The sequence below is a fragment of the Micromonospora sp. L5 genome, from assembly GCF_000177655.2.
GTDB classification, from domain to species: Bacteria; Actinomycetota; Actinomycetes; order Mycobacteriales; family Micromonosporaceae; genus Micromonospora; species Micromonospora aurantiaca.
In genome coordinates this window covers 6,322,371-6,380,041 of sequence record NC_014815.1, presented here as the reverse complement: position 1 = coordinate 6,380,041, position 57,671 = coordinate 6,322,371, and the positions used below count along the sequence as shown (strand labels likewise).

The 57,671-nt window shown below is 73.3% G+C and carries 46 protein-coding genes and 1 pseudogene (2 of these 47 cut by a window edge); 35 read left to right on the top strand and 12 right to left on the bottom strand.

Annotated features, from left to right (window positions below):
• The 3 genes and pseudogenes from ML5_RS33205 to ML5_RS29270 all read left to right on the top strand — a co-directional run.
• Positions 1-1,904: pseudogene (locus ML5_RS33205) on the top strand (type I polyketide synthase); its annotated part reaches 3,577 nt to the left of the window's first position; the annotation flags it as partial.
• A gap of 87 nt (positions 1,905-1,991) precedes the next feature.
• On the top strand, positions 1,992-3,044 hold the full coding sequence (locus ML5_RS29275) for an ABC transporter ATP-binding protein (protein WP_013477268.1): 1,053 nt from the start codon (positions 1,992-1,994) through the stop codon (positions 3,042-3,044).
• The gene (locus ML5_RS29270; RefSeq protein WP_013285643.1) at positions 3,041-3,880 is read left to right on the top strand and encodes an ABC transporter permease; all 840 of its coding nucleotides are present in this window, start codon (positions 3,041-3,043) and stop codon (positions 3,878-3,880) included. Before ML5_RS29275 ends, ML5_RS29270 begins: the two co-directional genes overlap by 4 nt.
• Positions 3,881-4,001: 121 nt before the next feature.
• On the opposite strand, the gene ML5_RS29265 is transcribed toward ML5_RS29270, so the two are convergent.
• Positions 4,002-6,824, bottom strand: coding sequence for a LuxR family transcriptional regulator (locus ML5_RS29265; protein WP_013477267.1), 2,823 nt, complete (start codon positions 6,822-6,824; stop codon positions 4,002-4,004).
• Positions 6,825-7,336: 512 nt separating this feature from the next.
• Entirely contained in the window at positions 7,337-10,192 is a 2,856-nt protein-coding gene (locus ML5_RS29260) for an AAA family ATPase (RefSeq protein WP_013477266.1), read from the bottom strand.
• A gap of 1,273 nt (positions 10,193-11,465) precedes the next feature.
• On the opposite strand from ML5_RS29260, the gene ML5_RS29255 reads away from it, so the two are divergent.
• Entirely contained in the window at positions 11,466-12,842 is a 1,377-nt protein-coding gene (locus tag ML5_RS29255; RefSeq protein WP_013477265.1) for an AMP-binding protein, read from the top strand.
• 42 nt (positions 12,843-12,884) lie between these two features.
• Here ML5_RS29255 and ML5_RS29250 read toward each other — a convergent pair whose 3' ends face one another.
• Positions 12,885-13,382, bottom strand: a complete 498-nt coding sequence (locus ML5_RS29250) for a cold-shock protein (protein WP_013477264.1) — start codon at positions 13,380-13,382, stop codon at positions 12,885-12,887.
• Between the two features lie 156 nt (positions 13,383-13,538).
• On the opposite strand from ML5_RS29250, the gene ML5_RS29245 reads away from it, so the two are divergent.
• Positions 13,539-14,201 carry a 4'-phosphopantetheinyl transferase gene (locus ML5_RS29245; RefSeq protein ID WP_013477263.1) on the top strand — a complete coding sequence of 221 codons (663 nt, stop codon included), beginning with the start codon at positions 13,539-13,541 and terminating at the stop codon, positions 14,199-14,201.
• Here ML5_RS29245 and ML5_RS29240 read toward each other — a convergent pair.
• Positions 14,198-15,610, bottom strand: coding sequence for an acyl-CoA synthetase (locus tag ML5_RS29240; protein WP_013477262.1), 1,413 nt, complete (start codon positions 15,608-15,610; stop codon positions 14,198-14,200). The two genes, ML5_RS29245 and ML5_RS29240, sit on opposite strands and share 4 nt — an antisense overlap.
• A gap of 199 nt (positions 15,611-15,809) precedes the next feature.
• Between ML5_RS29240 and ML5_RS29235 the strand changes: the two genes are divergently transcribed.
• The 5 genes from ML5_RS29235 to ML5_RS29215 all read left to right on the top strand — a co-directional run bounded on the left by ML5_RS29235 (position 15,810) and on the right by ML5_RS29215 (position 19,296).
• Positions 15,810-16,475 carry an HAD-IA family hydrolase gene (locus ML5_RS29235; RefSeq protein ID WP_013477261.1) on the top strand — a complete coding sequence of 222 codons (666 nt, stop codon included), beginning with the start codon at positions 15,810-15,812 and terminating at the stop codon, positions 16,473-16,475.
• A 304-nt stretch (positions 16,476-16,779) separates the two neighbouring features.
• Positions 16,780-17,721 (top strand): ABC transporter ATP-binding protein, encoded by a 942-nt coding sequence (locus ML5_RS29230; protein WP_013477260.1) that lies wholly within the window; start codon positions 16,780-16,782, stop codon positions 17,719-17,721.
• On the top strand, positions 17,718-18,455 hold the full coding sequence (locus tag ML5_RS29225; protein ID WP_013285652.1) for an ABC transporter permease: 738 nt from the start codon (positions 17,718-17,720) through the stop codon (positions 18,453-18,455). The genes ML5_RS29230 and ML5_RS29225 overlap by 4 nt, the downstream gene beginning before the upstream one ends.
• A gap of 199 nt (positions 18,456-18,654) precedes the next feature.
• Complete coding sequence (locus tag ML5_RS29220) at positions 18,655-18,897, top strand: DUF5988 family protein (protein ID WP_013477259.1); 243 nt, start codon at positions 18,655-18,657, stop codon at positions 18,895-18,897.
• An 18-nt stretch (positions 18,898-18,915) separates the two neighbouring features.
• Positions 18,916-19,296: a glyoxalase/bleomycin resistance/extradiol dioxygenase family protein gene (locus ML5_RS29215; RefSeq protein WP_013285654.1), complete on the top strand. Its 381-nt coding sequence runs from the start codon at positions 18,916-18,918 to the stop codon at positions 19,294-19,296.
• Here the strand turns inward: ML5_RS29215 and ML5_RS29210 are convergent.
• Positions 19,235-20,377, bottom strand: coding sequence for a carboxypeptidase-like regulatory domain-containing protein (locus ML5_RS29210; protein ID WP_013477258.1), 1,143 nt, complete (start codon positions 20,375-20,377; stop codon positions 19,235-19,237). The two genes, ML5_RS29215 and ML5_RS29210, sit on opposite strands and share 62 nt — an antisense overlap.
• Before the next feature lie 240 nt (positions 20,378-20,617).
• Here ML5_RS29210 and ML5_RS29205 point away from each other — a divergent pair, with 240 nt between their 5' ends.
• The 7 genes from ML5_RS29205 (at position 20,618) to ML5_RS29175 (ending at position 27,699) form a co-directional block, all read left to right on the top strand.
• Positions 20,618-21,196 carry a hypothetical protein gene (locus ML5_RS29205; protein ID WP_013285656.1) on the top strand — a complete coding sequence of 193 codons (579 nt, stop codon included), beginning with the start codon at positions 20,618-20,620 and terminating at the stop codon, positions 21,194-21,196.
• 1 nt (position 21,197) lies between these two features.
• Positions 21,198-21,785, top strand: coding sequence for a copper resistance CopC family protein (locus ML5_RS29200; protein WP_013477257.1), 588 nt, complete (start codon positions 21,198-21,200; stop codon positions 21,783-21,785).
• 181 nt (positions 21,786-21,966) lie between these two features.
• Positions 21,967-23,316, top strand: coding sequence for a cytochrome P450 (locus ML5_RS29195; RefSeq protein ID WP_013477256.1), 1,350 nt, complete (start codon positions 21,967-21,969; stop codon positions 23,314-23,316).
• Positions 23,317-23,344: 28 nt separating this feature from the next.
• On the top strand, positions 23,345-24,817 hold the full coding sequence (locus tag ML5_RS29190) for an MFS transporter (protein WP_013285659.1): 1,473 nt from the start codon (positions 23,345-23,347) through the stop codon (positions 24,815-24,817).
• Complete coding sequence (locus ML5_RS29185) at positions 24,814-25,563, top strand: SDR family NAD(P)-dependent oxidoreductase (protein WP_013285660.1); 750 nt, start codon at positions 24,814-24,816, stop codon at positions 25,561-25,563. The genes ML5_RS29190 and ML5_RS29185 overlap by 4 nt, the downstream gene beginning before the upstream one ends.
• A gap of 215 nt (positions 25,564-25,778) precedes the next feature.
• On the top strand, positions 25,779-27,188 hold the full coding sequence (locus tag ML5_RS29180) for a peroxidase family protein (protein ID WP_236619320.1): 1,410 nt from the start codon (positions 25,779-25,781) through the stop codon (positions 27,186-27,188).
• A gap of 127 nt (positions 27,189-27,315) precedes the next feature.
• Positions 27,316-27,699, top strand: coding sequence for a VOC family protein (locus ML5_RS29175; protein ID WP_013285662.1), 384 nt, complete (start codon positions 27,316-27,318; stop codon positions 27,697-27,699).
• A 78-nt stretch (positions 27,700-27,777) separates the two neighbouring features.
• Here ML5_RS29175 and ML5_RS29170 read toward each other — a convergent pair whose 3' ends face one another.
• The gene (locus tag ML5_RS29170; protein ID WP_013285663.1) at positions 27,778-28,809 is read right to left on the bottom strand and encodes a hypothetical protein; all 1,032 of its coding nucleotides are present in this window, start codon (positions 28,807-28,809) and stop codon (positions 27,778-27,780) included.
• Between the two features lie 14 nt (positions 28,810-28,823).
• Positions 28,824-29,468 (bottom strand): hypothetical protein, encoded by a 645-nt coding sequence (locus ML5_RS29165; RefSeq protein ID WP_013285664.1) that lies wholly within the window; start codon positions 29,466-29,468, stop codon positions 28,824-28,826.
• Between the two features lie 293 nt (positions 29,469-29,761).
• Between ML5_RS29165 and ML5_RS29160 the strand changes: the two genes are divergently transcribed.
• The gene (locus ML5_RS29160; RefSeq protein ID WP_013477254.1) at positions 29,762-30,382 is read left to right on the top strand and encodes a nuclear transport factor 2 family protein; all 621 of its coding nucleotides are present in this window, start codon (positions 29,762-29,764) and stop codon (positions 30,380-30,382) included.
• Between the two features lie 57 nt (positions 30,383-30,439).
• On the opposite strand, the gene ML5_RS29155 is transcribed toward ML5_RS29160, so the two are convergent.
• On the bottom strand, positions 30,440-31,051 hold the full coding sequence (locus ML5_RS29155; protein ID WP_013477253.1) for a PadR family transcriptional regulator: 612 nt from the start codon (positions 31,049-31,051) through the stop codon (positions 30,440-30,442).
• Positions 31,052-31,182: 131 nt separating this feature from the next.
• On the opposite strand from ML5_RS29155, the gene ML5_RS29150 reads away from it, so the two are divergent.
• The gene (locus ML5_RS29150; protein WP_013285667.1) at positions 31,183-32,037 is read left to right on the top strand and encodes an SRPBCC domain-containing protein; all 855 of its coding nucleotides are present in this window, start codon (positions 31,183-31,185) and stop codon (positions 32,035-32,037) included.
• 27 nt (positions 32,038-32,064) lie between these two features.
• Here the strand turns inward: ML5_RS29150 and ML5_RS29145 are convergent, their stop codons facing one another.
• Both ML5_RS29145 and ML5_RS29140 read right to left on the bottom strand, forming a co-directional pair.
• Positions 32,065-32,883: a class I SAM-dependent methyltransferase gene (locus tag ML5_RS29145; protein ID WP_013477252.1), complete on the bottom strand. Its 819-nt coding sequence runs from the start codon at positions 32,881-32,883 to the stop codon at positions 32,065-32,067.
• Positions 32,880-33,461 carry a nitroreductase family protein gene (locus tag ML5_RS29140; RefSeq protein ID WP_013477251.1) on the bottom strand — a complete coding sequence of 194 codons (582 nt, stop codon included), beginning with the start codon at positions 33,459-33,461 and terminating at the stop codon, positions 32,880-32,882. The genes ML5_RS29145 and ML5_RS29140 overlap by 4 nt, the downstream gene beginning before the upstream one ends.
• 283 nt (positions 33,462-33,744) lie before the next feature.
• On the opposite strand from ML5_RS29140, the gene ML5_RS29135 reads away from it, so the two are divergent.
• From ML5_RS29135 to ML5_RS29070, 14 genes are all read left to right on the top strand, one after another.
• Positions 33,745-35,517: a DPP IV N-terminal domain-containing protein gene (locus ML5_RS29135; RefSeq protein WP_013285670.1), complete on the top strand. Its 1,773-nt coding sequence runs from the start codon at positions 33,745-33,747 to the stop codon at positions 35,515-35,517.
• Between the two features lie 79 nt (positions 35,518-35,596).
• On the top strand, positions 35,597-36,460 hold the full coding sequence (locus tag ML5_RS29130) for a class I SAM-dependent methyltransferase (RefSeq protein ID WP_013477250.1): 864 nt from the start codon (positions 35,597-35,599) through the stop codon (positions 36,458-36,460).
• Between the two features lie 28 nt (positions 36,461-36,488).
• Positions 36,489-36,734 (top strand): hypothetical protein, encoded by a 246-nt coding sequence (locus ML5_RS29125; protein WP_013285672.1) that lies wholly within the window; start codon positions 36,489-36,491, stop codon positions 36,732-36,734.
• A gap of 29 nt (positions 36,735-36,763) precedes the next feature.
• A complete protein-coding gene (locus tag ML5_RS29120; RefSeq protein ID WP_041784327.1) occupies positions 36,764-37,708 on the top strand; it encodes a DUF1702 family protein in 945 nt (314 codons plus the stop codon).
• 69 nt (positions 37,709-37,777) lie between these two features.
• Entirely contained in the window at positions 37,778-39,643 is a 1,866-nt protein-coding gene (locus ML5_RS29115; protein WP_013477248.1) for a VCBS repeat-containing protein, read from the top strand.
• The gene (locus ML5_RS29110) at positions 39,640-40,863 is read left to right on the top strand and encodes an L-seryl-tRNA selenium transferase (protein ID WP_013285675.1); all 1,224 of its coding nucleotides are present in this window, start codon (positions 39,640-39,642) and stop codon (positions 40,861-40,863) included. Before ML5_RS29115 ends, ML5_RS29110 begins: the two co-directional genes overlap by 4 nt.
• An 85-nt stretch (positions 40,864-40,948) precedes the next feature.
• A complete protein-coding gene (locus ML5_RS29105; RefSeq protein WP_013285676.1) occupies positions 40,949-41,596 on the top strand; it encodes a hypothetical protein in 648 nt (215 codons plus the stop codon).
• Between the two features lie 96 nt (positions 41,597-41,692).
• Positions 41,693-42,163: a hypothetical protein gene (locus tag ML5_RS29100; protein ID WP_013477247.1), complete on the top strand. Its 471-nt coding sequence runs from the start codon at positions 41,693-41,695 to the stop codon at positions 42,161-42,163.
• Between the two features lie 3 nt (positions 42,164-42,166).
• On the top strand, positions 42,167-42,613 hold the full coding sequence (locus tag ML5_RS29095; protein WP_013285678.1) for a hypothetical protein: 447 nt from the start codon (positions 42,167-42,169) through the stop codon (positions 42,611-42,613).
• Between the two features lie 186 nt (positions 42,614-42,799).
• Entirely contained in the window at positions 42,800-43,375 is a 576-nt protein-coding gene (locus tag ML5_RS29090; RefSeq protein WP_013285679.1) for a nuclear transport factor 2 family protein, read from the top strand.
• Positions 43,376-43,465: 90 nt separating this feature from the next.
• Positions 43,466-44,950: a phosphatase PAP2 family protein gene (locus ML5_RS29085; protein ID WP_236619319.1), complete on the top strand. Its 1,485-nt coding sequence runs from the start codon at positions 43,466-43,468 to the stop codon at positions 44,948-44,950.
• Positions 44,951-45,046: 96 nt separating this feature from the next.
• The gene (locus ML5_RS29080) at positions 45,047-45,949 is read left to right on the top strand and encodes a hypothetical protein (RefSeq protein ID WP_013285681.1); all 903 of its coding nucleotides are present in this window, start codon (positions 45,047-45,049) and stop codon (positions 45,947-45,949) included.
• Positions 45,946-51,795: a type I polyketide synthase gene (locus ML5_RS29075; protein WP_013477246.1), complete on the top strand. Its 5,850-nt coding sequence runs from the start codon at positions 45,946-45,948 to the stop codon at positions 51,793-51,795. The genes ML5_RS29080 and ML5_RS29075 overlap by 4 nt, the downstream gene beginning before the upstream one ends.
• Complete coding sequence (locus ML5_RS29070; protein ID WP_013477245.1) at positions 51,792-52,208, top strand: thioesterase family protein; 417 nt, start codon at positions 51,792-51,794, stop codon at positions 52,206-52,208. Before ML5_RS29075 ends, ML5_RS29070 begins: the two co-directional genes overlap by 4 nt.
• 84 nt (positions 52,209-52,292) lie before the next feature.
• Here ML5_RS29070 and ML5_RS29065 read toward each other — a convergent pair whose 3' ends face one another.
• Together ML5_RS29065 and ML5_RS29060 are read right to left on the bottom strand one after the other, a co-directional pair.
• Positions 52,293-53,186 (bottom strand): AraC family transcriptional regulator, encoded by an 894-nt coding sequence (locus tag ML5_RS29065; protein ID WP_013285684.1) that lies wholly within the window; start codon positions 53,184-53,186, stop codon positions 52,293-52,295.
• A 358-nt stretch (positions 53,187-53,544) separates the two neighbouring features.
• A complete protein-coding gene (locus ML5_RS29060) occupies positions 53,545-54,753 on the bottom strand; it encodes a HEAT repeat domain-containing protein (protein ID WP_013285685.1) in 1,209 nt (402 codons plus the stop codon).
• Between the two features lie 464 nt (positions 54,754-55,217).
• Between ML5_RS29060 and ML5_RS29055 the strand changes: the two genes are divergently transcribed.
• Both ML5_RS29055 and ML5_RS29050 read left to right on the top strand, forming a co-directional pair.
• Positions 55,218-56,498 (top strand): AarF/ABC1/UbiB kinase family protein, encoded by a 1,281-nt coding sequence (locus ML5_RS29055; RefSeq protein ID WP_236619318.1) that lies wholly within the window; start codon positions 55,218-55,220, stop codon positions 56,496-56,498.
• 42 nt (positions 56,499-56,540) lie between these two features.
• A protein-coding gene (locus tag ML5_RS29050) for a GMC oxidoreductase (RefSeq protein WP_013477243.1) crosses the window boundary here: on the top strand, positions 56,541-57,671 show its 5' portion. The gene runs 567 nt beyond the window's last position; 1,131 of the gene's 1,698 nt are visible here — the first part of the coding sequence; its start codon is at positions 56,541-56,543; its stop codon lies beyond the right edge, outside the window.

The following is a 57,671-nucleotide window of genomic DNA, read 5'->3' as shown; positions in this document are numbered from 1 at the left end:
TGCACGGTTCCGCGCAGGTGCGTACCCCACACCTGCTGCGCTGGCTCGCCGAGCGGGGCGCGTCGCACCTCGTCCTCGTGGGGCCGGTGGCGGACGCCGACCCGCTCGGCCCGGACGTCACCGTCACCGCCGTCGACGACCTGGACGGGCTGCCCGAGGCGCTTGACCGGCTGGCCGCCACCGGCAGCGAGATCCGTACCGTCCTGCACGTCGCCGACTCCGACGGGGCCGGCGACCCGGTGGCGGTGCTGGATCCGCACGACCTGGCCGACGCCGTGGCCGCCCGTACCACCGCGGTGGAACTGCTCGGGCGGGCCTGCGCCGGCCTACCGATCGACGAGTTCGTCGTCTTCACCTCGACGGCCGCCGTCTGGGGCAGCGGGGGAGCGGCGGTCGCCGCCGCCGTGGGCGCCGGGCTGGAGGCGCTGGCCGCCGGCTGGCGTGCCGCTGGCCGCCCGGCCACCGTCGTCGCGTGGGTGCCCTGGGCGGACGAGGTCACCGATGCGGCGCAGCTGCGCCGCCGGGGGGTCCGGCCACTGCCCGCCGACGTGGCCCTGTCCGCGCTGGGGCAGGCCCTGGTCCGCGGCGACGACCAACTGGCCGTCGCCGACCTCGACTGGCCCGCGTTCGTGCCGGCCTTCACCGCCGTACGGCCCAGCGCGCTGCTGCGCGGCGTGCCCGAGGCGACGGCCGGTGCCGAGCCGGAGGCCGGCGATGCCGCGGCGACCGATCCCGCTCGCGCGCTGCGCGAGCGGCTGGCCGGCGTCCCGGCCGGCGACCGGCACCGGATCCTGCTGGACCTGGTCCGGGCGCGGGTGGCCACCGTCCTCGGGCACGCCTCACCCAACGCGGTCGAGGCCGACCGGGACTTCCTGGAACTCGGCTTCGACTCGCTGACCGCACTGGAGCTGCGCGACGCGCTGCGCCAGGAGACCGGGGCGGATCTGTCGACGACCCTGCTCTTCGACCACCCCACGCCTACGGCGCTGGCCGTTCACCTGATCGGCCAGATCCTCGGCGCGGAGGCGGCCGGGGACGGCGCGGACGACGCCGGTGGACCTGCCGGGAATGGTGCCGGCGGCGGACTGCTCGGCGGGTTGTTCAACCAGCCGAAGGCGCGCGAGGACCCGGCCGGGTATGCCGAACTGCTGGTCAAGCTCGCCCAGTTCCGCCCCAGCTTCCGCGAGCCGGCGGAGCTCACCCGCCCGGCCGGCATCCTCCGGCTGGCCGAGGGCGGCGCCCGGGCGCAGTTGGTGTGCTGCTGCACGATGTCGTTGCTGTCCGGCGCGCACGAGTACGCCCGGCTGGCCGCCGGCTTCCGGGGCGTACGTGACGTGTGGGCCCTGCCCAACCCCGGGTTCGGCGCGGGCGAGGAGCTTCCCGCCGACCTCGACGCGCTGCTGCGGGTGCACGCCGACACGGTTCTGCGTACCGTCGGCGCCGGCCCGTTCGTGCTGGCCGGTCACTCCGGTGGTGCGATGGTGGCCAACCTGCTCGCCGGGGAGCTGGAACGCCAGGGCCGCCCGCCGGACGCGGTAGTGCTCATGGACACCTACCCGGCCGACAGCGAGGTGCTCGGCGGGTGGGTGCCGCAGCTTCTCGACGGGATGATCGACCGGGACACCGCGTACACGCCGATGGACGACTGGCGGACGACGGCGTGGGCGGGCTACCTGCCGCTGTTCCTGGACTGGCAGCCGACCGAGACGGCGGCGGCGACCCTGCTGGTGCGGGCCACCGAGCCGCTGGGGGAGTGGGACGGCGAACCGGACGGCTGGCGGTCGCGCTGGCCCTACCCGCACGAGGCCGTCGACGCGGCCGGCGACCACTTCAGCATGGTCGCCGACCGGGGTCCGGAACTCGCCGGCACGGTCCAGCGCTGGCTGGTCGCGCGGGGCCTGTGACCGGTTCCGCCCCTGGCGTGCCCCTAGCGCCCCCTATCGGCGCACATACATCTATCGGACCGACGTTCCAGGACGGAGCATGACGACGTGGACGAGGCAGTGGTGGTCACGGAGCTGGTCAAGCGGTACCAGCCCAACATGCCACCGGCGGTGGACGGGCTGAGTTTCTCCGTCGCCGCCGGTGAGGTCTTCGGCCTGCTCGGGCCGAACGGTGCGGGCAAGACGACGACGATCGGGGTGCTGACCACACGGGTGCGGGCCACCTCGGGCCGGGCCCAGGTGTGCGGCGCCGACGTGATCGGCTCGCCCGCCGTCGCCCGGCAGTTGCTGGCGGTCGTACCGCAGCGGGTGAACCTGGACCGGGCGCTGACCGTCCGGCAGAACCTGCTGTTCCACGCGGCCTACCACCGGGTGCCCCGGGCGCAGCGCATCCGGCGGGCGGACGAGTTGCTGGACCAGATGGGGCTCAAGGACTTCGCGAACCACCGCACCGACTTCCTGTCCGGCGGCCTCGCCCAGCGCACGATGATCGCCCGCGCGCTGATGCACTCGCCCCGGGTGCTCTTCCTCGACGAGCCGTCCGCGGGCCTCGACCCGCAGTCCCGGCTCTTCGTGCACGACCGGGTCGCCGAGCTGAAGCGGTCCGGGGTGACCGTGGTGGTCACCACGCACGACATGGACGAGGCGGAGAAGCTCTGCGACCGGGTCGGCATCGTCGACCACGGCAAGCTGCTCACCCTGGACACCCCGTCCGCGCTGACCCGTACGCTGCCGGGCAGCAGCACCCTGACCCTCGTGGTGACCCCCGGCGCCCCCGCCGAGGAGGTGCGGGCCGCGCTCGATGCGATCCCCGACGTGGAGCAGGTGGAACACTTCAAGATGACCGCCAAGGTGCCCGCCGCCGCGCCGGCGTTTCCCGGCATGCCGGCGATGCCGATGCCCGCCCCGGTCCCGGACGCGCCCGCCGACTCGGACGCCCCCCTGTCCTTCCGGGTCTACACCAGCGGCCAGCCGGCCAACGCCATCCCGATGGCGATGAAGATCCTCGCCGACCTGGGCTGCGAGGTCCGTGACCTGAACATCGGCCAGCCCAGCCTGGAAGATGTCTTCATCCACCTGACCGGAAGGGAACTTCGGTGAGCGTCGCCGCCCCCGCCCCCCCGTCCGCGCCGTCGCCGGCCTCGTCGCCGCCGCCGGTGCGCGCGCTGGACCAGTTCGCCACGTTTCGGGCGGTGCTCTCGCGGGACCTGTTCGTCACCGGCCGGGAGCTGGTCGGCTTCCTGCTCCAGGTCTTCATCCAGCCGCTGTTCATGCTGCTGATCTTCGGCAAGGTGCTCAGCGACCTGGGCTACGCCAGCGACGACTTCTCCAACGTGCTGCTGCCCGGCGTCATCGCGCTGAACGCCTTCCTGATCGGCCTGGAGAACACCGCGCTGCCGATGATGATGGACTTCTCCTTCACCCGGGAGATCGAGGACCGCCTCCTGTCGCCCATGGCGATTCCGCTGGTGGCCCTGGAGAAGATCGTCTTCGGCGGCATCCGCGGCCTGATCGCCGGCGTGGTGCTGATCCCGGTCGGCATGCTCATGCTCGGTGTCACCTGGCCCTGGGCGGTGGTGCTCAAGGTGGTCGGGGTGTTGGCGATCGGCGCGCTGGTCGGCGCGGCGGTCGGTCTCGCCTTCGGCACCCTGGTGCCCACGCAGCACATCCAGATCATGTTCACAGTGGTGATGACCCCGATCATGTTCACCGGTGCCACCCAGTTCCCGCTGCTCGGCCTGGACTCGCTGCGCTGGTATCAGGTGATCTGTTCGCTGAACCCGCTGACCTACATCAGCGAGGCGACCCGGTCGCTCGTCGGCCCGCCGGGGGTCGAGTCGCTGCCGCTCTGGCTGTGCATGTGTGTCCTCACCGGGGTCTTCGTGGCGTTCTCGGCGATCGGCATGCGTGGCTTCATGCGCCGCGCCATGGACTGACCGGCCCGGGATGCGTCCGCCGAGGGCCCGAACCGCTTCTGCGGTTCGGGCCCTCGCTGCGTCGTCGCCGGTCGCGGTGGGTGTCGCAGGGGGCGGTGCCACCGCGCCCCTGCGACAGCCGTCAGGACGTGGCGCTCTGTGTCTCGTCGGCCAGTGTCTCGGCGTACATGACGAGCCGGGACGGAAGGTCGGTCCGGCGCTTCACGTCGAGCTTGCGGTAGACCCGGGTCAGGTGCTGCTCGACAGTGCTCACCGTGATGAAGAGCCGGCTGGAGATCTGGCGGTTGGTGTGGCCCTGTGCGGCCAGCGCGGCGACGCGCCGCTCGGCGTCACTCAGCCCGTCGTCCGGTTCCTGGAGCTCGGCGGCGGCCGGGTACGCCGGCAGTCCGCTGCCCGGCTCCCGGCGGATCAGCCGCTGAGCCAGCACCGACGCCCCGCAGTCCTGCGCGAGCTGGTAGGCGCGGCGGACGAGCAGCCGGGCGCGGGCGGAGTCTCCGGCGCGCTGGAGTGTCTGACCGGTGTCGCCGAGGGCGCGGACGAGCTCCAACCGGTCGCCGCTGGACTGGAGCAGGTTGACCGCCTCGGAGAGCAGCTTGCGCCGGTGGTCCTGGGCGGCGGTGGTGGCGAGCAGGCGCAGCGTACGGCCCCGGGTCCGGTCGTCGACCCCGTGCGGCACCCGCAACTGCTCCTGCAGGAGCTGCATCGCCTGCGTCTTGTTGCCGACGCTGAGCTGCACCCGGGCCAGCTCCAGCCGCCACGGCACCAGTCCGGCCGCGTCGATCCCCCACGTACGCATCAGCTCGCCGCAGCGCCGCAGGTCGGTGGTGGCGGCGTGCGGCCGGCGTACGGCCAGGTGGTGCCGGCCGCGTGCGGCCAGGTAGTGCAGGCCCAACGGGGTGCGGAACATGCCGGGCGGGGTCGGGTGGGCCAGCCACCGGTCGGCCTCGGCGAACCGGCCCGACTCCGTCGCGGACGCGATCAGGGTGGACAGCGGTCCGGCGATCGCCACACCCCAGGCGGGGGCGGGCATGTCTTCCAGGGCCGCGCGGGCGTGGTGCTCGGCACCGGGCAGATCGCCGACGCGCAGGGCCGCCTCCGCCCGGATCGCCCGGATCACGGCCCGCCAGCCCGGCGCGTGCTGAGCCACCGGCCGGTCGAGCAGCACGTCGCCCCAGACCGCGGCCCGGTCCGAGCGGCCGGCCCAGAGCAGCGCCAGCAGGGGCGCGGTCAGCAGGCCGAGGGCGCCGTCGTCCGTGTGGTGGCGCTGCAGGATCTGCTCGGCGGTCGTCACCGTGTCGTTGTCGGCGGTCGGCGCCAGCGCGGCGCCGAGCACCGTGACCGCCTGCAGGAGCGGGCTGACGGTGGTCGGAGCGCCGGCCGCGCGGCCCCAGGTGGCCGGGGTCTGCCGCACGTTCGCCAGGTGGTCCGGGTGGGAGAGGGAGATCAGAAGCTGCATGATCCGCAGGCGGCCGGGCGGGGCGGCCGGGCCCTGCTCCTCGTCCGCCGAGAAGCCGCTGACGGCCTCGGCGGCCTCATCGATGCGGCCCTGCCAGAGCAGGTACGGCACGGCGGAGAGGCTCGCATCGGTGGACCAGCCGGCGGCCCGCGCCGTCTGCACCAGCTCCGTCAGCTGCCCGTTCACCGTCAACGGGTTGATCTGCCAGCGGGCATTCACCAGCATCTCGGTGGTGGCGGTGCGTTGCCGCTCGTCCACCGGCGCGCGGGCGAGCAGCCGCAGGCAGGCTGCCGCCACGTCGGGCCGGCCCGACGAGAGCGCGTGACCGGCGGCGTCCTGGAGCACCGGCACCCTCCAGCCGGTCACCGCCGCACCGGCGGCAACGAGGTGCTCGGCGACCACGCTCGCCTCGGCGCCGCGGTCGTGCAGCACCTCGGCGGCCCGCTGGTGCAGGCTGCGCCGCTCGTCGGCCGACATGTCAGCCAGGATCGAGCGCAGGATGCGCGAGTGGCGTAGCTGGTCGCACTCCATCAGGCCCGAGGTACGCAACACCCGTACCGCCGGGACCGTGGTCGCGGGCATCACGTCGAGGAGGTGGCCGAGCAGTTCGGTCGACGCGGGCCGGTCGAGCACGGCGAGCGCCTGGGCCACCCGGCGTACCCCGGGCTCGTGGCGGTAGAGGCACCCGAGCACGGCCTGGTCGAACGCGTCACCGACGGACGGAACGTCGTGGTCGCTGCCCTCGCCACCGGCCCGCTCGTCGAGCAGCGCCCGGGTGAGCAGCGGATTGCCTCCGGTCATCCGTACGTAGTGTTCCGCGGTCGCGCGGGTGTCGGCGTCGTCGACGGCGCCCTCGACCAGCCGGGCGACGGCGTCGACGGTCAGTGGTGGCAGGCCGATCCGGGAGAAGTGCGGCTGGCTGAGCAGTTCGGCGCGGAACAGCGGGTGCGGCGGGCGCAGCGTCGACGCCTCCGCGAACACGACCATGATCCGGGCGTGGCGCAGCCGCCGGGTCACGTAGAGCAGGCAGTGCAGCGAGGCCGGGTCCGCGTGGTGCACGTCGTCGACGAGGAGGACCAGGGGCCCGTTGGCAGTCAGGTCGATCAGGGTGGTGAAGAGGCCGTGCAGCAGGGGTGCCCAGGCCCGGTCTCCGTCGGACGCCTCGCCGCCGACTTCGGGCAACGGCACCGCGGAGGTGGCGTCGCGCAGCAGCTTCTCGACGTGGGCGGCGGTCTCCGGGGCGAGTCGTGCACTGTGGAACAGCTGCCCGACGACTCCCAGGTGGAGACCGCGCTCCGCCCGCGAGCCGGTCGCGCTCATCACCTGCCCGCGGGAGCCGGCCGTCCACTCGCCGAACGACTCCAGCAGGCTGGTCTTGCCGCTGCCCACGGCACCGGTGACCAGCGCGACGTGTCCGCGCTGCTGCTCCTCGCACGCGTGGAACACGCGCCGCAGACGGGTGATCTGTTCCTCTTGCTGAACCAACACCTGCGCGTAAGCCCTCCTTGTACGCGGCGCGGGCCTGGAAACGCCGGTGCGGCCCGACACCGCCACCCCTGCCGGAGACAGCCGCCCCTCCGCCCGCGTCTCGACGGGTAGGGGTGGAGCGCGCCGGGCGGCCACGCCGGGTGGACCTGAAATCCTTCGTCGGACCGGTCTTCTTGCCGTACGGTCCGCGTGTCGAGGCGAGTCTGGCACCGGCATGATGGTGCGACAACGGGCGTGAGACCCCATCGTTTCGCACCCGAACCTGCGGCCCCAGAAGGCATTTAGGGGTTGCGCGACTCGGGGTGAGGGTGTTGGAGCCGATCGGCCCGGGGGAGGCGACACGCCGGTGAGCGGCCGGTGTCGGGGCGTAGGGCTTGATGGTGCCACACCGCGACTCCCGGCGCACGCCTGGTGGTACCCACAGTGGTGGTGAGCAGACTCTTCGCGACGGTCGGCGAGGGCGACGGTCGCGTGACACCCGGTGGCTGTTCCGTGCGGAAGCCCGACCGGGATCAGCGCGGCCGAGGGCCGGACGGACGGCCGCCCGGGGGGTCCGTGCCCCGCGTCAGCGGATCCAGCACCGTCGTACCGGGGCGGTCGAACCGCAGCCGTCCGGCGAGTTCGCTGCGCGAGTTGACGTCCAGCTTCCGGTAGATGCGCGTCATTCGCTGTTCGATCGCGCTGACCGTCAGGAAGAGCTTCTCGGCGATCTCACGATTGGTGTGACCCTGGGCGGCCAGGGTGGCCATCCTGGATTCGGTGTCCGTCAGGCCCTGGACCACGACCGCCGCACCCGCCCGGCCGCCGGTGGCACCGTCTCTGGTGGACAGGGCGCTGGGCCACAACGTCGGGATGCCGCACTCCTCTGCGAGAGCCCGGGCCGACCGGGTCGCGGCGCGGGCCTGCCGCCGGTCGCCGGCCTGCTCGTAGGCGTGACCGAGGTCGGCAAGGTTGTGCGCCAGTTCCATCCGGTCGCCGCACTGCCGCAGCAGCCGTACGGCGCTGCGCAGGTGCGGGATCCGTTCCTGTCCCTCCTCGGTCGCGGCCAGAACCCGCAGGGCCGCGGCCCGGTACCGGACATGGACGGGCCGCAGCCGGGCCAACTCGTCTCGCACCAGCTTGCGCGCCTGCTGACGGCGGCCCATCCGGAGCAGTGCCCGAGCCGACTCGGTGCGCCACGGCACCAGGCCCGAGAAGTCCAGCCGCCACCGCTGCATCAGCTGCCCGCAGAGCTGGAAGTCGGCCAGCGCGGCCTCGGGGCTTCCCGCGGCGAGGGCGTGTGTCCCGCGGGCGTGCAGGTAGTGCAGCCCGAGCGGGGTCTCGAAGATCGCCGGCGGCACCGGCACCTGAAGGCAGGCGGCCGCCGTGTCGAGCTGGTCCATGAAGGTCAGGGCCCGTATCCGGACGGCGAGAGGTATCCCGATCACCACCCCCCAGCCTTTCGGCGAGAGCTGCCCCAGTGCCTCGTCGGCCAGCTTGCCGGCGCGGGGGAGGTCGCCGAGCCGGCCGGCGACGGCGGCCCGCAGGGCGGTGAGCGTAGCCGAGGGGGTGGGGTGGTGTGGGGTGGCGAGGTGGCGGTCCAGCCGGTCGCACCAGTCGTCGGCCAGGTCGAGCCGGTCGGCGTAGATCATGGCGATGAGGGCGCAGATGACCCTCCACATGTGCGGTTCGTCGTCCGGCCCGGTGGTCGACAGTGTCCGCTCGGCCGCCTCGACCACGCCCGCGTCACCCCGGGCCAGCACGCCGGACAGCAGGATGACTCCGCTGAGCCCGTGCTTGACCCGGGCCAGCGTGAGCGGATCCCGCGCGGCCACGGCGGGCGCGGGCCGGTCGACCATGACCCCGGGATAGAGCGTCGAGATCCAGCCGGTGATGACGAGCAGCTCGGCCGCGGACTGCGGATCGGCGGGATCCGACCGCTCGCTCAGGTGCCTGACCAGGTCGACGGCCTTGTCGATCTCACCGTGCCAGAGGAGGTACTGGATGGGGCCGGCGGCCTGTTGGCTGCCGAGGTGCCCGGCCCGGATGGCGGTGGCGACGCTGACCAGGTGGGGGATCGTGGCCTGCGGGTCGAGTCGCCACTCGGCGCGAGCCAGCGCGGAGCGGATCCGCGCCCGCAGACACTCGCCGACGCCACTGCGGTGCGCCCGGCGCAGGTACCGCAGGGCGGTCTCCACCTCGCCGTCGAGCAGCGCCTGCTCGCCGGCGTCCAGCAGGGTCTGCGCCATCCAGGGTTCGGCCAGCTCGCCGATGTCCACCAGGTGCGGCGCGATCCGGGCCGGGGGCGCGCCGTCGTCGTGCAGCAGGCGGGCTGCTCCCAGATGCAGCCGTACGCGTTCCTCGGCGGTCATCCCGTCGATCACGGCCTGGGTCACCGCCGGATGGCGCAACCCCTGTTCGTCGATCAGCCCCGCGCTGGTCGACTTGTCGACAGCGCCCAGCGCGGGGTGCAACCGGGCGTCGACGAGATGCGGCAGCAGGCTGCCGTGCAGCGGCTCGCCGGTCACGGCGAGCACCCGGGCGGCGTTGAGCACCAGGCGGTCGCAGCGGTACAGGCAGCTCAGCACGGCCTCCCGGAACGACTCGCCGACCGCCGGGGCGTCGGCGGACCGTGGCGCGGCTGCCTGGTCATCGGCGAGCGCATGCACCAGGAGCGGATTCCCGCCGCTGATCCGGTGGCTCTCCTCGGCGATGCTGCGGGCGAGCGGGATGTCGAGCCGCTGGGCGAGCAGCTGGAACGTCCCCTCGGCGGTGAGCAGCGGCAGGCGGATGCGGTGCAGCTTCGCCGGTTGCAGCATCTCGGCGTGCACGTCCGCCTGCCACGGCCGGGTGCGTGGCGCCTCCGTCAGGACCATCAGCACGGGCAGGCCGGAGAGCCGCCGGGCCACGTAATCGAGACAGCGCAGCGACGGCACGTCCGCGTGGTGGATGTCGTCCACCACGATGACCAGCGGCCCCCGCGAGGTCAGTTCGAGCAGGGCGCGCCCGATGGCGGCGGTGAGCCGGGCGTTCTCCGCGTCCGCCGGATCGGCGTCGCTCCATGCGAGGGCGCCCGCGTCCAGCAGCCGGGCGAGGCGGGCCCGGATGTCGGGGGCGTCCGCGGCGCACGACGGCACCGCGCGGACGAGCTGCCGGACGACCTCCAGCGGTACGCTGCGCTCCGCGCGGGAGGCGCTCGCGCCGATGACCCGTGCTCCGGCGTCGCAGGCGCGCCGGGCGAAGGTCTGTGAGAGCGCGGTCTTGCCGGAGCCGACCGGGCCGGTCAGCACGGTCACCGGCCGGTCGGTCGGCGAGGTGCCGCCGCGGAGCAGGTCTGCGAGTCGGCGCTCCAGCAGGCCGAGCTGGCTTGAACGCTCGGTCAGCTCCATCACCGCCCCCTCCGGGGGAGGGCCGCGTGCCCGGTGCGGCCCGACAGCTCGACCAAATTGGAGACCGGCAATTCTTGACCCATTCCATTATCGGCAAGTATCGACGGGTGTCGAGCTTTGCCGGTGCGCCATCGACCGACTTGACCGGTTGGCTGCTGCGAGCCGTGTTCCCGTGTGCGTCGGCGATAATTCCCCAGCTCTCGCGGGGTCGACACTTCCTATCGACCTCCTTGATGGTGGGAGTATGGCAGTTGGGCAATTGGGCGGCAAGCCGAGTTGTGTAAAGGATGAGCAAACATGGGTTACTTGTCTCGGGTGACCCGGACCGGGGGTGGCGACGGAAAGTCGCCGGCTGGTCCCGTACCGTGACAGAGCGCTCCCATGAGCCGATGGTTCCGCTTATTCGGCCCGCCTGCTGATTGGCGAATGGGCTTTTCCGTGCTAATCCGGCGTCCGGGCGTTGCCGGTCGCTCTCGCCGAGGTGTTCGAAGCCGCCCGCGGTTGCGGCGTGCGGAGACGTCGAGCTGAGCGTCATCGTCGTTGAACTCGGCGTTCGTGACCCCGCCCGTGCCGATCCCGGCGCGGGCGGGCCTGGTGCCGGCGGCTGGTGTGGAGGTGTCGTCCGCCCCCGGGGTGGGGCTGCGGGGTCTGGTCGGGCCTCCGGCAATTGCCGGAGGCGCTCGATTGTTGCGATGTAAGGCATCGATGCCGGAACTGCGATCGATGCCTGTCCGATCCTGCCGGCGGTCGAGGCTTGGTGTGCGTCGGCGGGCCACGATTCGGACGTTTGGGAGATTCTGCGATTATGTATGAAAAGGAATTATGCGTCCGAGTGTCTGTTGGTTGCGGAGGTCTGCGGTCCCATTCGGCCTGAAGGCTGATCTCATGCGGGACGCGTCAATGCGATAAAGTCGTGACAGCGAGCTGCCGGGCATTGAGAAAGACGTTTTCCGATCGGTTTTCGCTCGCTGAGGACAAATGCGGTCTCTGTATTGTTCGCCGAGCCGGAGTGAGCGCTCGGGCCGGCCGTTGTGTCCGGACGGCCGGGATCCGGTCCTAGCTGGCCAGTAGGCCCGGACAGGGGGATTCGGACTCGGCGGCTAGGGGTTGTGCCCGACGATAGCCCGGCCCTAATTTCGGGGCACCCGGTCTCCACCGTCTGGATAGCCGGACATGGGGCCGTGCAGGCCCGAGACCTGAAGGGTTCTGTGGCCGTCGTGATGTCCCAGCTGCCGCCGCGACTCGTTGCGGCCCCGCGCAGGGGATAGCGGAGATGACACTGCTGCCGGTGCTGCGTGGATTCGGTGCGGATCGGGCCGACGCGGTCACGGTGGCCGGAAAAGCCCTCTCCAGCGAGGCCCTGCTGGGCTGCGTCACCGCCGTCGCTGATCGGATCAGGGGCGCGACCGCGGTCGCGGTCGACGGCACACCGACGCTGGAAGCGGTGGTCGGAATGCTCGGCGCCCTCCTCGCCGGGGCGCCGCTCGTACCGCTGCCTCCCGGCGCCGACGAACGCGAACGCCGCCGCATCCTGCGGCAGTCCGGAGCGACGGTGATCCTCGGCCGTGCCCCGTCCGGGGCCGACGGCCTGTCCACGATCCCGGTCGACCTGCGAGAACACGCCTCGACGCGGCACCCCGAGCCCGCCCCGGGCAGCGACGCCGTCATCCTCTACACCGGTGGCGCATCAGGGCCGCCACGAGGGGTGCGCATCTCGCGCCGCGCCATCGCCGCCGACCTCGACCTTCTGGCCCGTGCGTGGCACTGGAGCGAGGAGGACGTGGTCGTCCAGGGCACCCCGCTGTTCCGGGCGTACGGTCTGGTCGTCGGACTGCTCGGCGCACTGCGGGCCGGAAGCCGTTTCGTCCACCTCGATGACGCCGGCACCGCCGGGCCGGTCGGCTCCATGCACCTGGCGTCGCCCGACCAGTGGGCGAGGATAGCGCTGGACGGCCACCGGGCCCGGCCGCTGTCCGCGGCGCGGATCCTCGTTTCCGCGGACGGTCCGCTGGCCCGCGCCGTGGCCGAGCGGCTCCGACTGCTCACCTCGCACCGGCCGGTGCAGGCCTACGGCACTACCGAGACGCTCGTCGCGCTGACCGGGCGGGCCGGCGACCGTACGGTTCCGGGCGCTGTCGGCACCCCCCTGCCCGGCGTCGAGACGCGCGTGCTGGACCGCGAGGACCGGCCGGTGCCGGCCGACGGCCAGTCGGCGGGCGAGCTGAGCGTCTGCGGGCCGACGCTGTTCAGCGGGTACGTCGGCGGGCGGAGCCTCGCCGCCGGTCGCTGGCACGCCACCGGGGACCTGGCCAGCGTGGCCCCCGACGGCACGTACCGGATCATCGGGCGGTGCGGGCTCGACGTGGTGCACAGCCGGGGCCGGCGGATGCCCGCCGGGCAGATCGAGGAGGCGTTGCTGAGCCACCCCGGCGTGCGCGACGCCGCCGTCGTCGGCACGCCGCACCACGCGCTCGGCGAGCAGGTCACCGCCTACGTCGTCGCCGAGGGGGTGACCGCGCAGGTGCTCATCGACCACGTCGGCCGGTACCTCTCGGCGGGCCAGCGCCCCCGGCGGGTGCACTTCGTCGACGAGCTGCCGCGCAGCGCCTTCGGGCGGATCAGCAAGTCCCTGCTGATCGCCCGCGGCTGAGCCGGCCGGACAGCGGGCGGCGGTGACCCGCCCCCGCCACGGTCAGCCCTCCACCCAGCCGTGCCGCCGGGCCAGCTCCAGCATCCTCGCACGTACCGCCACGATCTGCGCTCCGGTCAGGTCCGACACGGAGGTCACCAGCGCCTCGGTGGTCTCCGCGGAGAAGGCCCGCTCGGAGAGGACGTCGCACAGACCCTCGTCGTCCTCCGCGCCGCCCGTGGCCTGCCCGCTGTCCCTGCTGCGCCCGCCGCCGACCGTGACGCCGGCCCGGGCGGACAGCCCGGCACCGGCCGTCGGGACGCGATCCGCACCCGGGGCGACGCCGGACACCCGCACCAGCACGGCCTTGGGGCCGCGCTCGGTCTCCACCGCGTCGTACTCGACCGGGACGCCGGGCGTCAGTGCCCACTTGTCGCCGTCGAGCATGTTCGCGTGCACGAACACGTCGTCGCTGCCGTCGTCCGGGGCGATGAACCCGTAGCCCCGCACCTCGTCGAACCGCACCACTTTGCCAGTAAGCATCGCCATTCCCGCGTCCATCCGCCCCAAATCCAGGTGCCCCGCCCGCAGGACCGGGACGGCGCCCAGAGTGGCACCTGTCCCGTGCAGGCCGGCACCCGTACCCGACCCCTATGGTGCACCTATCGCCGAGGCCCGCCGCGGCGAGGGGTGCCGCAGCGCCTACCATCGGCCAACGTGATCGAGCAGATCCTGCCCCCCACCGTGGCGGTGTCCGAGTCCTTCACCGATCCCGCCGGCGTGACCCTGTTCCCCGAGGAGGAGGCGCTGGTGGCACGGTCGGTGGAGAAGCGACGCCGGGAGTTCACCACAGTGCGGCACTGCGCCCGGCTGGCCCTCGGCGAGCTGGGCCTCGCCCCGGCGCCGATCGTCTCCGGCGCACGCGGTGCCCCGCTCTGGCCGGACGGCGTGGTCGGCAGTATGACGCACTGCGATGGCTACCGGGCGGCGGTCGTCGGCCGTACGGCGGCGTTCGCCAGCCTCGGGGTGGACGCCGAGCCGCACGCCCCGCTGCCCGACGGGGTGCTTGGAGCGATCGCCCTGCCGGCCGAACGGTCGCGCACCGTCACGCTGGGCGCGGTCCGCCCCGCCGTCTGCTGGGACCGCCTGTTGTTCAGCGCCAAGGAGGCGGTGTACAAGGCGTGGTTCCCGCTCACCGGCCAGTGGCTGGACTTCTCCGAGGCGGACATCGTGTTCGACCCGGCCGGCACGTTCGAGGCCCGGCTGCTGGTGCCCGGTCCGGTGTTCGGCGGGGCCGAGGTGCGGGCGTTCGCGGGCAGGTTCCTGGTCGAGCGGGGGCTGGTGGTCACCGCGATCAGCATCCCGGCGGTCGCGTCCTAACCGTCTGCGCTGAGCCGCGTCTTCTGCACCTTGCCCAGGGCGTTGCGGGGCAGGGCGTCGACAAGGCGCACCTCGCGTGGTCGCTTGTGCGCCGAAAGGTGCCGGGCCACGAAGTCGATCAGCTCGGCCTCGCCCACCCCGTCGCCCACCACGTACGCGGTGACCTGCTGACCGAGGTCGGGGTGCGGGGTGCCCACCACGGCTGCCTCACGGACCCCCGGGTGCGTCAGCAGGGCGTCCTCCACCTCGCCGGCGCCGATCCGGTAGCCACCGCTCTTGATCAGGTCGGTCGACGCCCGGCCGACGATCCGGTGCCAGCCGTCCGGGTCGACGGTGGCGACGTCCCCGGTGCGGAACCAACCGTCCGGGGTACGGCTCGCCGCGTCGGCGTCCGGACGGTTGAGGTAGCCGTCGAACAGCGTGGGGCCGGTGACCTGAAGCTCGCCCATCGTCGTCCCGTCGGCCGGGAGCGGGGTGCCGTCGTCGCCGACCAGCCGCGTACGGACCCCGGGCAGCGCCAGCCCGACGGTGCCGGGCCGGCGTGGGCCGTCCGTCCGGGCGCTCACAGTGATCAGGGTCTCGGTCATCCCGTACCGCTCGACGACCCGGTGACCGGTGAGGGTGGCGAGGTCGGCGAAGACCGCCGCCGGCAGCGCCGCGCTGCCCGAGACCAGCAGCCGCGCCGGACGCAGCGCCCGGGCCGCGTCCGGGTCGGCGGCGATTCGGGACCACACCGTCGGCACCCCGAAGTACATGGTGCCGTTGGCGGCGGCGTACCGGTCGGGGCGGGGGCGGCCCACGTGGTGCAGCCGGCCGCCCAGCCGCAGTGGTCCGAGCACGCCGAGCACCAGCCCGTGCACGTGGAACAGCGGCAGGCCGTGCACCAGCAGGTCGTCCGGCGTCCATGCCCAGGCGTCGGCCAGCCCGTCGAGGCAGGCGGCGATCGCGCGGCGGGAGATCACGGCGCCCTTCGGGGCGCCGGTGGTGCCGCTGGTGTAGAGGATCACCGCGGTGCAGGCCGGATCCGGCTCGGGGTGGACGGTGTCCGACCGGCGGGTCAGGTCGACGGGTACGACGGGCCGGCCGGCGTCACCGACGGTGTGTTCCGCGCCGGCCGGGGCCAGCAGCGCCGTCGCGCCCGAGTCGCGCAGGATGTGATCGCGCTCCATCGGCCCGGCGTCCGGCGGGATCGGCACGACCGCCGCCCCGGCCGTCAGCGCGCCCACCACGCCGACCACGGTCTCCAGGGTGGCGGTGGCCTCGATCGCCACCCGGTCGACGCCGCGCAGCTCGTCGGCCACCGCCGTGGCAAGGCGGCGAAGCTCCACCCAGGACGCCGCCCGGCCGTCGACCCGGATCGCGTCCGGGTGCTCGTCGGTGCCCTTCGTCAGCCAGCCCAGCAGCGGCATGGTGCGATCCTCTCAGCGGCCCGGTCCGAGCCCTGCCGGGGGCCGCGACGCCGGTAGGGTCGTGGGGTACCGCCGGATCCGGGTGGGCGAGTGCGCCGCGCCGGTGGGCCGGGAGAACGGTCCTGACCGTAGTCGGGGGTCTCCGCGGCCTGCCACCCCTACCGGCCGTGGTGGTCGTGCGGGCGGGGAGGTGACATCGGTGGTCGCGAGGGCGACGGCGGCACCCGACGGTGTCGGGGCGGTGGTGTTCGACCTCGACGGGGTGCTGGTCGACAGCCTCGCCGTGGCCAGAGAGGCGTTCGCCCTCGCCTACGCCGAGGTGGTCGGCGACGGCATGGCCCCGGTCGAGGAGTACTGCCGCCACCCGGGCCGGTACCTGCCGGAGGTGCTGGAGCTGATGGGTCTGCCAGCGGCGCTCGCCGAGCCGTTCGTGCGGCAGAGCAACCGCCTTGCACACCGGGTCAGCCCGGTCGACGGCGCGGCGGAGCTGCTGCGCACCCTGCGTCGGCGGGGGATCGGGCTCGCGGTGGCCACCGGCCGCAGCGGCGTACGCGCCCGGGACCTGCTCGGCCGGCTCGACCTGTTGCCGCTCGTCGACCACGTGGTGGGCTCGGACGAGGTGCCCCGCCCGAAGCCCGCGCCCGACATCGTACGGCGGGCGCTGCACCTGCTCGGGGCCCGGCCCGCGGAGGCGCTGATGGTCGGCGACGCGCCCAGCGACCTGGCCAGCGCGCGGGCGGCCGGGGTGACGGCGGTGGCCGCGCTGTGGGGCGAGTCCGACGAGGAGACGCTGCGCACGGCCGGCCCGGACGTCGTTCTGACCCGGCTCGACGAGTTGCTGCCGCTGTGCCCGGCACGGCGGTGACGAGCCACACCGGATCCGTGGGCGAGAAGCCGCCCGGAGCCGCCGCCCGCCCGGACGGACGCACGGACACCTGGCGTGACCGGGCGACACCCCTGTCGCCGGGCGGCACCCCTGTGGAGGATCGTTCCCCGACATCGACACCCCCGATTCGTCACCCGATCAGTTGATCGGCGCATCGGTTGCGCGGATGATGTCGGGCGTCGGTCGGCCCGGGTCCGGCCCGTTCCCGCGAACCGACGCCGCGATCAGCCGAGGGGTCCGCCCTTTCCGACGGCAAACCGCACATGAAGGAGGACCACCCCAGATGCCGGTCATCGAGGTCGATCATCTGCAGAAGCGGTACGGCGAGAAGGTCGCGGTCGACGACGTTTCCTTCACCGTCGAGCAGGGCGAGATCTTCGGCGTCCTCGGCCCGAACGGCGCCGGCAAGACGACCACGGTGGAGTGCGTGCAGGGGTTGCGCCGTCCCGACGGCGGGACCGTCCGGGTGTTCGGGCTGGACCCGGTGCGCGACCGCACCGAGGTGCGCCAGCGCGTCGGCGCCCAGCTCCAGGAGAGCCAGCTGCCGGACAAGGTGCGGGTGCGGGAGGCGCTGGACCTTTACCGGTCCTTCTACCGCAACCGGGCCGACATCGACGAGCTGCTGACCGACCTCGGCCTGGCCGAGCAGCGCAACACCTACTTCCAGAAGCTCTCCGGCGGGCAGAAGCAGCGACTGTCGGTGGCCCTGGCGCTGGTGGGCAGGCCGGAGATCGCCATCCTCGACGAGCTGACCACGGGCCTCGACCCGCAGGGCCGCCGGGACACCTGGGATCTCGTCGAGCGGATTCGCGACCGCGGCGTCACCGTCGTGCTGGTCACCCACTTCATGGAGGAGGCGCAACGACTCTGTGACCGGATCGCGATCATCGACAAGGGGCGGGTGGTGGCCATCGACAGCCCCGCTGGCCTGCTCGCCCGCGTCGGCAGCGAGCACCGGGTGCACTTCCGCCCGGCGGAGCCGGTCGAGGACGCCCTGCTGCTCGCCTCGCCCGACGTGACCGGGGTCAGCCGCTACGGCGCGGAGGTGACGGTGACCGGCACGAAGGACGTGCTCCAGTCGGTCCTGTCAGCGCTCAACGGGCGCGGAACAACCTACACGGACCTGCGGGTCGAGCAGCCCAGCCTCGACGACGCCTTCGTCGCCCTGACCGGCCGTGGCGGCCGGACCGCCGCGCAGTCCCCGACCGACGGGAGGTCGTCGTGAGCGCCCTGTCCAAGCTGATCGCCGTCGAGACGAAGCTGTTCCTCCGGGAGCCCGTGTCGTTGTTCTTCGTCTTCGCCCTGCCGATCGGCCTGATGCTCGTCTTCGGCCTGCCGCAGCGTGCCGGTACGGCCGCCGACACCGGGCAGCACGCCGAGCAGACGTTCCTCCCGTCGCTCGCGCTGGCTCTCACCATCGGCATGCTCGCGCTCTTCACCCTGCCGATGGCGCTGGGCATCTACCGGGAACGCCGGATCCTGCGCCGTCTGGCGACGACCCCGGTGCAGCCCGCGCTGCTGCTGGTCGCCCAGGTCGTGGTCAACCTCGTGATGGGCGTGCTCGGTGCGGTGGTCACCGCGATCGCCGTGCGGTTCCTGCTGGACCAGCCGGCGCCGGCCAACCTGCCCGGGTTCGTGCTGGCCTTCCTTCTCGGGGTCGCGTGTCTGTTCGCCGTCGGCCTGCTGATCGCGGCGCTGGCGCCGTCGGCCAGGGCGGCACAGTCGATCGGCCCCGCGCTGTTCTTCCCGCTGCTCTTCCTGGCCGGTGCCTGGTTGCCCCGCGACCGGATGCCGAGTGCCCTGGCCGTCGTCGCCGACTACTCGCCGCTCGGCGCGACGGTCGACACCATCGGCGCGGCGTGGGCGGGCGCCGACCCCGAACTGCCGCAGCTGATCGCCCTGGCCGTCACGGCCGCCGTCGCCTCCCTGGGGGCGACGCGCTTCTTCCGCTGGGAGTGAGCCCGCCGCCCGACAGGGCTGGTCTGGGCATCGTCGCTGCCCAGGGCGTATCTAGGGGTGCGCTAAGGGTGCCGGCGAAATGTGATCTGCACTACGTTCGGTTCACCCGGCATCGGGTGTCGTTGGACCTGTGTGGACCGAGCCGCCGTCGCCCCTGTAGCGGCTCGTAAGGTGTGCGGAATGCGACGGAGGTCGTGCCATGAAGGACGTTTCGCAAGCTGATCCGGTCGCCCGGGACGCCGCCGGCGTCATCGATGTCGTCCTGGAGGGCGGCCCGGCCGACCTGCCGGCCGACCTGCGCAGCCGTCGGGTTTCCACGGCAGAGAAGAAGATCAAGATCCTGTACTACGGCGGGTACGAGCACTTCGAGCGGGGCAACGCCGCCGCGGCGGTCGAGCCGGTGGTCTTCCGCTGGACCGGTCGGACCCGGATCGCCGAGTAGCGAAGGGACAGCAGTCTCATGCGGGCACAGGACCAGCGTACGGGACCGCACCTGACGGTCAGCGACACAAGCGAGGCGATCGCCTTCTACACGGACGTCTTCGACGCCGTGGCCATCCAACGGGAGTGCCTGCTCGACGGGCATGTCGTGCACGCGGAACTGGCCGTCGGCGGCCATCACCTGACCGTGAGCGAGTGGTGGGAGGCGGGCGACCCGTCGGTGGCCGCAGACCGTGACGAGGTGTTGACCATCGAGCGGACGGACCCCGAGTCGGTGCTGCGGCGGGCGGTGGCCGCGGGCGCCCACCTCGAGCCGCCGGCTGCCCCGTCGCACCAGGTCATGTTGCGCGACCCTGCCGGCCTCTGCTGGAGCGTCGTCGGCCCGCAGCGGACGGCGTAGGGCGAGCCTTCGCGCGCCCCGGCGGACCCGGGACAGCCGGGCTTCCGCCGGCCGGCCCGATGTGCAGGATCGCGGTCGGCGCGTCGGCCAGGTCTCCGCCGGCCGGCAGCCGGGCCGCCGGGAGAGCGGCCGCCTCCGCCTCCGCGCCCGGTGCGCTCCTGCGCCGCACCATCACCAGTGCGAGCGCGCCCAGGCCCGCGGCGACCAGCAGGCCGCCCAGCAGGAACATCGACGTACTGCCGCCCTCGTCGCCGGTGGCCGTGAGTGTGGGCGGCGCGGCCGCGGGGGCGCCGTCGTCAGCCGCCTCGGCGAGAGGGCTCGCCTCCGCGGTGGGCGACGGCGACGTCGTGGTCGGCGCCGGCACCGCGGAGAGGGTCAACCGTACGGTCGCGACGTCGCCGGCCCGGCCCCGTACGGTCGCGCGGGCGGTGCGGTAGCCGTCCATGGTCGCGCGGACCGTGATGGATCCCTCGGCGATCGTCCTGCCTGCCCTGGACGTGATCGAGAACCGGCCGCTGCGGTCGCTGGTCGTCCGGTACTCGTGGCCGGCACTGTCCCGGATGGTCAGATCCGCCCCGCCGATGGCCTTTTCGTCGGCGTCGCCGACCCGGCCGGAGACCCCCCTCACCCCCGCCGCCGGCTCGGCCTCGCCGGAGGGCGAGGCGCCCGGCCCGTGGACGTAGACCATCTTGTACGCGTAGCTGTTCTGCCCGGCGAGCCGCACGCCGACCGAGATGTTGAGGCCGGTGGTCTCGCCCGGGCGAGCGTCAGGGGCCACGAGTGTCGCGTCGAAGGTCCGGCTCTGACCGGGCCGGAGATTCGGCTCCGCCCGGCAGCCGGTGGCGCACCGCAGGCCGCCGCCCACCACCACGATCGCCGTCTCGGCGCGGCGTCCGTCGTTGGTGACGCGGAACTGCACACGTACCGTCTCGCGGGGTTTCACGTTCTCCGCCGACACGCTCAGGATGCTCACCGTCTCCGGCGCGGCCGTCGCCGGTGCCGCCGCCACCGCGAGCGTCCCTCCGGCCAGCGCCACCAGTGCGGCCGCCCGGGCCAGCCGGACACGTGAGCGCGTCGTCACTCCCCACCACCTCTTCCCCCGAGCCGGCGACGCCGGTCGATGGCGCCGCGGGCCACTATGCCCGGTCCGGCGCCGGCCGCGCGACCCGCCTCCGGCGGCCGGCCGGCAGCCCGCACGGGCCGGGACCGTCCGGCCGGGACGGACCGCAAGCGGGAAGAGGTTCCGGACCCGGTCCGCTCCTACCGTCGAAGCCGTCCGACCGCTACGGCCACGCCGTCAGCGCCGATCCCCGGAGGCCCGATGTCCGACCGTCCTCGGCGGCTCCAGCCGGTGAACCCCACGTCGCTCGTCACGGCGTGGAACACCAGTTGGCACCGCGCCGCGATCAACGTGTTCACGTTCGTCGTGCTGGCCCACTGGGCCGAGCACCTCGTGCAGGCCGCGCAGATCTGGATCCTGGGCTGGAGCCGGCCCGACGCCCGTGGTCTGCTGGGCATGCCCTTCCCGTGGCTGATCGAGTCGGAGTGGCTGCACTACGGATACGCCCTGGTGATGCTCGCCGGCTTCTGGCTGCTGCGGGACGGTTTCGTCGGCCGCGCCCGGCTGTGGTGGGGCATCGCCCTCGGCGTGCAGGTGTGGCACCACCTGGAGCACCTGCTGCTGCTCGTCCAGTCGCTCACCGGTCAGTACCTGCTGGGTCGCCCGGTGCCGACCAGCCTCGCCCAGGTCGTGTTCCCGCGCGTCGAGCTGCACCTGTTCTACAACGCCGTGGTCTTCGCGCCGATGGTGATCGCGATCGGCTTGCACCTGCGTCCGACGTGGCACGAGCGGGCACTGATGCGGTGCAGCTGTCGTCGTCCCGCTCCCGCGGGGGCCTGACGTGCCCGTCCCCGCCGCCCGGCCGGCCCGCACGGGCTGGGCGGCCGGTGCGGCGGTGGCGGCGCTCGCGCTCGGCGTACCGCTGTTGAGCATCCTGTCCGCCGCGGCACCGGTCCGGATGGTCTCCGCGGCGCCCGCGGACCGGGCGGTCGTCGGCCGGCCGCCGTCCTCGGTCACGCTCACCTTCGACCGTCCGCCGGCCGGCTCCGGGACGCACCTCTCGGTCGCCGCGCCCGGGATCGCGCCGCAGGTCGGCCGCCCGGTCGTTCGTGGACGCCAGGTCAGCATCGCCGTGCCGCCGGCCGGCGAGGGGACGTACCTGGTGGCCTATCACGCGGAGTTCGGCGCCGGCCGTGAGCTGGCCGGCACGATCCGGTTCGACGTACGTGGGGACGCGCCGCCGGCAGTCGTCGGCGACCGGCCCGATCCGCGTGTCCAGGTCGATCCGGCGGGGGGCGGGCACTCGCACGGCGCGTCGGCCGAGCCGTGGGTGCTCGTGCTGCTCGGGGCCGACCTGCTGGTGCTGCTGGTCGTCGGACTGCGGCTGCTCCACCGGCGCCGGCGGGACGACCCCTCGCCCGGCAGGTGAACGGCGCGCCGGGGTTGCACTGACTGATAGTCATACTCCACTATGACTGTTAGTCATAGAGGGCGTCGGGCGGCGACGGATTCCGTGCGCCGCCGTCCCGTCGGCTGATCGCCGCTCGCCCGCGGTGCATCCCGGCCGGCGCTGCCAGCCGGGTGGGGCGCGAACCGCCGGGGAGGATCCGATGGTCGCCGCAGACACGACGAAGCCAGAGGTGCCGGTGCTGCCCGGCCGGTTGCCCATAGCCGGGCACGCACCGCTGCTGATGAGCCAGGGACTCCGGCTGATGGAGCGCGCCCGGGACACCGCGCCGGTGGTCCGGATCTACCTCGGCCGCAAACCGGTCTACGTGGTCAACGACGCCGACCTGCTGCGCCGCGTGCTGGTCACCGACGCCCCGGCCTTCGCCGGCAAGGGCCCTCTGGTCGAGAAGGCGAAGCTCGTGCTCGGCAACGGCATCTCGTGCTCGACCGGCGACTTCAACCACCGCCAGCGCCGCCTCATGCAGCCCGCGTTCCACAAGGAACGCGTCGCGGGTTACGTCGACGTCATGCGCGCCATCGCCGGCGAGCGGATCGCCGGCTGGCGCGACGGCGACCGGATCGTGATGGAACAGGAGATGCGCGAGATCGCCCTCACCGTCGCGGCGAAGGCGCTGTTCGCCTCCGACATCGGGCGCGAGGCGGTCGAGGAGTTCCGCACGTCGATCCCGATCGCGGTGAGCGGCGTGGCCGTCCGCACCATGATGCCGGCCCTCGCGGCCCTTCCCACCCCGGGCAACCGCCGCTTCGACCGGGCGCTGCACCGGCTGCACCAGATCATCGACCGGATGATCCAGGCGTACCGGCGCGACGGTGTCGACCACGGGGACGTGCTGTCGATGCTGCTCGCGGCCCGTGACGAGGACACCGGCGAGCCGATGCCGGACCTGCAGGTCCACGCCGAGGTGATGACCATCGCCACCGCCGCGACCGAGACCACGAACGGTGCCCTGGTGTGGGCGGCGTACGAGCTGGGCCAGCGGGAGGACGTCGAGCGCCGGCTGCACGAGGAGCTGACGGACGTGCTCAGCGACCGGCCGGTCACCGCGGCCGACCTGCCGAAGCTCGAGTACACCCGGCGCTTCCTCAGCGAGGTGCTGCGGCTGTACGCGATGTGGGTGCTGACCCGCCAGACGACCCGGGCCGTCGAACTCGGCGGGTACGCCCTGCCGGCCGGCGCGACCATCATGTTCAGCCCGCAGGCGATCCACCGCGACCCCCGGATCTACCGCGATCCGCTCCGGTTCGACCCGGACCGGTGGCTGCCGGAACGTGCGGCAGAGGTGCCCCGCAACGCGTTCCTGCCGTTCGGTTCCGGCCGCTACATCTGCATCGGCGAGCAGTTCGCCATGACCGAGATGCTCGTCGTGTTCGCCACGCTCGTCCGCCGGCTGCGCCTGCGGCCGGTGCCCGGTCACGTCGTGAAGCCGTCGGTCGCCAAGGGCGGCCTGCCCAACAGCCTGCCCATGGTCGTCGAGTCACGCCGCGCGTGAGACGTCGTGCACTAACCCAGGAGGAGACATGGCCGTTGCGGCCGATGAGCCCCGTTCACCCGTACGCCGGCGCTGGTGGGCGCTGACACTGCTCTGCTTCGTGCAGTTCATGCTGGTCGTGGACGACACGGTGGTGAACGTCGCGCTGCCGTCCATCCGCGAGGACCTCGGTTACTCGGCCACCGGCCTGGCCTGGGTCGTCAACGGCTACCTGCTGGCCTTCGGCGGCCTGATCCTGCTCGGTGGACGTGCCGGGGACCTGGTCGGGCACCGTCGGGTGTTCCTCGCCGGTGTGGCCGTCTTCGCCGTGGCGTCGCTCGCCTGCGGCGTCGCGCAGGAGCCCTGGCAGTTGGTGGCGGCACGGTTCCTCCAGGGCGTCGGCGGCGCGCTGGCCTCGCCGACCGCGCTCGCCCTGATCACCCTGATCTTCGCGGAGGGCGCGGAGCGGGCCAAGGCCATCGGCCTCTGGGGCGGCATCGCCGCCCTCGGCGGAATCGTCGGCTACGTGCTGTCCGGTCTGCTCACCGACCTGGTCTCCTGGCGGCTGGTCTTCCTGATCAACCTGCCGGTGGCGGTCGTCGTGCTCGCGCTGGTGCCGGCACTGGTTCCGCCCGCCGCGACGGCCGCTCGCCAACGGGTCGACATCCCGGGCGCGGTCACCGCCACGGTCGGCCTCGCCGCCCTGGTGTTCGCGCTGCTGGAGGCGCCCGGCGCCGGCTGGGGCAGCCCTCGCGCGCTCGTTCCGCTGGCGGTGGCCGTGGTGCTGCTCGCGGCGTTCGTGCTCCAGGAACGCAGGGTCGCGTACCCGCTCGTGCCGTTGCGGTTCTTCGCCAACCGCACGCGCAGCGCGGCGAACGGCACCATGATGCTCTTCACCACCGGCCTGTTCGCGATGTTCTTCCTGCTCACCCTGCACGTCCAGGAGCGCCTGGGCTGGTCGCCGCTGCAGACCGGCCTGGCGTACGTACCAATGGCCGTGTGCCTGCTGATCGGCATCTCGCTCTCGCAGCGCCTGGTCGGGCGCCTCGGCCCCCGGCCGGTGCTGCTCGTGGGACCGCTGCTCACCGCGGCCGGACTGCTCTACCTGTCCTGGATCGACGGGACCGAACGCTACCTGCCGGACATCCTGCCCGGCATGGTGCTCGTCGCGCTGGGCGCCGGGCTCGCCGTGCCGGTCCTCGCCACCGCCGCGATGTCCGCCACCACCGCCGAGGACGCCGGCCTCGGCTCGGGGATGCTGACCGTCGCCCAGCAGATCGGCGGTGCCGTCGGCCTGGCGCTGCTGGTCAGTCTCGCGGGGCTGAGGTCGCGGCAGATGGTCTCCGACGGCGCCGGCGAGGACGCCGCCGCCATCGGCGGCACGGTGCTCGCCTTCCAGGTCGCGGCCGTGATCCTCGTCGCCGCCGCGCTGCTCACCCTCGTCATCCGGCCGCCGCGACCCGCCGCGTCGCCGGACCGGACCGACAGCCCGGACCACACGTCGATCGGAGTGCCGTCATGAACCGTCTCGAGGGAAGAGTAGCGCTGGTCACCGGCTCCACCTCCGGCATCGGCCGGGCCATCGCCGCGGGATACGCGGCCGAGGGCGCCACTGTGGTCGTGCACGGCCGGGACAAGGAACGCGCCGACGCCGTGGTCGAGCGGATCTCGGCCGCCGGAGGGCGGGCCGAGGCGGTCCTCGCGGACCTGTCCCGGCCCGGTGAGGCCGGCCGGCTGGTGCGGGCGGTGCTGGACAGCCACGGCGGGGTCGACGTCGTCGTGAACAACGCCGGCGTGATGAGCATGGGCACCGCCGGCCAGGTGACCGAGGAGAACGTCGACGAGGTCCTGGCGATCAACTTCAAGGCGCCGCTGTTCGTCACCCGGGCCGCTCTGCCGTCCCTCGTGGAGCGCGGCGGGTCGGTCGTCAACGTGACCACCGCGGGCGCCCACCGGGGCTCTCCGGGCGGTGCGGTGTACGCCGCCGCGAAGGCGGCGCTGCACATGCTGACGGTGAGCTGGGCCGCCGAGTTCGCCCCGCAGGGCGTACGGGTCAACGAACTGATCCCCGGAGCGACCCGGACGCCGATGATGGAGCCGCTCCTGCAGGCCCCCGAGGTCCAGGCCATGCTGGCCCAGCGGATCCCGATCGGCCGGGTGGCGGAGCCGGAGGACCTGGTCGGCGCGGCCGTCTTCCTCGCCTCGGCCGAGGCGAGCTACGTGACCGGCGCGGTGCTCGCCGTGGACGGCGGCTTCCTCGCCGGCTGAGCGGCCGGGCGCGTCCGCGGCTGCGTGGCGGATCCGCAAGCCGGGAGAAGACCCCGGCACCCGACGGTGGCTATCAATGGCGAAGGGGCGCGACCAGGTGTCGCGCCCCTTCGCGTCAGCCTCATGAAGGGACTGCCATGCGTCACGGCGTCACACAGCACCGCGGCCTCCACGTTCCCCCGGGGAACACCGCACAGCACGGCCGGTTCGGCCGGATGTTTCCCAACCTGCCGCCCCGTCGCCCGACCGGCCTGCCGCTGGCCGAGGAGTACGGGCTTCCGGGAGGCCGGCTGGACGCTGGGGAGATCACCCCGGACAAGCTCGGCCCGGTCGACACCGGCTTCGTCTACCTCGCCCAGTTCATCGACCACAACATCACCTTCGACCCCACCACCATCCTGAACCAGCAGGTCGACCCGGAGGCCATCCAGGCGTTCCGGCCGCCGCGGCTCGACCTCGACGCGCTCTACGGCGCCGGGCCGACAGTCGACCCCTACCTCTACGACCAGGCGTCGCACGGCACCAAACTGGTACTCGGGCCGGGCGGTACCGACTTCGCGCGGACCGCCGAGGGGGTGCCGCTGATCGGGGACCCGCGCAACGACGAGAACATGCTGATCGCCCACATCCACCTCGCGTTCATCAAGTTCCACAACCGCGTGGTGGACGGGCTGGCCGACGGCAGCCTCACCGACGCGGTCGGCGACCGGGTCCGGTCACGACCGGCGGCCCCGGGTGACGCGCCGGCCGGCCGGCTCGACGATCTGCTCTCCCTCGACAACTACTACAACGAACTCACCTACAAGGCACAGCAGTTGGTCCGCTGGCACTTCCAGTGGATCGTGGTGCACGAGTACCTGCCGCTCTTCGTCGGGCAGCACATCGTCGACGACATCTTCGAGAACGGCCTGCGCTTCTACGACCCCCGTCCGGTGCCGTACATCCCGGTGGAGTTCGCGGTCGCCGCGTTCCGGGTGATGCACTCGACGATCCTGCCCCGCTACCAGATCAACGAGAAGTTCAGCGCGCCGTTGTTCCCGGCCGATCGGAACGCGCCCCCGAGCCCGCGGGCGGACCTGCGGGGCGGGCGGATCCTGCCCGAGCACTCGATCGACTGGTCGCTGTTCTTCCGGACCGACCCGAACCGGGTACCCCAGCGGGCCAAGGCGTTCGGCGCCTCGCTCACGTCGGCGCTGCTCAACCTGCCGGTGAGCGCGGTGCCGGGAGCGAAGGAGGGCGCGCTCGCGAAGTCGCTCGGCTCGCTGGCCGTGCGGAACATGCTGCGCAGCGAGGCGCAGCAGCTGCCGTCGGGCCAGGACGTCGCACGCGCCATGGGAGAGGTGCCGCTCTCCGACGAGCTGCTGGACTTCGACGGTCCCGCCTACCTCTGGTACTACATCCTGAAGGAGGCGGAGGTGCTCACCGGCGGGCACCGGCTCGGCCCGGTCGGCGGGCGGCTGGTGGCGGAGGTGTTGCTGGGAATCCTGAAGGGAGACCCGATGTCGTACTGCTCCGCCTACCCCGCCTGGCGACCCACTCTGGCCGGTCAGAACGGTGTCTTCGGCATGGTGGAACTGCTCCGGTTCGCCGGTCTGGTGCCGGCTGGGCGCGGCTCCGGAGATTGACGGCCCGCCCACCCGTGTCCGGCTGGCGTGGATCGTGCGTCTCGTGCACTATGACTGACAGTCATAGTGCACGAGACGTGAGCGCCCGGCCCCGTCGGGTGCGGGGCGGATCAGACGGAGGTTCCCTGTGGAACGTGTGACGGGCATCGGTGGTCTCTTCTTCCGGGTCAAGGACCCGACGGCGATGACGAAGTGGTACGTCGACCACCTCGGCCTCACGCCACCGCCCACTCCGGACGAGGACCGGGACTGGTGGCAGGAGCAGGGCCCCACCGTCTTCGCGCCGTACGGCGCCGACGTCGAGGAGGAGACCGGGCAGGCGGTACGGCTCAACTTCCGCGTCCGGGACATGGCGGCGATGCTCGCGCAGCTGCGGGCCGCCGGCGTGGAGGTCAGCCCCGAGCCCGAGGACTATCCGGAAGGCCGGTTCGGCTGGGCGATCGACCCCGAAGGCAACCGGATCGAGCTGTGGGAGCCGGCCCCCGACCGGCTCAAGCCGCCGACGGGCTGACCGTCCGGGGACGCGACGACGGGGTGGGGCCGCCGAGGGCCCCACCCCTGTTTTCGACCTCGGATCAGGCCGCCCGCCTCACGGCGAGGGCGGTGAGGTCCGGTACAGCCGGTTCGGAGTGTCGTCGAGGAAGTCGCGCGGGTCCAGCCGGAAGCCCGTGAAGCGGTAGGGCACGATCCGGTGTTCCTCGCCCGCCGTCCGCGGCTCGACGTGCTGCCGCAGCGCGTACCACAGGCTGACGTCGTTCTCCTCGCCCACCGAGGCGCCCGTCTCAGCCGCGTACCTCGAGGTCAGAACGCTGTCGTCGGTGCCGACCTCGTAGCCGTCGTCCAGGTTGCCCCGGTAGGGCGCGACCCAGAGGTCGGCGCTGCTGGTGCGGCCGTCCGGGCCGATGTTCGACCCCGGCAGCAGCTCGTAGGAACGGAGCAGGCCGTTGGGCTTGGGCGCCTCGCTCGCCACCCGCAGCCGGGAGCCGGGCTCCAGGGTGTGGGCGCCACGCGCCACGTTCTGCCACTGGGTCGCGGCAGCCCCGCCCCGGGTGCCGAGCTGGACGGTGTTCCCGCCGATCGTCGCCACGTCCGGGTCGAGCCGGTAGTAGTGGTGATGGGTGTGCGGCAGGCCCGCAACCGGGCCGGCGGCCGGCCGCCCGCCGACACCCACCGAGGCGGCGATGACGCCGTCCTCGAAGAGCTCCCAGCGGTGCACGTACTGGTAGTCACCGGCCTGGAACTTCGCCCAGAAGGCGACCTTCGCCGGCTCGATGCCGCTGGGGCCGTACCGCTCGACGTGGACCGCGCCCGTCGGATTGGCGGCCGCGTCGTACTGGCTGTCGTTGGTGGCGATCGCCGTCGGGGGCAGGTCGCTCCCGGCCGCGTTGGGCGCCGTGGGCAGCAGCGGCACCAGGGGCGACCCGCCGCCCCGGGCGCCGAGGCCGTTCTTGGCCACGCCGTGGGTCGGGCCGTGGTCGACCAGGGTGAAGGCCAGCTCGCCCCGGAACAGGACGGGTCGGCCGTCGAAGTGGGCGTGGGCGAGCCGCAGCCCGGTGCCCTGCATCGTGTTGATCGAGTATCCGAAGGTCCAGTTGGCGTGGGTGATGTAACCGCCAGGCATTGGTTGTCTCCTCGTCAGTTGTGGGGAGCCTGGGTCTGCGGCCCCGACGCGGTGCCCCGCGCCTCGTCGGTCGGGACGACCTCGCGGGTGCTCAGGTCGACCGCCGCCTGCCCGACCCGGGCCGGCGCGTCACCGCGGGACCAGAAGTAGAGCTGGAAGAGCCGGTGGCCGAAGCGGGGGTTCTCCTCGATCTGGGCCGCCCGGGCCGGCAGGGCCACCATGTCGACCGGGCCGCGGGCACGCAGCGCCTCGTACCGGTCGTCGGTGACGACCAGCTCGTACGCCTCCTCCCGCTCCTCCGCGGTCAGCGCGGGCTGGATGCCCGGCCGTTCGACGATCGCCTCCACCACGCCGGCCCGCAGGTCCAGCACGGCGATGATGAGGACGCTGCGGTCGTAGTCGTAGATGACCGCCTCGGCGAGGCGGACCGACACCTGGGCGTCGGCGACCTTCTGCTCCTCCTCGCGGAACTCGATGTCGATCAGCCGGTGCCGGTTGCCGCCCAGACGCTCGGCGACCAGGGGGTCGGCGTCGATGGCGGCGGCCACCCGGTCCTTGATCTGGCCGAGCAGGTCGAGGAAGACGGAGGTGGAACCAGGCTGGTCCTGGACCAGTTCGAGAAGTTGGCTGACTTCGTGGGAATGCAGCAGTGCAGGCATTCTGTCCTTCCTCACAGTTGTGCGGCCGTGGGCGGGCGCTTCCCCAGGAAGATCGGCGGGGCCGCTCCTCAGCCGACTTGAAGAATCGTTTACCGATCTCCGTTCGGAGACGTGGCACACCGATCTCCATCCATTGGTAGGTGCGCACCGCCCGTGCGGCTTCTTCCCCCTTGCTGCGCGGCCGTCCGCCGGCCGTCCGCGTCCGGCCCGGAAAGCGCGGCAAGCTGCGAGAAGTTCGATGACCGCAGCGGCCGTACGAATGGAGGAGCGGCACAGCAGAATAGGAGAGCCACGTGAATGACCTGCGCGTGTTCGGCGAACAACTCCGGACGTTGCTCAGTGGGCTGCTGGGATTCGGGGACCCCGGCGCACCGGAGCGCAACAGCCGACTCATCCACCAGATTTTCGAGTGGTACAACCAGGGTGACCTCGACTCCATCGTGGAGAGCGTCACCGACGATTTCGAACTGCACGACGTGCCGGCCGGGCAGATCTACCGCGGGCCGGACGGACTGCGCCGCTGGTTCTCGATCTCCAAGACCGCGCTGCCCGAGGCGCGGCTGTTCATCACCAACCTGATCGCCGACGGCGAGAAGGTGGCCAGTGAGCACGCCGGCGGAGGTCTGCAGACCGGCCCGCTGGAGGTGCCGGGCGGCACTGTCCCGCCGACCAACCGGCTGGTGAAGGCCGAGGTGGCCGAGACCTTCGAGTTCCGGGACGGGCGGATCTTCCGGTGGCGCGTCTACTACGACGGTGCGGCGCTCGCCGCGCAGCTGCTGGGCCCCGAGGCGGGCGGGTCCTCCGCGCCCGCCGGGGGCCCGGCCATTGCGCCGCCGACGTCGGGCACCGCCGGCTCGTCCGCCGGCGCGGCGGCCTCCCGGCCGGCACCGGGTGGCGCATCCGCCCGGGACTGACGCCGGACCCGCCGGGGCCCGTCCGGACGGACGGGCCCCGGTCGCGCGCCCAGGGTCTCAGTGGTCCTGCGGTCCCGGCGGTGCAGAGGGCCCGGCCGGCGTCGCCGGCGGCCGGAGACGTTCGAGTTCGGCCAGCACCGCTTCGACCGCCGCGGTCTCCGCGGCGTAATAGGCCTGGCCCCACACGGCCACCAGATGCGGGTACCGGAAGTCGGGCAGCAGCCCACGCCCGACCTCGCCCAGGTCGGCACGCTGCTCCCGGAGCCAGGACAGGTAGCCGTGCAGCGCGCGGTGCAGTTCCTCCGGGTCCGCCTGGTGACCGAAGAACAGGCGCAGCATCACGCTGTGCTTGATCACCGGCGGATCCACCTCGTCCCGGCTCAGCCATGCCCGCAGGGCCGCCACCCCGGTGTCGGTGATCCGGTAGTGGCGCTTGGTCTGCGAGCCGCGCTGCGTCTCCTGCCGCTCGCTGATGTAGCCCTGGGCCAGCAGCCGGCGCAGCTCGCTGTAGACCTGGCTCTGCGCCGGGCTCCAGTAGAAGAAGCGCATGTTCATGGACCACTTGCGCAGGTCGTAACCGGTCAGTTCGCGCCCGAAGGAGAGCAGACCGAGAACCGCGTACGCGGTGGCCGGCAGGCCGGGGGCCCCGGGCCGATGGGGATCTGCCACGATGTCCTCCTTGCGGTGGGCGGCTGCGGCTTCCACTATGACTATTAGTCCTAGTGCGGCGCTCGGCGGGATGCGAAGTTGCCGGAGGATCTTCCCACCTCGTGTCGGACCGCTCGGTGGAGGGAGCTGCCATGGCACCGGCACGTCTGATGGTGTCCACGACCGTCAACGCCCGCCGGTCGGCCGTCTACGCCGCGCTGACCGATCACGAGGCGCTGGCCGGCTGGTTCGCCGAGCGGGTGGAGACGCAGCCCGACGCGGGCTGCTTCCGTACCGATGGAAGCTTCACCCCGAGATGGGCCAGCGGCGCCCTGCGGACGATCGATGCGCAACCGGGCCGGCGGCTGGCGCTCTGCTGGGAGGCCGGCGCCGGTTCGCCGGTGGAGATCGAGCTGGTGTCGGTGCCGACCGGGCGCACCGGCGTCCGGTTCGTCCAGTGGTCGCCTCCGGGCGGCGGCCCCGACGACCCCTCCGCCCTGGACTTCTGGTGCCTCGCCGCCGGCAACCTCGCCAACCACCTGGAGGGCCGCCCGGTCGTCCGGCACGACTTCGCGCGGCCCCGGCGCGGCACCGCCCGGGCAGAGGCGACACTGGCCGTCCCCGCCCGGCGGGTGTACGCGGCGCTGACGGTGCCGGCGGAGCTGGAGCGGTGGATCGCCGCCACCGCGGTGGTCTCGCCCAGGGTCGGCGGCCGGTACGACTTCGGCTGGGGGGACGACCTCGGTCCCCGGTCCATCGTCGACCTGGAGCCCTCCCGGTCGCTGGCGTACACCTGGCGGGAACGTGGGCACCGGGACAGCGTCGTGCGATGGACGCTGCGTCCCTGCGGGCGCGGCACCACCGTGCGGGTGCAGCACGACCTGGGCGGCCGCCCGGCCGATCGACACCAGATCGGCTGGGAGAACTTCCTCATCGACCTGCAACGGATGCTCGCGTCCGGCCAGGACTGGCAGCGCAGCGTGTGGCAGGACGAGCCGGTCGGCTGACGCGGCGCCCGCCCGCACGGTGACGGGTCACACCCGGCCGGGTACCGGGGACGTCCGGGTCGCGCTCACCGCCCAGAACCGGGACCGGCCCTCGCGCAGGTCGGCCTGCGCGGTGAGGATCAGTGCGAGGAACTGGTCGGCGGCGGCGGGCGGGAGGTGACGCAGCACCTCGTGGTGGCGCCGGATCAGGGTCAGTTGCGCCGTGCGCAGCGCGTCCACCGCCTCGTCCGTGATGTCGACCGACCGCGGTCCGGCGAAGCCGGCCTGCCGCAGGCGGACCTCCAACCCGTTCGGGGCGGCGCCGCGGGGCCGGCCGGGACGATGGTGGACCAGCTCGCCGAGCAGGATCCGTCCCCCGGGGCGCGCCGCGAGGGCGGCCTGACGAAGCACTGCCGCCAGGTCGTCCCCGGTGCGGGCCGGTTGCAGCACCAGCACCCGGTCGAAGGGCGGGCCGGAGGTGCCCTCCGACGTGGATCCGGCGATCCGTACGCGCGCGGCGACGTCGGGCGGCAACGCCCGGGCGCGGCGCCGGGCGTGACCGCGCCGGACCGGGTCCGGCTCCACAGCGGTCACCGCACAGCCCGCCCCCAGGGCGAGGTACCGGGACGTCTCCCCGCCGTCGGAGCCGAGGTGCAGGACCCGGTCCGAGGCGTGCAGCGGCAGCTCCTCGACCGCCCGGTCGAGCAGTGCCGGACCGGCGTACGAGCCGAACTCCCAGCCCTGGTGGGCCGGCCCGAACCAGATCAGCCGCCACAGGCCGTCGGTGGCCCAGTCGCCGGGCCAGGCCGGCGCGCAGGCGGCCGGGGTGGCGGTGGCCGGTGCGGCCGGGTCGGGCGTGCCGGTCACGAGAGCCCCTCTCTGTCCGACGGCGCGCCCCAGCTGCCGGTGAAGACGATGTCCGCCAGCGGCAGCCGGGAGCGGGGCACGGGAGTCCGGGAGGGGTCGGCGGTGGCCCGCCCCACGGCGAGTACGACGAACGGCTCGAACTCCGCAGGCACCTCGAACGCCGCCACCAGGGCACGACGGCGGAAGCCGCCGAGCTGCACGGTGTGCCAGCCGGTGGCCCGTGCCTGCACGCTGAGCCGGGCGACCGCGAGGCCCAGCTCGTACTCGGTGCCGATCAGCGGAGCGCCGTCGACGCCGCGGACCTGACGCAGGGCCAGGACCAGCGCCCCGGCGTCGCCGGCGATCGTGCGGTTCGCCGGGGTGAGCGCGCCGTGCACCTCCTGGAAGGTGCGGTCGCCGTTGCGCCCGACGACGAAGCGCCAGGGCTGCCGGTTCCAGCTGGAGGCGGTCCACCGGGCGGCCTCCAGCAGTCCCGCCAACCGGGTCCAGGGCAGCGCCGAACCGTCGAAGATCTGCGTGCTTGCCGGGGGCGTGAGTAACGGGTGCACCACGCCGTTCGTGGCCGAAAGTCCATTCACGCGTGGAGATCCCTCCCTGGTCGGCCGGCCGGACGCCCGGCGGTTCCGCACCATTCAAGGCCGCCGGACAACGGCGTTCCACTCGCATCTTGCTCAAGCGTCGTCCGTCGATACGAGCAAGATCCGAGAAGTTCGGGCTCGCGTCGCCCCGGTACGAATTGATCGCTGCGCCGGGATACCGCCGCAAGCCAGTGACGTGTGATTCAGGGAGGTTTGGCGTGCGATTCAGTTCAGCGGCCCGTCGCCGATCCGATGGTTCGGTCCGTCGTGACCGGCCGGTGTCGTGAAGCGGGCGGCCCGGGGCGCAGGAATCGCCGGAGCGGGAACGGACGGATTCCGCCTCCGGCTTCTCGCCGCCGATCCGAACGGTTCCGGGGACGGGGCGATATCGCCCGACGGAACGAGATTCGTCGCCTCCTCCAAGCGAAACGGATCGGTCAATCTGTGGTTCTTCGATCTGCGTACGGGGAAATGGCAGCAGGGCACCTGGGGTACCGGTGACGACATCGAGGCGCAGTGGTCGCCGGACAACGAGCAGCTGGCCTTCACCTCCTCCCGCGGTGGTCACAAGGCGATCTGGCTGTACCGGCTCAGCGACGGCCAGACCCGCCAGCTGACCTCGGCCGGACACGAGGAGGAGTACCCCTCCTGGTCGCCGGACGGCCGGACCGTCGCCTACGTCGGCGGGCCCTGGGGCAGGCGGCACTTCCTGGTGGTGTCCGCCGACGGCGGCGCGCCTCGCCGGGTGACCACCGAGCCCGGCCGCGCCGGCGCCTGCTCCTGGGCGCCGGACGGACGCTGGCTGGTCTGCCACTCGTACGACACCGGCGCGGGAGCGGTGTGGTTGCTGGACAGCCGGACCGGGGAGGCGATCCCGGTCACCGACGGCTCCTCGTGGGACTACAAGCCGACCATCTGCCCGACCCGGCCGGCGGTCGCCTTCTCCCGCAGCGACGAGGGGCGGTCCGTCATCTGGGTGCAGCGGCTCGCCGACGGGGTGGGCCGGCCGCTCGTCGTCACCGGCGCGGACGACCGGTGGCCCACCTGGACCCGGGACGGGAACCACCTCTTCTTCCACCGGCTGGTCGACGAGGGCGCGGGCATCGCGGTGTGGGACCGGCGGACGAAGGCGGTACGGGAACTCGTGCCGGCCGAGGAGAAACCCCGGTACGCGTCCTTCGCGCCGGACGGCCGCCGGATCGTGTACGGCACCGAGGCGGACGGCCGCTCGGCGCTGCGCATCCTGGACCTGGCGACCGGGGTGTCCCAGCCGGTGCCGGCCGGCGAGGCCGCCTTCCCCTCCTGGTCCCCGGACGGCCGGACGATCGCCTGCGCGCTCCGGCCCGATCCCACCTCGCGATGGGAGATCGCGACGGTCGACGTGGCGGGCGGGCAGCCGCGCGTCTGGACGGCCGACCGTGACGACCTGCGGGGACTGCACGCGCCCGTCTCCTTCGCGCCGGACGGGCGGCGCCTGGTGTTCCGCAGCGAGACGGAGCCGTTCGAGGCGAACCTGCTCGTCCTCGACCTCGACAGCGGCCGGATCACCAACCTCACCGAGGACAGCTGGTGGGACGAGGCGCCGGCCTTCACCCCCGACGGGCGCGGCGTCGTCTTCATGTCCACCCGGGGAGGGAACTGGACCTGGGGCTTCTACCGCATCGACCTGGACAGCGGGGAACTGCTGACGCTGGCCGGTCCGGACTACGTGGAGCGGAACAACCCGCGGTCCACTGCGGACGGCCGGATCCTGTCGACGATGGTCGCCTCGAAGGTCGAGGAACTGTACGAGCAGCTACCCGACGGCACCGGCCGGGTGGTGACCGAGGCGGGGCCGGGCGTCCGCTACCCCGTGCCGTCCGCCGACGGCGAGCAGGTGCTCTTCACCCGTACCCGCACCACAGTCGAGTACTGGCTCGCGGAGAACGTCTGGGCCGCCGACTCGCCGCTCGCGCCGCTCGGCCGCCCGCTGGTCGCCGCGACCGCGCCGGCGGGGGTGATCGAGCAGCCGCCGCTCGGTCCGGTGCGCAGCCCCGTCGACACCCGCCGCAGATGACGGATGTGACGCCGTCCCATCCGGTCGGGTGGGCGATGACCGCGCGATCAGCCGACGCGTGTGACAGGAGGAGCAGGAGATGACCGGAGCACCGCCGGGGGCGTCGCGGGAGAACGCCGCCCCGGACGAGGACGACAAGAACCGCATCTACGACACCGTGACCGGCCCGCTCTGGCGGACGACCGTCTACGAGCCGGTCCACGGCGGGTGGGAGTTCACCAACATCGCCGGGGCACGCCTGCTCGACGACGTCGCGGCGACCTTCCGGGTCGGCCCGCTGACCCATGTGCTCGAACTCTGCTCCGGCACCGGCGCGGTCGCACGGTACCTCAACCAGCGGACCGGGTGCGCCGTCACCGGCGTGGAGCTGAACGCCGCCCAGCTCGCCTGCGCCCGCCGGGCACGCGCCGAGGCGGGCCCGGGGATGGCCCGGGTGTCGTTCGTGGAGGGCGACGTGACCAGGTGGCAACCGGACCGGCTCTACGACCTGGCGCTGGTCGTCGACTCGCTGTCCCTGCTGTCGGACCCGGTGGCGGCGCTGCGCAACGCCCGCCGGGCGTTGTGCTCGGCCGGGTGGCTGGTCTTCGCGGACACCCTGGCGGGGCCGGAGATGACCGCGGCGACGCAACGCCGCGCCTGGGACCTCGACGGGCTGCGCCCGCTGCCCGGCGGTTCGCGGTCGGACGACCTGTTCACCGCGGCGGGCCTGGTGGACGTGCACCTGGTCGACGCGACCGACACCGCCGTCGCCTGCTTCCAGACCATCGCCGACGCGACCACCGAGCGGGCCGGCGAACTCGCCGCAGTGGTGACGGCGGAGGAACTCGCGGAGTGGCGCACGGCCACCGACTTCTATCTCGACGCCTATCGGAGCGGGCAGCTCACGTACTGGCACGGGCTCGCCCGTCGGCCCCGTCGGGCCACCGCCCGCCAGGCGGCCTGACCCGCCCTCGACAACGAACGGAGCAGACATGATCTTCAAGCGTGAGCCCGTCATCCTCCAGGTGGCACTCTTCGCCCTGTTCAACCTCCTGGCCGCGTTCGGGGTGATCGGGTGGTCCTGCGCCCAGATCGCCGCCGTGAACGCCGCTGTCGCCGCCGCCTTCGGGGTGATCACCCGCCGGCTGGTGACGCCCCTGAGCGACCCCCGGGACGCGCACGGCCGGCGGCTCGCCCCCGCCGGCGGAGGGCCGGACGACGATCGGTCCTACCGGTGACAAGCGGCAGGGGACAGGGGCGTCTGCTCGTGCCGCCCCTGTCGCCGGCGCTCGTCGAACTCGCCGGGCGGCGACACCGGCGCGGGGAGGTGACCAGCCGGCTGCTCCTGCAGACCCGCGCGCTCGCCTTCGTCGAGGGCTACCGGCTGCGGCGTGCCGGACGCCGCGACATCCACGAGGAACTGGCACTGATCGAACCCGTCAACCGCGGGTTCGCGTACGAGGGGGCCGCGCTGGCCGCGGCCCTGGCCGACCTCGCCACGCCGCGCCGGGCCCCGGCACCGGGGAGCCGGGACGGCCGGCAGACCCGGCTGGGGCACCTGCTCGACGGCCCCGGCGCGGGCTTCGTCCACCTCGTCCACGTCGGGGCCGGCTGGGCGGCCGCCGTGCTGCCCTGGCGGACCGTCCACCGCCGGCTGCCGCTCGACCCGCTGGTGCGCTGGCTCGCCCTGGACGGCGCCGGGTTCGCCCGCGGCTTCTTCGGCGGGCCGGGCGCGATCCGCCGGCTGGCCCGCCGGCCGGACCGCGACGATCCCGTCCAGACGGTGCTCCGGCAAGGGCTGGGCCGCAGCCTGTGGTTCGTCGAGTGTGGTGACGTCCCGGCGATCGGCCGGCAGATAGAAGGGTTCCCACCGGGCCTGCGGCCCGAGTTGTGGGCCGGTGTCGGCCTTGCCGTCTGTTACGCGGGCGGCTGCTCGGACCGCCAGTTCGAACACCTCCAGACGCTGGACGGCAAGGAGCGCGCCGCGCTGGCCCAGGGCGCCGCCTTCGCGGCCGAGGCCCGGCGCACCGCCGGTCATGTGCCTGCGCACACGGCGGCGGCCGTGGCCGCGCTCACCGGCGTACCGGCCGACACGGCCGCCAACTGGGCACGGGACTCCCGAGATTCCGCCCTCGCCCTCGGTCCCGAGATCGACTCCTACCGGTGGTGGCAGCGGGAGATCCGCCGCCGGGCAACCGCGGCGGCCGGCTGAGCCTCGGCTCCACCGGTCCCGATCCGCACCCGCCGGCGGCGCCCGCCGCCACGAGCAGGGAGAAACCCCATGTCCTTGTCACCGCGTCGCATGCTGCCCGGAGCACTGGTGATCGTGCTGGTCGCCGTCCTCGGCGTGCTCACCGTCCGGCCGTCGCCGAGCCCTCGCGAGGCCGCCGTGCTGGCCGCCCGCTTCGCTTTCGACGTACGCCCGCTGAACACCGCCCCTGCCGGGGCCAGGAACGTTCGTGACGTCGCGCCCGAGCTGTCGGGCATCCGGTCCTGGATCTCCGCGGTGGGCGCCGCGGTCGCGCTCCTCGACGCCGACGGCAACCGGCGCCAGGACGACGTGTGCCTCGTCGATCCGCGGGACGACTCGGTGCGGGTCTTCCCGGCACCAGGCACCGGGGAGCGCTATCCGCCGGCGTCGCTCGTCGCGCCGCCGGGCCCGATCGACCGCGTCGCGCCGATGGGCTGCGTCCCGGCGGACCTCGACGCGGACGGCGACAGCGATCTCGTCGTCTACTACTGGGGCCGTTCCCCGGTGCAGTTCCTGCGGGTCGCCGAGGGATGGCGCCCGGTGGAACTGGTCCAGCCGCCGCAGGTGTGGAACACCACCGCGCTCGCGGTGGGCGACCTGGACGGTGACGGCGCGGCCGACATCCTGGTCGGCAACTACTTCCCGGACGGTGCCCGGGTGCTCGATCCGGAGGCCGCCGGGGACGGGCGGATGCGGATGCAGGCGGGCATGGCGGACGCCGGCAACGGCGGCACGAACCGGGCCTTCCTCTCCCGCCCCGGTGCCCCCGACACGGCGCCGGCCTGGCTCGACGCGTCCACCGGAGTGCCCGACCGGGTCGCTCGTTCCTGGACGCTCGCCATCGGGATGCAGGACCTGACCGGGGACCTGCGGCCCGAGGTATACCTCGCCAACGACTTCGGCCCGGACCACCTCCTGGTGAACCACTCCCGGCCGGGGCGGCTCGACCTGCGCCCGGTCCGGGGCGAGCGGACCGCGTCGACGCCGAAGTCGAAGGTGCTGGGCCGGGACTCGTTCAAGGGCATGGGCGTGGCCTACACCTACCCGGACGGCGCCGACCTGCCGACCATCGTGGTCAGCAACATCACGACACCCTGGGGGCTGCAGGAGAGCAACTTCGCCTTCACCCCGACCGGTAAGGGCTCCGACCTGCTCGACGGCCGGCTGCCGTACCGGGACCGCAGTGAACCCCTGGGCCTGTCCCGCAGCGGCTGGGGCTGGGACGTCAAGGCCGTCGACTTCGACGGCGACGGCACCGACGAGTTGTTCCAGGCGACCGGCTTCATGGCCGGGGACCGGTGGCGCTGGCCCGAACTCCAGGAACTCGCGATGGCCAACGACCAGGTGCTCCAGCACCCGTGGGCCTGGCCACACTTCCGCCCGGGTGACGACGTGTCGGGCCACCAGGCGAACGTGCTCTGGACGCGGGGGCCCGACGGACGGTACGTCGACGTGGCCGCCCGGAGCGGTCTCGGTCACCTCGACGTCAGCCGTGGCATCGCCGTCGGAGACGTGGACGCGGACGGCCGCCCGGACGCGCTGGTGGCGAACCAGTGGCAGGACAGCCGGCTGCTGATGAACCGGTCCCGGTCGGTCGGCCGGGCCACGCTGGTCCTGCTGCGCGCCGGCGCGGACGGACGGCAGCCCACTCCCGCGCTCGGCGCCTCGGTGGTCGTCCGGCCCGGCGAGGGCCGGCCGGCCCTTCGCGCTCAGCTCTACCCCAGCAACGGTCACGCCGGCGCCTCCAGCACGGAACTCTTCTTCGCCGTCGACCGGGAAGCCCCGTTCACGCTGTCCTGGCGTACGGCCGGCGGGGTGCGGACGGCGGAGGTGCGGCTGGCGCCGGGCCGGCACGAACTGGTGATGCACGACGACGGCCGGGTGACAACGCGATGAGGGCCCGGACGAGCCGGCCCGTCGCGACACCGGCCCTCCTCGACCCGCCGCGGACCGCCGCCGCCCGCCCACCCGGCGAACGGAACCAGGACCCGCTGCCGTGCGGGCCGCCGGCCGCGGGGGACACGCCCCGCCACGTCATCAACGCGACGAGCGTCCTGGTGCACCCCGGCCTCGGCCGGGCCGTCCTCTCCGGTTCGGCCCGGCGCGCGGTGGCGGTGGCCTCCGGCTGCACCGACCTGGAGTACGACCTGCACAACGGGCAGCGGGGGCGGCGCGGCCGGGAGACGGTCGCCGCCCTGCTCGCCGCGGTGCCGACGGCCGCGGCGGCCTACGTGGTCAACAGCAACCCGGCCGCGCTGGTGCTCGCCGCGACGGTGCTCGCGCCCGGCCGGGAACTGGTGATCAGCCGGCGGGAGCTGTACGAGATCCGGGACGGCTTCCGCCTGCCCGAACTGCTCACCTCGACCGGTGCCCGGCTCTGCCCGGTCGGTACGGCGGACGGTGCGGTGCTGGAGGACTACCGGCAGGCGGTGTGGTCCGGCACCGGGTGCGTGCTCACCCTGGTGCCGGGCCGCTCCGCCACGGACGCCCCGGCGGACCGGCCGGACGTGGCGGCCCTGGCCGGCCTGCACGTCCCGGTGATCGCGGACATCAGCTCCGGCCTCCTGCGTCCCGAGCCCGCGCTGCCCGGTGAGCCGGACGCGGAGACCGCCCTGCGGCAGGGCGCCACGCTGGTCACCGCCGGCGGCGACAAGTTGCTGGGCGGTCCGCAGACCGGGCTGCTGCTCGGCGACCGGGCGGTGATCGAACAGGTGCGGCGACATCCGCTCGCCCGGGCGATGCAGGCGGACAAACTGGCACTGGCCGCGCTCCGTGCGACGGTCGCCCACGGCGGCACACCGACGCTCGCCGCCGTCCGGGCCGCCCCCGACGACCTGCGGGCCCGGGGCGAGTCGCTCGTCGGCGCCCTGCGGGCCGGGGGAGTCCCCGCCGAGTTGGTCGAGTCCCACGTCACGGTGCTCAGCGGCGCCAGCACCCGGCTGCACAGCTTCGCGGTGGCGGTCGACCAGCGGCTCGCCGGCCGGTTGCGCGTGGGAGACCCGGCCGTGGTGGGCGAGCTGCGGGACGGACACCTGTTGCTCGACCTGCGCCCGGTGCCCGCCGGCAACGACACCGACCTGGTCGTGGCGGTGCTCGCGGCGGCGTCCCGCCCTTGATCAGGTAGGGCAATCCGCGAGAAGTCGCCCCGGCACGCCGACGCATAGAAAGGAGGAACCCACCCCCCGATGACGGAGGAAGCCCATGACCGGTTCGGCACGTCTCGGCCGTTGCGCCCGGCATCTGCTCGCGGGCGTACGGACGAGTGAGCGGGACCAACAGGACCTGCTCGCCGCCGCCGACCGGCTCAAGACCCGCCTGGTGCGTCTGCTGTACGCCCACCCGGCGGCCCGGACCAGACTGGCCGGCGTCCGGCACCACCTGCTCGACGTGGAGGTGGTGCCGGCGCCGGCCCGTTCGTGGTTCCGGACGTCCCGGCGGCACGCCGGCACGGCCCGGATCCGGCTCTACGACTACGACTCGGACCTGCTGCTGGAGTTCTTCCTCGACCTGCCGTCCGGCCGCCTCACGGCGGTCACCGGGCGGGCCCGGGCCCGCCCGCCACTGACCCGGTCCGAGCGGGCCGAGGCGCTCGACCTGCTCCGTGCGGCCGGCCGGCTCGGCCCGCTCGCCGAGGCGAGCCGATGGGTCGTGGTGCCGAGGATCTCCCGGGCGGCGATCGGCGCGGGCCACCCGCGCCGGGGCCACCGCCTCTACACGTTCTTCTTCTGGTCGGCGACCGACCGGCCGGTACGACTCGGCCAGGCGTCGGTCGACCTGAGCGCGCGAGAGGTGGTCGGGGTCCGGGAGGCGGAGTCCGTCGGGAGGTGGGAGATCCGGCCGTACGCGTGACAACGCAGCCAGAGAGAGGGATCCACCATGTATGCAACCCTGCCGTGCCCGTCCGGGCGGTCGAGTTCCGATGACCACGGATCGTGGTAGGCACCGATGTCCACCTCACACGTCCGAGACCGCCGCCGCTTCGCACCGGAGCGCGAACCACGGACCGCCCGGGGTGGTGACCACCTCCGCCGGCTGCCCGGTGGCCTGGTGCTGGCCGTCGCCGTCGCCGTGCAGGCCGCCGTGCTCTGGGCCGAACCCGGGCTGGTGATCGCAGAACTCGGGGCGATGCCACAGCGACTGCGGGAGGTGTTCCGTGTGCTCGCCCCGGGCCTCGCCACCCTCCTGCTCGCCGCGCAGGTCATGAATCTGTTCGGCCGACTACGCCGGCATCAGCGGCGGATCGTGGCCGCGGCGGCCGCCTGGTGGGTGTTCGCCGCGGTCGAGTCGATGCTCGCCGACTGGCGGTCCTCCGTCTGGCTCACCGAGCTGGCCCTCGCCTGGCTGGCGATGAACTGCCTGCGGATCGTCGCCCGCGCGGAGGCCACGGGCCTGTCGAGCGTGGCGCGAGGGAGGTGACCGGTGGACTGGCAGTCCGTGGGGACACCGATCGCCGCCGTCTGCACCGCGATCCTGACCTACCTGGGCACCCGGCACATCGCCCGGGTCGAACGCAGCCGCGAGGAGGCACGTCTCGCCGAGGCGGCACGGGACGAGGCCCTCGTCGTCGAGCAGGCCCTGTCCACGGCCCACGAACAGGCCCAGGCCGCGATCATCATGGAGCGCAACGAGCTGCTGGAGCGCTGGCAGCGCACCCTCGACGAGGCCCGTGACGACCGTCAGCGCCTGCTCCAGGAACACCGGTCCGAGCTCGCCCGGGTCCGCCAGGAGACGCGGGACGAGGTGGCCGGCGTCCGGGAGAGCGCCCAGCTGGTCATCGCCGACCTGCGCGGGCAGATCGTGCAGTTGCGGGCCGAGGTGCAGGCCGTCCGGGACCGGCACCGTCCCGGCCCGTCCGCCGGGGACTGACCGGCCGGCCCGCCGGGCGCCGGTCCCGGCGCACCGCAAGGCGGAAGAAGTTCCCCACCACCCGCGCGATCTACAACAGACGTACCGATCGCCGCACGAGAACGGTCGCACCGGACCGATTGTTTCCCACTGTTCACGGGCGGGCGGTATCCGTCCCGAGAACATCCAGAGAGGAATGGCGCAGAAATGACAGAGGTACAGAACTTCGGCCGCCAGCTCGGCGACTTCCTCGGCGGTGTCTTCGCCGACGCCGCGGGTGGCGGAGCCGGTGTCTTCCGGCCCGACCCGCAGGCCGAGATCGAGGTCCGGCAGCTTCTCAACGACCTCCAGACCGCCTTCGCGGAGAAGAACGCGGACGCCATCGTCGACAGCCTGGCCGAGGAATTCACCACCTACGAACTCACCTCCGCCGAGGGACACGCGGTGACCATCACCGAGAAGGCCGCCATGCGTGAGTACCTCGACACGCTGTTCCCGGCCGACGGCGAGACGCAGAACAAGTCGGTCTCGGTGAGCCAGGTGCTGGCCAGTTCCACCATCGGTCTGACCCGCGAGGACGGCGACGTCGTCATCGCCCGTACCGACGGCACCTTCGAGCACCAGCCGCTGCGCGCCTCGGCCGTGGCCATCCGCACGGCCGAGGGCTGGAAGTGGCTGCACTGGCACATGTCGGCCGCCGCCCCGCGCTTCCGGGTCAACGCCAACGGCGTGCGGATCCCGCTCGATGGCGCCCCGGCGACCGGCACCCCGGTCGCGGACTGACGTGTCCGCCGGCGGCTGTTCGTCCGAAGCCGCAGCAGAAAGGTGTGTGCAGTGAGTACCTCGTCAGGAAGTTCGCGACGGCAGCCGCCGGTGACCGGCGGCCGCATCGCCGGCCCGGATCCGACCGAGCACGTCAACAACGGAGAGGAGAACATCTACCCGGGATACGTCGCCTGCTACAGCAAGGGGCTGCCGCACGACGACACGGGCGAGGTGGACCCGGAGGCGTACCGGCGGCTGCTGCGGGCGGTCAACAGCGCCGACCCGGCGGACTTCGAGTCGATCCCGCTGGACCCGGCCGGTGCCCGCAAGCTGACCAATCCCCAGGGCGGGCTGGCGGCGAACGCCGACGGCATCGACGCCACCTCCTTCACCGCGCCGCCGGCGCCCCGGCTCGACAGCCCGGAGAACTCCGGCGACATGGCCGAGCTCTACTGGATGGCGCTGACCCGGGACGTGCCGTTCGACCAGTTCGACACCGATCCGCTGGTCGCGTCGGCCGCCGCCGACCTGTCCCGGATGTCGGACTTCCGCGGCCCGAAGGAAGGCGGGGTGGTGACCACCCGCACGCTCTTCCGCGGTGACACCCCGCAGGACCGGATCGGGCCGTACATCTCGCAGTTCCTCCTGCGCGACGTGCAGTTCGGCACCCATCACTACTCCCAGCGGCAGGACACCGTGCAGCCGGGGCGGGACTACGTCACCACGTTCCCCACCTGGCTCGCGGTGCAGCGGGGGTTGTCCCGGGGACTGGCCCCCGGCGACCGGAACCGGACCGAGACCCGGTACCTGCGTACGCCCCGCGACCTGAGCCACTACGTCCACTTCGACGCGGATGCCAGCCCGTTCCAGCCCTTCCTGAACGCCGGGCTGATCCTGCTGCGGGAGCGGGCGCCGCTGGACGCGAACCTGCCGTACCACTGGTCCTCGAACCAGGACGGCTTCGCGACCTTCGGCATGCCGCACCTGTTCGACCTGATCACCTCGGTCGCCGCCCGCGCGCTACGAACCGCCTGGTGGCAGAAGTGGTACGTGCACCGCAGGCTGCGGCCGGAGGCGGTCGGCGGGCGGGTCCACGCCCACCTGACCGGTCTGCACCGGTACGACTTCCTCGACCGGGAACTGCTGGAGTCCGAGGCGGTGCAGCGCGTCTTCGACCGCAACCAGAGCCACCTGCTCCCGCAGGCGTACCCGGAGGGGGCACCGACCCACCCCTCGTACACGGCCGGTCACGCCACAGTGGCGGCCGCCACCGCGACTGTGCTGAAGGCGTGGTTCGACGAGACGGCCCCGCTGGCCGACCCGGTCCAGGCGGACGCGACCGGCACCGCGCTGGTGCCGTACGAGGGCGCGGACGCCGGGCAGCTCACCGTCGGCGGCGAGTTGAACAAGCTCGCCGCGAACATCGCCGTCGGCCGCAACATCGCCGGCGTCCACTACCGCAGTGACTACTCGGCGTCCAGCCGGCTCGGTGAGGCGCTGGCCATCGAGATCCTGCGGCGCCAGAAGTCCTGGTTCAACGAGGACCACTCGTTGACCCTGACCCGGTTCGACGGCACGTCCGTCACCATCTGAGCCCCGTCGCGCCGGCCGGTTGCTGTTCCCCTCAGCGCGCCGGCCGGCGCGGCGGCCCTCCAACCCGACCATCCACCGACGGAAACGGTGACCGCTGTGACGTCCGCTGCCGCGAGAGACCTCCGCCTGACGGCCCTGCGCCGCTTCGCCCTGTCCATCACGATCCTCACGGTGCTCGGTCACCTCTTCCTCGGGTTCGAGCAGGCCCCGGTGACGCCGGTGCTGACCCTCCTGCTGGGCTACGCCCTCGACCTGACACTGGAGACGCTCGCCGCCCGGGCCGAGGGCCGCGCGCCCGCCTTCGCAGGTGGCTTCCGGCGGCTGGTGGACCATCTCCTGCCCACGCACATCGGCGCGCTGGCCTGCGCCATGCTGTTGTACGGCAACTCCTCACCCTGGCCGTACCTGTTCGCCGTCGCGGCCGCTGTGGGCTCCCGCCACGTCCTGCGGATCCGGATCGACGGCCGTGCCCGGCACGTGCTCAACCCGTCCAACGCGGGCATCGCGCTGACCCTCGTGCTCTTCCCGTGGGTCAGCATCGCGCCGCCCTACCAGTTCACCGCCGGGGTCTCCGGTGCGCTGGACTGGCTGCTGCCGCTCGGTGTCCTGATGGCCGGCACGCTGCTCAACGGCAAGCTCACCGGGAAGATGCCGCTCATCCTCGGCTGGCTGACCGGGTTCGTCGCGCAGGCGCTGCTGCGTGCCCTCCTCTTCGACCACGACTTCGTCGCCGCGCTGCTGCCGATGACCGGCCTGGCCTTCATCCTCTTCACCAACTACATGATCACCGACCCGGGGACGACCCCCCGTGCCCGCGCCAACCAGTGGGCGTTCGGGCTGTGCACCGCGGCGGTCTACGGACTGCTGGTGCTCGCGCACGTGTCGTACGGGCTGTTCCTCGCCCTGGTCATCACCTGCGCCCTGCGCGCGGGTCTGCTCCTGATCGGCCGTCGCCGGCCGGCCCGGGCCCGGCGGGTCCGGCTGCGGGAGGCGGCATGAGGCCGGGCGAACGGCAGATCGCGGTCGTCGGCCTGGCCTGCCGCTACCCGGATGCCGACGACCCGGCACAGCTGTGGCGGTCGGTGCTGGCCCGCCGCCGCGCGTTCCGGGCCATCCCGGCCACGCGCCTGGACCCCGAGCACCGGCTCGGCGCGCCGCACGCGCCGGAGTCCACGTACGTCCGCCGGGCCGGGCTGCTGCGCGACTGGCACTTCGACCGTGAAGCCTTCCGCGTGTCCGGGTCGAGCTGGCGGGCGGCCGACCACACGCACTGGCTGGCACTGGAGACGGCGGCGGCCGCCCTGTCCGACGCCGGCTTCCCCTCGGGCGCCGGCCTGGACGCCGACCGGGTCGGCGTGATCCTCGGCAACTCGCTCACCGGCGAGTTCACCCGGGCCGGCCTGGTACGGCTGCACTGGCCGTTCGTACGCCGCTCGGTCGAGGCGGCGCTGCGGCAGACCGGAGTGGACTCCGCCGTCGCCGCGCAGGTGCTCGACCAGGCCCGGCGCGGCATCGCGGCGGCGTTCCCCGAGCCGGGCGACGAATCGCTGGCCGGGGCCCTGAGCAACACCATCGCCGGCCGGATCTGCAACCACTTCGACTTCCACGGCACCGGCTACACGGTGGACGGCGCCTGCGCGTCGAGTCTGCTGGCCGTCGTCACAGCCGCCAACGCGCTGCTCTCCGGCGAGCTGAACTTCGCCCTCGCCGGAGGCGTCGACCTGTCTCTGGACCCGCTGGAGATGATCGGCTTCGCCCGCCTCGGCGCGCTCGCCGACGGCGAGATGCGGGTGTACGACGAGCGGCCCACCGGGTTCCTGCCCGGGGAGGGGTGCGGGATCGTCGCCCTGATGCGCGCCGACGAGGCGGAACGGCGCGGCCTGCGCGTCTACGCGCGGCTGACCGGATGGGCGACGTCCTCCGACGGGTCCGGGGGCCTGACCCGCCCGGACGCCGGGGGACAGGCGCTGGCGCTGCGGCGCGCGTACCGGATGGCCGGACTGGCGCCGGAGCAGATCGCCCTGATCGAGGGGCACGGCACCGGAACCGCCGTCGGCGACCGGGTCGAGCTGGAGACGCTGGCCGGGATCCGGCGGCACGCGCCCGGGGCGGCGGCGCTCGGCTCGGTGAAGGCGAACCTCGGGCACACGAAGGCGGCCGCCGGAGCGGCCGCACTGATCAAGACGGTCCTGGCCGCGTACCACCGGGTCCTTCCGCCGACCACCGGCTGCGAGACGCCGCACCCTCTGCTGCGTGCGCCGGACGCCACCCTGCGGGTGCTCGACGAGCCGGAACCGTGGCCGGGCGGGCGGCCGGCCGCCGGGGTGTCCGCGATGGGCTTCGGCGGGATCAACAGCCACGTGGTGGTGGAGAACGCCGATCCCGCCGCCGTGGGTCGCCGTCGCCTCCCGCCCTCGGTGCGGTCCTGGTCCCGCCGTCCGGTACGACCGGAGATCCTGCTGATCGAGGCGGCCACCACGGCGGAGCTGGCCGAACGGCTCGACCTGCTGGGCAGCTGGGGCGCGACGCTCAGCGACGCCGAGGTCGGCGACGTGGCGGCGACGCTCGCCGCCGGTGCCGGCGGCACGGCCGGGATCCGCTGTGCCCTGGTCGCCGGGGACGCCGACGAGCTGTCGGCGGCGGCCCGCGCGGCGACGGGCCTGCTCGCCACCTGGGACGGGCGCGTCGTGGTGGACGAGGCGGCGGGGGTGGCGTTGGGTGGCGGACCGCCCGCCCGGGTGGGCCTGCTCCTGCCCGGCCAGGGAGCACCGGTGCGGTACGACGCCGGCCCGCTGGCCCGGCTGCTCGGCGACCTGCCCGAGGGGCCGGCGGCCACCGGCGCCACCGGCACCGAGGCCGCACAGCCGGCTGTCGTGTGGCAGTCGCTGCTCGGGCTCGCCTGGCTGGATCGGCTCGGCTGCGCCCCGGTCGGCGCCGTCGGGCACAGCCTCGGCGAGCTGACCGCCCTCGCCTGGGCCGGTGCGCTGGACCCGGGCCGGCTCGTCGCGCTGGCTGCCGCCCGCGGACGGGTGATGGAGCACAGTGGTGTGCCGGGCACCGGGATGGTGAGCCTCTCCGTCGACGAGACGCGGGCGATCCGGCTGGCGGACGAGCACGGACTCGTGGTCGCGGCGGTCAACGCCCCCGACCGTACGGTGCTCGCCGGGGCCGACGAGAACCTCACCCGGCTGGCGGCGGCGCTGCGCGACAGCGAGGTCGAGGCGATCCGGTTGCCGGTGTCGCACGCCTTCCACAGCCCCGCGATGGAGCCCGCGCTGCCGGCGTGGGCCGCCGAGCTGAACACTGTCGAGTTCGCCCCGCCGGCGCGGTCCGTGACGTCCACCGTGACGGGTGCGGACGTGCGGACGGTCGACGACCTGGCGGCACTGCTCACCCGTCAGCTCACCGCCCCGGTGCGCTTCGCCGCCGCCGCCCGCGACCTCGGCCAGCGGTGCGACCTGCTGGTCGAGGCGGGCCCGGGGACCGTGCTGTCGCGGCTGGTCACCCGGTTCCTGCCGGTACCGGCGGTCAGCCTGGACTGCGGCGGTCCGCCGCGCTCGCTCGCCCTCGCCACCGCCGCGGTCGTGGTCGCCGGCGCGGGCGACCTCGCCGCCTGGTACGACGGGCGGCCCTACCGTCCGCTCCGGCCCGGGGCGGCCATGACGTTCCTCAGCAGCCCGTGCGGAGCCGGCATCTCTCGCGCCGGGCTGCCGGAGTCGCGCTCCGCGTCCGCCGACGCGGAGCGCGACTCCCCTCCGGGCCGGGTCGAGCAGCCGTCGAGTGTCGCAGCAGCGGTGGTGAGGACCGCCTCCGCTCGACCGGCGCCGACCCCGCCCGAGGCGGACCCGGCCGGGTCGGTAGACCCGGCCGGGTCCGCTCCCCGTCCCGACGACCCGCTCGGCCGGTTGCGCGCCCACCTCGCCGCCGAGCTGGAACTGCCGGTGGCGGGCATCACCCCGGCCAGCCGGCTGCTCGGCGATCTGCACCTGAACTCGCTGCAGGTGGCCCGCACCGTCGCCGCGGTCGCCGCGGCCCTGGGCCGGCAACCCCCGGCCGCGCCCCTGTCACTGGCCGACGCGACAGTCGCCGAGGCGGCCGAGGTGCTCGCGCAACTGCCCGCCGCCGGCGACGACGAGGCGCCGGCGCAGGGCCTCGCGCCGTGGGTGCGGCTGTTCCGGCACGACTGGGTTCCGCTGCGGGGACCGCTGTCCGGGCCGCCGGCCGCCGGCTCCGTGCGGTGGCGGGTCGAGGCGCCGGCCGGACATCCCCTGCACACGGTCTTCCCCGCCGTACCCGACGGGACGGCGACGTCGCACGGTCTCGCCGTCGCGCTCGGCCCGGACGACGGCCCGGAGCAGGTGGCCGCGCTGCTGGCCCGCATCGCCGGGCAGCGGCCGGCCCGGCTGGCGATCGTGCACGACGACCACCCGGCCGCCGCCGCCGTGGGCCGGTCGGTGGCGGCGGAGATCTCCGGCTGCGCCGTGACGGTGCTCGACGTGTCCGCGGACGGGGACGTGGGCCTGCTGGCCGGGCTGGCGGTGCCGGCCGGGTACGCGGAACTGCGGGCCGGGCCCGGCGGCGTCCAGCGGCTGGTGACCTCCGTGCACCGGCCCGCCGAGGAGACCCGGGAGGTGCCGCTGGGGCCCGGCGACGTCTGCGTCGTCACCGGTGGCGCCACCGGAATCACCGCCTTCGCCGCGGCGGCCGTCGCCGAGCGGACCGGATGCCGGCTGGTGGTCCTCGGCCGGCGTCCCGCCGAGGACGCCGAGACCGGGGAGGCGCTGCGCCGGCTACGCACGGTCCTCGGCGACGACCGGTTGCGCTACGAGCGGGTCGACCTGACCGATCCCGACGCGGTACGGGAGGTGCTCGGCGCCGGCCGGCTGGGTCCGGTCCGGGCGGTGGTGCACGGGGCGGGGATCAACCGGCCGGCCCAGCTGACCGACGTCACTGCCGGGGACCTCCGCGAGCACCTGGGCGGGAAGGTGACCGGACTCCGGTCGGTGCTCGACGCGGTCGGACCGGACCTGCGGCTGGTGCTCGCGTTCGGTTCCATCATCGGCCGGCAGGGGCTCGCCGGGCAGGCCGCCTACTGCATCGGTAACGAGTGGCTGCGGCACGACGTGGAACGGTGGGCCGGCGATCACCCGGAGACCCGGGTGCACCTCGTCGAGTGGTCGGTCTGGTCCGGGATCGGCATGGGGGTGCGGCTCGACGTGCTCGACTCGCTGCGCCGCCGGGGGGTGGCCGGGATCGCACCCGACGACGGCGTCGCGGCGCTGTGGCGGATCCTCACCGATCCGACCGCTCCGGTGACAGTGCTCTGCACTGCTGCCTTCCCCGAGTCCGGCACCCTGAGCCCGGCGCCCGCGCCCGGCACCCCCGAGCCGGGCCGGCTGCGCTTCGCCGAGTCGGTGATCGGCCGGGTCGGGCAGGTCGCCACGGTGACCGAGGCGGAGTTGTCCGTCGGGGCGGACCCGTACCTGCGGGAGCACCGGGTCGGCGACGCGCCGCTGCTGCCCGCCGTGCTCGGACTGGAGGCGATGGCGCAGGTGGCGGCGTTGACCACCGGAAGCCGGGCCGGCTGGGCGGTCCGCGACGCGAGCTTCGCCGCGCCGATCGACGTCCCCGAGCGCCGGACGAGGCGGATCCGGGTGGCGGCACTGGCCGCGGAGACCGGCGGGGACGTGGCGGTGGCGATCCGCGCGGACACCGACGGCTTCGCCACGGACCGGTTCGCCGGGACGGTCACCGACCCGCCGGCACCGCCGGCCGCCGCCACGGCGGACGATGCCGCGCACCGGCCGGAGTCACCCGTGGACAGCGGGCGGGAGGCCACCACCCCACATCCGTGGTACGGCCCGGTGCTCTTCCACGAGGGACGGATGCGCCGCCTGACGCACGCCGGACCGGTCTCGGCGTTCGCGGTGCGCGCCACCGTCGACGCCGACGACCGGGACCGCTGGTTCGCCTCCTTCCTCGGGCAGGAGCTGCTGCTGGGCAGCCCGGGAGGGCACGACGCGGCGATCCACGCGCTGCTCGCCTGCGCGCCGCACCGCCGGGTGCTGCCGGTGGGCGCGGCGGAGGTGGTCGTCTGGCGGCCGCTGCGGGGGCGGCTCACCGTCGAGGCCCGGGAGGTGCGGCACAGTGCCGACGAGTACGTCTTCGACGTGGACGTCGCGCACGGCGGCGTACCGGTGGCCCGTTGGCGGGGTCTACGGCTGCGGGCGGTCGGCGACAACCGGGAGTTCGCGGTGGCCAGGTCCGGCGGCCGGCTCGGCGCGGAGCTGGTGGGCCCGTGGCTGACCCGCCGGCTGATCGAGGCCGGCGCGGTCGACGCGGTCGAACTCGTGGTGGGGCCCGGCCGGCGTGAGGCGGACGGCGCCCGCCGGCTGCTGGCCCGGCATCTCGCCGTGCCCGAGGCGGACGTGGACCACCAGCCGTCCGGCGCGCTCCACGTGCCGGGCCGGTACGCCTCGGCGAGCTACGCCGACGGGCAGGTGCTCGTCGCGCTGGCCGATCGTCCGGTCGGGGTGGACTGGGAACCGGTGACCGACCGGCCGCCGGCCGGGTTGCTGGACGACGGCGCGCGCGCGAGCGCCGAGGAGCTCGGCCGGCGGACCGGTGACGACCCGGCGGTGGCCGCCACCCGGCTGTGGGCCGCCCGCGAGGCGCTGGTCAAGCTCGGCGCCGACCCGGAGCAGGTGCTGGCGCACGGGGAGCCGGAGCCGGACGGCCTGCTCGTCTCGACCGGCCGGGACCTCACCGTGGTGACAGTGCCGGCCTGGGCCGACGGGGCGACGCGGGTGGCCGTGGCGGTGGCGACCCGGCCGGTGGCGTCATGACCGGCTGGTACGTCTACCGGCACGTGGTCACCCTGGACGAGACCAACATGGTGGGCAACGTCTACTTCGCCCACTTCCTGCACTGGCAGGGGCACTGCCGGGAGCGCTTCCTCGCCGACCACGCACCGGCCGTCCTGGACCAGCTCCGTCGAGGTGAGCTGACGCTGGTGACAGTGTCGTGCGCGATGGACTACTACGAGGAGTGCTTCGGCCTGGAGGAGATCGAGGTGCGGATGAGCGCCGACGGCCGGGAGGGCCACCGGCTGAGCATGCACTTCGAGTTCCTCCGGGCGGGGCGGGAGGTGGCCCGGGGCCGGCAGACGGTGGCCTGTCTGCGCCCCACCCCGGCCGGGCCGGTTCCCGTCGATCCGCCGGTCGACCTGCGGGCGGCCCTGGCGGCCTTCACCGCCTGACACAGTCGCGGCGCCCGACCCGGTGAACGGGTCGGGCGCCGCGGTGTCGGCACCCCCTCGTCGGGGACGCGCCGTCCTGCGTCGTCAGCTGCCGGTAGCCAGCAGCTGCGGCCGCCTGCGCTGGGCGAGGGCGAGCACCGACGAGGTGAGCTGCAGCGGAGGATCGATGGGGCGAGGTCGCCGCAGCGCGACCTGGAAGGTCCGGAAGGTGCGCCCGCCGCGGACCACGATGGGTGCGCCGCCCGTGCCGACGAACTCCACCTGCCGGCCGTTGTCGCCGAGCACGTCGGACAGCGTCGAGGTCTTGTCGAACCCGAGCGCCACGGCGTGGTACGCCCCGTCGGCCAGCGGCCGGATGCGGCTGAGACGGTTGGTCTCCAGCACGCCGTAGGTCAGCGGGACGTCGTCGGGCTCTTCCGACCGGTACAGCGCCAGCACCGCGCACCCGCCGCCGCTCGGTCCTCCGGTTACGGCGCCGACCGGGCCCGGGGCGCAGTGGCGGTCGGCGGCCGGATCGGTCAGCTCGCTCAGTCGTACCTGGCCGAAGACGGACATCGCGGACCGGAACCGACGCGGCGACATCCCGGTCAGCCGGGTGAACTGGCTGATGAAGGTGCCGAGACTGGAGTAGCCGACGGCCATGCAGACCTCGGTCACCGACAGGTTCGAATTGACAAGGAGGTTCCGGGCCTGAGCCATCCGTAGCGCGGTCAGGAACCGCGCGGGCGTGGTGGAGGTGACGTGTCGGAAGACCCGGTGGAAGTGGAACGGGCTGAGCAATGCGGCCTGGGCGATGTCGGACAGCCGCTGAGGTTCCGAAAGATATTCAGTCATGTATTCGACGGCTCGGGTGACGGAATCCAGCCGGGCCGCGTCGGTAGGATTGCCGAGGCAGACGCCCAGGGTGCTGCACGTCATGAATTGGGCGCAATCCATACAGTTCCCCCCCTGTCGCCATGCTTGATCGGCGGTGGTCATCGTATGGCCTCCCCTAGGATTTACTTGAGCATCGGACGGTGGTCCGACGGAGTCCGGGCGGGCGTCTCTCCTTGCCGCCGACCAGTCCTCATCCGGGCACAAAGGCCCGAGATTCGTACGCCTCCAGGCACTCGAACTGACGTTCTGCCGGCTGCGCCGCTGAGCGTTCAGTCAACAGCTCGTCACGCTGTGCGTATAGTCGCAATCTTGCTAATGTCCTCACCAATGGCGTGATGTCGACGGCGGAAAGACCTGACTGTGGCAAAGACACTGATTGTCGTCATCGGCCCGCCAAAGAATCCACAGATACGGCTCCGGGGCGGCCGGCATTCGCCGTCCGCCCCGGAGACCAATCAGCTCAGTTCATCCAGTTGGTGCGCGGGCAGAACTGCACGCCCGGGATGTCGGCTACGCCGTCCTGGTCGGAGTCGACGTCCCCGTCGAGCGTGGAGTAGATGTCGAGGGAGTTGACGTTGATCTTGCCGTCGCCGTCCCAGTCGACCAGCTTGCCCTTGAACGTGCCCACGATGAACGCGTTGGCGAGCGGCCCCGTGGGGGTGTCCAGGGTGCCGAGGATGCTGTTGCCCGGGAACAGAACCTCCTCCAGCGAGCTGCCCGCCATGGTGTCGAAGTTGACGTACCCCCAGGTGTGCACGCGGCCCCGGACGTAGCGGATGGCCGACTCGCCCTTGATCTGGATCTGCGGGTCGAGGGTCCACTCACCGCTGCGCTTGGCCGCGACCATCTCGTTGCGGTGGCCCAGGCTGTCGTCGTCCGCGCGGCCGGACAGGAAGACCGGGCGCAGACCGCGGGACTCGAAGTAGAAGCTGCCCCGACCGGCGTTGGCGTGGTTCGTCAGACCCCGGAACACGAAGTTCTCGGTGTGCGGCGAGCCGTCGTCGTGCAGGCCGGAGAGCGTCTTGCTGATGATCAGCTTCTGGTTGCGGGTGTCCACGTTCGGGCACGCGTGCGCCTGCCCGTAGCTTCGGGCGAGTCCCTGCGGGGACAGGGAGATCTTGCCCCAGTTGCGGCCCGTCTCGTCCAGGGCGACGTAGACGTCGCAGTGGATGTTGAGCAGGATCGTCTCGTCGAAGGTCCGGTCGCCGTCCCAGGTGAACGACCGGTTGTCGAAGGCCGGCACGCCGGTGCGCAGCTCGGAGCTGAACAACCGCGCCCACTCGCCGACGTCCGCGTCGTCGTCGTCGATGTGCCGCTCGATGACCTGCAGGGCCCGCGGGCCGCCGATCTTCTCCAGCGCCCACAGCGCGTTCCACCGCACCTCGCGGTTCTCGTCGCTGGCGATGCTCTCGGCGATCAGGTCGATCGTCCCGGTCAGCCGGCGGTCCATCGCCTGGTACAGCGACTGCTCGCGAACCATCGGGTCCGGGTGGTGCAGCGCCTCGTACGCCACCTGGTCGTCGGTGCGGATGTCGAGCCGGACGGCGTCCCGGTCCAGGATGTCGCCGAACTCGCTGTTCAGCAGCGCCGGGTCACCCTTGAGGTAATGCTCCCACTGCGGCGCGCGGTCCCGGCCCCCGGTGGACAGGCCGATGGATTGGAGCGTCATTTTCGTGATCACCCTTTCATCTCTGGTGATTGCGGTGCCTGTGTTATGCGTGCGGCGGATCCCGATGCGGAGCAGTCATCGGGGGTTCCGCCTCGGATGGCGAATACGGGCACCGGCTGCAGACCGAGTGCGAACCATTCGCGACCTCATTGCCGGTTCAGGATTCGGGCCGCAGGCGAAGAACCATGAAGCCGCCCGGTGGCGGCCGGCTCCGCTGGCCGCTGCTCCACATGCCATGGCCCCGCCTGCGGTGGTGCCCCTCCAGGGTTGGCAGCGCGGCAGCGCGGCGTCAACCGTCCGGCGCAGCGCAGCAAGAACGCGTAACTGCGAATGCCGGAGAACTGCGAAGTCTTGCTCTCCTGCATTCGAGAAACCCGGTCGGGGGTCGTTGCGAACTATTGTTCCCCCGTCGTCGAGGTCGGGAGAAATCGGTGCGGGAATCAATGTTCGTACGATTGTCACTCGTGGTCCGGGCGGGAACGGTCGCCGTCCTGCTGGCCGGCTGGACCGGCCGGCTCGGCGCCCGTTTGCTGGTTGACGCGTTGCGCCGGACCGGTCCGGGCGGCGCCGGCCGGGTCGCCCCGCGGGAGCGGGTGGCGGCCACGCTCACCGATGCCGTCGAAGGGCTCGGCCCGGCCTACGTCAAGCTGGGACAGGTGCTGAGCACCCGGTCCGACGTGCTGCCTCCCCGGCTCTGCCGGAGCCTGTCCCGGCTGCACGACCGGGTGTCACCGCCGTCCGACATCGCTGCGGTCGTCCGGACCGTGCCGCCGAGGTTGACCGGCTCCGTCGTCGGGGAGGCGTCCGGGCTGACCCTCACGGCGGCGGGCAGCATCGCCTGCGTCTTCCGCGCACGGCTCAGGGACGGCCGCGAGGTGGCCGTCAAGGTGCGGCGGCCGGGAATCGACCGGACCATGAGGCTCGACCTGGCTCTGGTCGGCGCCGTCGCCCGCGCGGTGGGCCGGCTGCCGGCGCTGCGCCGGGTTCCGCTGGCGGAGATCGTCGACCAGGTCTCGGCGGCCGTGTACGAGCAACTCGACTTCGTCCGCGAGGCCCGGTCGCTGACCCGGTTGCGGGAGAACCTGCACACCCTGCCCGATGTCCGGGTGCCGGCCGTCGTGCCCGAGCTGTCCAGCCGCACGGTTCTGGTGACGGAGTGGATGGACGGGCTGGTACGCGACGCCCAGCCGACCGGCGCTCGCCGGACGGCGGTGCTCAACGGGCTGCGGGCCGCCTACCAGATGCTCTTCCGGGACGGCTTCGTCCACTGTGACCTGCATCCGGGAAACCTCTACCTGATGGCGGACGGGACGGCGGTGATCGTCGACGCGGGCTTCGTCCGCTGTCTGACCGACTTCGCGCGCCGTACCTTCGCCGAGTTCTTCTACCACCTCGGCCGCAACGACGGGCGACGCTGCGCCGAGGTCCTGCTGTCGACGGCCCGGGCGCCCGGCGGCGGGTACGACCGGGACGGCTTCCGGGAGGACGTGGTGGCGCTGGTGGCCCGCAACAGCTCGGTCGCGGCCGCGGACTTCGACCTGGTGTCCTTCGCGGCCTCGCTCTTCGCCATCCAGCGCTCCCGCGGCCTGTACGCCGACCCGCAGTTCGTCTTCCCGATCCTCGCCCTGCTGGTGCTCGAGGGCTCGGTGCGCGAACTGGCGCCGGACATCGACTTCCAGGCCGAGGCGGTGCCCTACGTGCTCCGCGGACTCCAGGAGACGGCCTCCCTGACCATGCGCCCCTGACCCACGCGCCCTGACCCACGCGCTCCGAGAGGAGACCGGAACATGGAAACCCACGAGCACGTCGACGCGGTGGTCGTCGGCTCCGGATTCGGCGGCTCGGTCGCCGCGTACCGGCTGGCGGAGGCGGGCCGCCGCACCGTGGTGCTGGAGCGCGGGCGGCCGTACCCGCCGGGCAGCTTCCCGCGTACGCCGCAGGAGATGGGCCGGGCGTTCTGGGATCCGAGCGAAGGGCTGTACGGCCTGTTCGACGTGTGGACCTTCCGGGGACTGGAGTCGGTGGTGGCCAGCGGCCTCGGCGGCGGCTCCCTGATCTACGCGAACGTCCTGCTGCGCAAGGACGAGCACTGGTTCGTCACCGAGGATCCGGTGCCCGGCGCCGGCCATGAGAACTGGCCGGTGACCCGGGCCGACCTGGACCCGCACTACGACCGGGTCGAGCGGATGCTGGGCGCCAGCCGGTTCCCGGCCGACCGTCCGCCGTACCGCTCGGTGCCCAAGGCGGCGGCGATGAGGACGGCAGCCGAACGGCTGGGACTGGCGTACCAGTACCCGCCGCTCGCGGTCAGCTTCGCTCCGGGGCCGGGCGCGGAGCCGGTCCCGGCCGCGCTGATCGCCGAGCCGGCGTACGGCAACCTGCACGCCGCGCCGCGCCGCACCTGCCGGTTGTGCGGAGAGTGCGACATCGGCTGCAACGACGGCGCCAAGAACACCCTCGACCACACCTACCTGTCGGCGGCCCGGTGGCACGGCGCGGAGCTGCGGACCCGCGCCGAGGTCCGGTCGATCCGCCCCCGGCGCGGCGGCGGGTACGAGGTCCGGTATCTCGTCCACGACCCGGCCGACGAGGACCGGCGGAGCGACGGCCGCGCCCGGCCGGGCAGGACGATCACCTGTGACCGTCTGGTGCTCGCCGCGGGCACGTACGGCACCACGTACCTGCTGCTGCGGAACCGGCACCGGCTGCCCGCCGTCGGCCCGGCACTCGGCACCCGGTTCAGCGGCAACGGTGATCTGCTCGGGCTGATCCGGCCGCCACGTCGCGGCGACGCCACCCGCTTCTCGGCCAGCCGCGGGCCCGTCATCACCACGGCCATCCGGGTGGGGGACGCGCACGACGGGGACGGCTCTCCGGGCCGCGGCTTCTATCTTCAGGACGGCGGCTATCCCGGGTTC

Bases quoted from the DNA above. Each gene is read 5' to 3' on its own strand.
- ML5_RS29240 (WP_013477262.1), bottom strand. From the start codon at position 15,610: ATGCCGCTGCTGGGCTGGCTGACGAAGGGCACCGACGAGCACCCGGAC.
- ML5_RS29105 (WP_013285676.1), top strand. From the start codon at position 40,949: ATGACCGGTTCGGCACGTCTCGGCCGTTGCGCCCGGCATCTGCTCGCG.
- ML5_RS29230 (WP_013477260.1), top strand. From the start codon at position 16,780: ATGCCGGTCATCGAGGTCGATCATCTGCAGAAGCGGTACGGCGAGAAG.
- ML5_RS29090 (WP_013285679.1), top strand. From the start codon at position 42,800: ATGACAGAGGTACAGAACTTCGGCCGCCAGCTCGGCGACTTCCTCGGC.
- ML5_RS29075 (WP_013477246.1), top strand. From the start codon at position 45,946: ATGAGGCCGGGCGAACGGCAGATCGCGGTCGTCGGCCTGGCCTGCCGC.
- ML5_RS29180 (WP_236619320.1), top strand. From the start codon at position 25,779: ATGTTTCCCAACCTGCCGCCCCGTCGCCCGACCGGCCTGCCGCTGGCC.
- ML5_RS29150 (WP_013285667.1), top strand. From the start codon at position 31,183: ATGGCACCGGCACGTCTGATGGTGTCCACGACCGTCAACGCCCGCCGG.
- ML5_RS29185 (WP_013285660.1), top strand. From the start codon at position 24,814: ATGAACCGTCTCGAGGGAAGAGTAGCGCTGGTCACCGGCTCCACCTCC.
- ML5_RS29205 (WP_013285656.1), top strand. From the start codon at position 20,618: ATGTCCGACCGTCCTCGGCGGCTCCAGCCGGTGAACCCCACGTCGCTC.
- ML5_RS29070 (WP_013477245.1), top strand. From the start codon at position 51,792: ATGACCGGCTGGTACGTCTACCGGCACGTGGTCACCCTGGACGAGACC.
- ML5_RS29125 (WP_013285672.1), top strand. From the start codon at position 36,489: ATGATCTTCAAGCGTGAGCCCGTCATCCTCCAGGTGGCACTCTTCGCC.
- ML5_RS29165 (WP_013285664.1), bottom strand. From the start codon at position 29,468: ATGCCTGCACTGCTGCATTCCCACGAAGTCAGCCAACTTCTCGAACTG.
- ML5_RS29110 (WP_013285675.1), top strand. From the start codon at position 39,640: ATGAGGGCCCGGACGAGCCGGCCCGTCGCGACACCGGCCCTCCTCGAC.
- ML5_RS29195 (WP_013477256.1), top strand. From the start codon at position 21,967: ATGGTCGCCGCAGACACGACGAAGCCAGAGGTGCCGGTGCTGCCCGGC.
- ML5_RS29190 (WP_013285659.1), top strand. From the start codon at position 23,345: ATGGCCGTTGCGGCCGATGAGCCCCGTTCACCCGTACGCCGGCGCTGG.
- ML5_RS29100 (WP_013477247.1), top strand. From the start codon at position 41,693: ATGTCCACCTCACACGTCCGAGACCGCCGCCGCTTCGCACCGGAGCGC.
- ML5_RS29220 (WP_013477259.1), top strand. From the start codon at position 18,655: ATGAAGGACGTTTCGCAAGCTGATCCGGTCGCCCGGGACGCCGCCGGC.
- ML5_RS29255 (WP_013477265.1), top strand. From the start codon at position 11,466: ATGACACTGCTGCCGGTGCTGCGTGGATTCGGTGCGGATCGGGCCGAC.
- ML5_RS29215 (WP_013285654.1), top strand. From the start codon at position 18,916: ATGCGGGCACAGGACCAGCGTACGGGACCGCACCTGACGGTCAGCGAC.
- ML5_RS29250 (WP_013477264.1), bottom strand. From the start codon at position 13,382: ATGGACGCGGGAATGGCGATGCTTACTGGCAAAGTGGTGCGGTTCGAC.
- ML5_RS29065 (WP_013285684.1), bottom strand. From the start codon at position 53,186: ATGACCACCGCCGATCAAGCATGGCGACAGGGGGGGAACTGTATGGAT.
- ML5_RS29130 (WP_013477250.1), top strand. From the start codon at position 35,597: ATGACCGGAGCACCGCCGGGGGCGTCGCGGGAGAACGCCGCCCCGGAC.
- ML5_RS29170 (WP_013285663.1), bottom strand. From the start codon at position 28,809: ATGCCTGGCGGTTACATCACCCACGCCAACTGGACCTTCGGATACTCG.
- ML5_RS29060 (WP_013285685.1), bottom strand. From the start codon at position 54,753: ATGACGCTCCAATCCATCGGCCTGTCCACCGGGGGCCGGGACCGCGCG.
- ML5_RS29260 (WP_013477266.1), bottom strand. From the start codon at position 10,192: ATGGAGCTGACCGAGCGTTCAAGCCAGCTCGGCCTGCTGGAGCGCCGA.
- ML5_RS29115 (WP_013477248.1), top strand. From the start codon at position 37,778: ATGTCCTTGTCACCGCGTCGCATGCTGCCCGGAGCACTGGTGATCGTG.